Source organism: Paenibacillus sinopodophylli, from assembly GCF_005930355.1.
Lineage (GTDB): Bacteria > Bacillota > Bacilli > Paenibacillales > Paenibacillaceae > Pristimantibacillus > Pristimantibacillus sinopodophylli.
Window position 1 is genome coordinate 1 of record NZ_VDBO01000012.1, and the last position, 57,671, is coordinate 57,671.

Here is a 57,671-nt window from a genome sequence, read left to right on the forward strand (position 1 = left end):
TATCGCTTTTTCGCTTATCCCGAAGGATTTGCGAGGCAGTTATTACTCGTTGTTCAGTTTTCAAAGAGCAAGCTTTTTTCTTGTGTTCCGGTGTATTTCTTGGCCGGAATAAGAATATACCATGGACAAGCATAGTAATGCAAGTGTTTTTTAAAATTAATTTAAGAACCACTTCAAACAGTCTGAACCTTTTTGCCGGGAACTATACATACTTCGTCATCATAGCCAATAATATCGACTTCATGCTTTCAATAAGATCCGCCGGTCTCTTTACTGTTGCCTCATTACCTAACCCCATAAAAAACTTCGAATAATAAGGAATGTCCACTTGCCGAACCGTCCCGTTCAGCCAGCCTGTGCCGTCCTCCCGAACATGAAGCGTAGGCATCGGCCATAGCTCTGTCTCACAGCGCTGCACGCCTTCCCTGCTCAGGTCTACATAAATCTCAGTATAGATTACCTCCGTTTGGAAATATTCATCCCTATTATCAAGATGAACTTCATAGAAATCCATGGGTACCACTCCAGTCGAATCATACTCAGCTGTTCGAATGCGATCGCACCGAAATAATCGAAGCTCTTCTCGAACAAAACAATAAGCAGAGCAGTACCAAAAACCATTACTGGCATAAATGCCAATCGGTTGAATTGGTCTACTTAACTCTCCGTCTCGCGAACCATAGCCAATATGAAGCACTTTTTGATGAATGGATGCTTCAAGCAATATGGATAAAAACGGTACCTCGGAGCTTCTTTCTGGCGTGAAAATATCAATTCTATGTTTCATCTGGTCAATTCGGTCGCGAACTTCCCCCGTCATATAGAAGTAAAACTTGCTGAGGGCCGAGGATGCTTCTTCTTTAAAAGGGAGATAGGTGTAATGACGCAGAGCATGGCTCGCGAAAAAGATAGCGACCGCTTCCTCTTCTGTAAACGCGATTGGCGGCAGTATTCTTTCATTCAGCACCTGATAACCGCCATGTGGTCCTACCTCCGAATATAAGGGAACACCAAGCTCACTTAGCTCCTGCAAGTCTCTTAGCATCGTGCGCGTTGATACTTCAAACTCCTGAGCAAGCTCCTTGACGGTAAATTTCCGTTTGCGGTTAACCGTCATCATCAATTCCATCAGTCGTTTCGACTTCGACACGATTATTCTCCACCTCCCCTTTTTATTTGTGACAACTCTTGTCACTATTATAGTCTACAATTAGAAACGAGCCTACCTAGGCATACTATGAACGATATATGAATGGAGCGAAACCACATGCCGCCTGTAAATGAAGTGAAAGCTTTGCTTCTCGAAGAATTAGAACATATCGTCAAAACATCCACCAATCTTATCCGTAAAATTTCACCTGAGCATTGGAGCTTCAGGCCGCACGCCAATATGAGATCTTTGCTGGAGCTGACCGAGCATCTCGTTTCCGTTCCGTCTTCTGATTTGCTCATACTACAAGAAAACAGTGAAGACGTAATCCGTAAGCTGGAGGCCGACATCGCGGCAGACTCTGACATCGAACGCCTTGTGAGCTGGATGTCTACTGGGCTTCAAGAAGTTAAAGCTTATATGCAGAGTCTTTCCGAGGACGATTTCCTTCATAAAATCACAACGCCCTTCTATCTGGAGCATGGCACCGTGCAAGCTAAATGGCTTGTAGAAATAACGACTCACGCGCAGCATCACCGTGCTCAGCTGTTTACGTATTTGAAAATGCAAGGCTATGAAGTCAACATGTTTGACCTGTACTAAACAAGCTATACAAATAAGCTCTCCGCTGCCAGAAGACAGAGAGAGCTTATTTGTCCTTATTATAGAAGAATGCCACACCTTACCTTATTCAAAACAACCTACACAACTAGCTTCTTTTCTCTAATGTTTCCTCGGTAGCCCTCAGGTACGATTATATTTACTTTGACTGAATCAGGATATTGCACAAAAATATCGATCATCTCATCTCCTACTAGCTTCCATGATACATCGATACGACCTGCATCAGGCAGCGGCACGCTCCCTTTCGACCATGAAAGACCGCACGGCTCTGGGCGAATGTCCACCTCTGACCAGCCGATCGCCGCACTTCGAATGCCGAGCACCTCTCGACCAAGAAAATAAGCCGGAGCAGCCGACCAAGCATGACAGTGACTTCTCGTCAGCATGTTGGGATTCGCTCTATTTTCCGCGAAATTGGGATACATCTCCCAGCAGGTTGTAGCACCATGCTCGATCATTTGTCCGAAATTCGAGCGAATATCCTCTACGATAGCTGTGTGCTGACCCGATTTCGATAACGCCTCATAATAGAAGAAGGACATAAATGGACTGCCAATTTGAACAAAAGGCTCAGGTGCCTCCAATAAATAGCTTTCCACTATATCGCTTCGCTCAGCTTGCGCTACACCTGTCAAATAAGCGACAACCTGCGTCTGCATTGAAAAAATATCGGATCTGCGTCCATCCACATGAATGCAGTCCAAATAAGCAGACTTTTCCTCCGACCACAGATGCTTATTAATAGCAGCTTGAAGCAAGCTTGCCGCTTTTGTTAATTGAAGCTCTCCTTCCGGATCATTGGCGAAGACAGCCATCTCAGCAGCTACACGCAATGTTTTGACCAAGAAGCAATTCTGATGTGTCACGATTCCGTCATTCGGCTGATCAATCGGCGACCAGTCGAGTAAATTCCACCCTTTAATCGCAAGAAGGCCATCTTCATTCATTTCTTTCAGATAATGCCCAAGGGTGAAACGAATATGCGGATATATCTCAGCAGCAAAGCTCATATCTCCTGTCTGCTCCACGTATTCCCGGCAAGCAATCGCCCAGAAAAACGTCCAATTCGGGATAACACTGCTCCACCCACTTGGTACCTGATCGGCAAATAGCGGCGTTTGATCTTTGGAGCCTGGAACAAGTCTCAAACAGCGCTTCACAATGTCATTGACGCCAAACAAATAGTTGCTGACAAGTGCTTCGTTGCGGCTATCTCCTACCCAGAAGACTTGCTCATAGGCAGGGCAATCCACAAACGTATCTTCCATGCAAAGCCTCGTCGTATGACGGCTAATTTCCCAAATGTCATTTAGCAGCGGATCTGAACACTCAAAGCTGCCGATATCAGCAACCGGATAATGATTGGCCATATAGTGAACGTTGATTAGCTTAACCGAACGTGCAGCCTCCCGAACCGTCAGCATTAAATAACGGAGTCCTCTTCGTATCGGTGATACGTATTGTTGTCTGCCCTCTTTGCACACATAACGAAGTGTATTATCGAGCCCGAACGTATCCTGCCTGTAATCCTCCGTCATATACTCGAATCCATAGAAATCCAGTATAGTTCCCGCTCCTGCCTCGAGTTCAAACGAGAGATAACCCGTAAGCTCCTTGCCGAAATCAATAATAAGCTCTGTATCGAAGCCGGAATACATCGGAATGATACCGGCTTCCGCATTCGGAATAATCGCATTTTGCAGCGCTGCAGGGACGGGATGGGGGTTGCTCGCTCTTCTCCAGACGGACAGCCCGAATACATCTGCTTCACTCACATAGCGTTCATTAATCTCGTGAATAAAAGCTGCATATTCGGCTAAATCCTCGGCAACAACTACTTTGTCAATAACCTCTTTATAGGTCAAGTCCTCGAAATCGATTTCTCTCGTCGCCTGGTGATCGAGATAAAACGTCGAATCAAAAGGTCCGATCGAAATATAGGGAGATTTGCTCTCTTGTTGACTTGCTTCCGCTGTAAGCAGCGGACTTCTCAAAGCAACAGCTGACTCGCTGTAAATACCGATATGCAACTTGCCCGTATGCATTCGTCCGCTAACATCGATTAGCAGCAAATTATCACCTTTATGGAGCGTAACAGAAGCATAGCGTTCCGGCATCTCACCTGTAAAAAGCTCCTCGCTCAGCTTATTCCCATTCAGCGATATCGAGCCTACGCATTCTCCTGCAGAGGGAAAGCCTAATATAATCTCCGTCTCCTCTTCCGCACGAAGGGTCGTTGCCGCATAACCGGTGAAACCAACTATATTGGCGTGATCCTCACTGCCTGCAACCATATGATTGCGCATATCAATTGCTGTCGAATATGTAAAAGAACGGACACTGTTCAACGACAGAATCCGTGAGGGATAGACCAGATATTCCGCTAAAAAAGGAATATCGCGTTCCTTAAGCGACAGCCAAGGGCCTGCTCCCACTTCTCCAATCACATGCGACTGCTCCCAGCTTTGATCATCATAGTCGGTCTCAAGCCATTGATCTGGCCATAAGCCTGCATCCACATACTCGGAAAATCCCTGCTGGCAGGACATTCGCGGCGTACGTGTATGATGCCCTTCGTGAATGGAGGTTTTCCAAGTATGATCCGTGGCAAGCAGCATTTCGGCACTTGATGACTGAAGGCTGTCGATCTGTACAAGCAAGCCGCCGCGTCCTCGCACATAATAGAAGGTGGATACGCCATAATGAAGCACGAATACGGCGATCGTGTTGAGCTGTCCCGGAATTATTAAATGTCCAATCTCATAGGAATCATAAAATTGCTCAACCGTCCACGAGCGAACAGGTCCTCTGCCTACCTGCTTGCCGTTTATATAAAGAACATAACGGGAGTCAGCGCTAATTCGCAGAACCGTTGAACACTGCTCCGCAGAGCTATCAGCGGTTTGTGGAGGCACGAAGCTTTTTCGAAAGCAACGCCATTCATTACGCGGACTCTCATCCACCCCGCCCCATACCCAGCTCGCATTCCAATAGTTATTAACCATGTGACCCAGCTCCCTCTGTGCCAGCGACCCGCCGCCTGCACGTGCATTCTCTCTCTCATTATAGTAAAATCAATGAACTACATTACTATCATTTCGGACATTTAATCCTTGAAAAAAGACATAGATAAGAGGGAGGAATAGCACTTTGTCTACGAAACATTCTCAGTTGTACAGGGTCGAGCAATTTCTGCAAGAAGACGAGTTCATCTTTGTAAACCGAGCTACAGAAAGTTTTGATCTCCCGCTCCATAACCATGATTTCATCGAGCTTGCTTATGTAGCAGAGGGCAAGGGTTTTCATCATATCGGAGAAACCATCGTTACTGTGCACAAGGGACTGTTGTTTATTTTGCCGCCTGGCCTATCGCATGTATTCCGGCCATCAACACCTTCACGCACCAGTCCACCGCTCATTGTATACAACTGCGTCTTCCGTTCGTCCTTGCTCGTAGCCATGCGAGATTGGATAGGAGGAACGCCACCGATTGCACCTATTCTAGAGCAGCAGCTTACTCAGCCCTCACCTATCCAAACGATCTTTGATACCGATGGTCACATCGACGGCTTGTTCTGCAGCCTATTCCGCGAGTACAGTGCTCAGCAAATGGGATCGGATGCTTACTTGCGATCACTGCTCGTACAACTGCTCGTATCTATACATAGACTCGTCCAACAGTTCAACAAACCATCGAGCAAGCCCGTTTCTGTCCAGCAAATTCTTATCTATATGGAACAGCATTCGCACGAGAACATGACAGTCGGCCAGCTTGCCGAACGCTGCCAGTGGAGTGAGCGACATTTCGGCCGTGTATTCAAGGCTCATACTGGACAGTCCTTTCTCCGGTATTTGCAGCAGCTTCGGATCAAAAAAAGCTGCGAGCTTCTGAGAAGCTCACAGCAAAACATCAGTACGATCGCAGAAGAAGTCGGCTACAAAAATATCGATGCCTTTCTCACACATTTCAAAAGAATTGTCGGCATGACGCCACGCGACTATCGCCGTATTGTACAAGGTAAGCAGGAGCCGGATATCTCCTGTGAGACATCTGACGGACAAAGGAGAGAACTGCTTTTATGAGATGGAAAGTCATTTTTTTTGAAAATAGCTTCCTAGTCTGCCGCAAAACGTGGCATTCATCGGATTGGATGGGAATAGAGAAGAAGGATATTCGAATATTGGCAATCAACAGCCGCAGTCATGCCGTCGAAGTATATGCGGATTGCTCTACGAAAGAGCTTGCCGAGAAGCTTTTGCAGCACAAACGTTAGCACCATGAAGATGCAAGCTTGCTAAATGTACACGTTACTAGCAGCAGCCTCTTGCGAATGCTCACTTATGTTCGTGTTTGTCACGCATGACATAGCCCTCATCTAGTCCAATCTCATAGAAACCGGCCATAGCCATCGTTTCATATGCAATGGAGCAGTTGCTTCCTGCTAATATAATATTTCTGGCATCTGCAAGATGCTCCGCTTTGAGAGAGAATGCTTTGACATACATAAAGGTTTCTTTGAGCGTCGTGTACACAGCATCGATTAAGGTATCATTCTTCAGTTTTCCGGTTACATTCATGAGCAGCATGCCTCTATCATTAAGCTTCTCTACGGCCAGCTCCATAAACTCCAATGTCATTAAATGATAGGGTGTACCGGACTCCGTGAACGCATCCAATATCATATAATCGAAGCTGCCCTGCTCCTGCTCGCCCAGAAGCTGGCGCCCGTCCCCGACTCGTATATTATCCATGTGGTAATGAAAGTAAGATTTGCTAAGCTCAATCACCGTCTCATCGATTTCGGCTACAACGAATCGCTTATTCGGGTAATGGCCGGCAATTGTCCCAATGCCATGTCCAATTATAAACACATCATTGAAGGCAGGATTATTCCTCTCCATCAAGTGGATCATCGCTCTTGGATATTCGAGCACGATCCGCTTCGGCTCCTTCAAGTCGATTGCACCTTGTATCGCATCGTCAGAAAATTGTAGAAATCGAAATTTACCGATTTCCCCATATAGCTGATTGGCTTCATAAACGGAAACTTCTTGAGCCCCGCTGGTTGCCTTCGTTAATAGCTGCAATGAATCGTTCTCCTTACTCTCAAAATTAAAACTTATGATTTGTTCTTTTGGAAAGCCGTAATCGACAAACGACCTTCCACCAGAAATACGTTAGTTTCCACAAAACCGCTTTTCTTATAGAAGCATACGGCTGGAGCATTTTCGGTTCCTGTTGTAACGATAAGAACACCTTCGGAACCAAGCATACTCTCTACGTAACGAAGCAGTTCCTTCGCAATTCCTTTACGGAAATGCTGCGGGTGAACGACCAACCGATGAATGTCAATGATATCCCCTTTCTCTTTTATGGAGATAGCCCCGCATAACTCGCTGTCCAAATAATAACCGTAGAAATCTTCGCCACAACTACGCAGTGTTGCCACGGTATCCTTCAGTGGAGGCAGCTCCTCAAAGCCGATCAGCTCCGCCTCTACCTTGTAGGATGGAATTTGAATGCCTAGCACTTCCTCCGCGACGTGTGGATCAGTTATATCCATTCTTCTAATCATACTAATAAATACACTTCCTTCTTATCCTTAATCCTTTAATTGTGTGCAAGTAGATTATTATACACCTGCAGGTAAAGTGTAACCGTAATCGCTAAGCTTTATTTGATAGCTTTCGTGTAAAGCAGGATTGCGATGGGAATGCCTAGAATACTAGAGTAACTTAAATTAGGAGTGAACGCATGAGTATTACCACATATCCCGAATTCGTACAGTTGGTTGACCACTATAAAATATTCCCCTTTTCCGACCTGATCCCTGATCACCCTTCGCTTACCTCCGTCGCCCCAAGCGACAGCTGGCACAAAGATAACGAGCAAGATCCTTGGCTGTGGCGTGTCAGAATTGTCAAGGACGAACATGCGGCATACGGTAAGTTTTTTGGAACTAAATTATGCTTCATACAGGTCAGCTTGTTCCCACATATTCCGCTCCTGCTCTCAAAAGGAAAAAGCGTAGAAGAGCGTTATCAAAGCGGTTTGCTCTCTCAGCATGCGCGGGATCTATACCGAATTATTAAAGAAGCAGGCAATATTGATGCAAGGAATCTGCGCAAGGAATCGCGATTAACCGCCAAGGAGCAGAAAAAAGATTACGAAAGAGCGCTAGTAGATTTGCAAAACTATGCGGATATCGTCATAACCGGAGCACTGGCGAGTGATTTCGAGGGCGGGTGGAGCAGTATGTGCTATGAAACCTCTGAGCATTGGCTCTACGAGACGCTCAGCGAGACACCCGAGGCACCGCTTCATATGACAGAAGCGAAAACGATTGTCAAAGCAGAATTAGCTGAAGTATGTACGGAAAAAGCGCTCAAGTATTTGGATAAAAAGCTGCAGTTTTCCTTGTAGGAGATAAGCAAAGGGGAGATGCTTAGTTAGCGCTGGCTAACGGCCATCTCCCCCTTTAATTATTCAACCGTTCGGCTGACGATTATACGTTGACCTGCGCTACAGCCTGTCTCATATCTTTCGTATTCTCGCTGAGCAGCGCCGACGCCTCCTGCACATGCTTCATCATATCAAGCTGTTTCGCAGTTAACGCCTGAATTTGCTCCGTTTGGTCAGATACTCCGCTCGCGATATACGCGATGCTGGTTACGGTTGCGGCAACTTCCTCAGAACCTGCTGTCAATTGCTCCGTTGCTGCTGACACCTCCATAATTTGCTCGCTGACGAGGCGGAACGAATCCACTGCTTGCAGGAAGGAATCCGCTGCTTCACTAGATAAAGTTACTCCCTCATCAATTTGCTTGGAAGCCCTGTCCATTTCATCGCTAATTCTGCCAGACTCTGCCTCGATGTTGCCAAGCAGCGTCGAAATTTGCTGGACGGAAGCAGCAGATGCTTCGGCAAGCTTCCGAACCTCTTGCGCTACAACCATGAAACCAGCGCCATGCTCGCCCGCTCTTGCCGCTTCGATCGATGCGTTTAACGCAAGGAGCTTCGTCTGATCAGCAAACTCACGTACCGAGCCGATTACATGTCCAATCTCGCTTGTATATCCCTTCAACTGCTTCGCTATATTAAGCGTCTGAGCAGCAGATACAGCTATACTTCTAATCTGGCTATTCAGAAGCTTCATAGCCTCTTCACCTGACTGTGCGGTTTCGAGCGACTGTACAGCTGCATCAGACACCGTTGAGGACGACTCGGCAATTCTTACAATGCCTATCGTGATTTCTTCCATCGCAAGCGCACTGTCATCGGCGCTTTTCTTCTGCGCATGCGCACCTTCATAAATATGCTGGACGGAGCCGTTCATCGTCTCCCCCATTTGCAGCATCTGGTCTGCATGGCTGGCAAACGCCTGTGAGGATGAAACGAGCTGCTCCGATGTCTTTTCTACGTTAACGACAACGCCGCGTACACGCTCATTCAAATTCTCAGACATCGTCAGCATCGCTTTATACACGGTACCGATTTCATCTACCGATGTGACTGGGCTGGCACGTAAAATCGCATTAGCGGCTGCCAGATCACCTGAGGCCATCTTCTCCGCACTGGCGGTCACGATTTGCAAAGGCTGCAGCGACCGTCTCACAAACCAGACGATTCCACTAATGAGCACAAAGGTAACAACCAGCATCAAGACGTAGAGAGGAACACTCTCCCAAATCACATTTTTGGCAAGCTGTTGGAATACGGCTGCATCTGTGTCGATACCAATAGCTCCTATCACCTTGCCGGCTGCATCTTTCATCGGAACATAAGCAGATAAATACGAGCCGTACACAGGGTTGTCGATTAGCGGTGAGCTCGCGCTCTTCCCAGCAGCAATATCTTCCGCAGCAGTAACAGGCATATCCGTAACTTCATCAATAGGGGAAGCTGCGCTATCATCCTTAGGTAATCCGTCTATCATTATTCTTGGCTCTTGATTATCAGCGAAACGGACAAAATAAACGTAACGAGCTCCGATTTGCGTACGGAAATGACTCAATTCCTCGCGAAGAGACCAATACAGCTCCGTCTCCTTAGGTTCTTTCAGAAATTCCGCATATTGATCTGCTTGCAGCGTAGCGACATAGCTCTCCGCGATTCGGATATTATAGCTATTAATCGCTTCTTCCACCGCCGTCCTCGACTGCACGACCTGCGTGCCGATGTACCCTGCTGCTATCAGGATCATGACTGCGGTCATTGCACATAGAATACGGACGATCAAATGTTTTTTCAATACCGTTACCATAGCTGCTTTCCCCTCTGCTGTTCGCCCTTCATGCCGAGTTGTCGCTCTGGATTAGATGGGCTGATGATGAACGATGTTATTTTTCTTATCATACCACCGTCTTTCGATATTCGGGGAAAAAAATCCAAACTTAATATGGCTTCCGACTAGCACGATAGACAGCGTTCCCACATTTCTACCATTGCGATATAATAGAACAAGCGAGCAACTGAACATGTACGTTGAAAGTTATAGCTTAACCATAAGGAGAATTCATATGGATATTTTTGAAATCAGAACAGATTTAATTGATGAGGATACTGATCAGCCCCGGTACCAATTCGACGAAGAAGCGCTGCAGGAGCTGATGAAGAGCATTGATGAGATCGGCCTGCTCTCTCCCATTAAAGTAAGAACGACACCGGGCGGCCGCTACAAAATCATTTATGGCAACCGCCGTTACAAAGCAAGCAAGATGCTTGGCAAAGCGACTATCCCGTGTATCGTCTCTAACGTCACGGACGAGATGGAAATCTATTTGGAGCAAATCGCGGAAAACTTGACCCGTGAAGGATTCTCGCCAATTGAGGAGGCCGAGGCCTTCAATAAGCTGCTGAATGATTCCAAATTCCGAAGCTCGACTAAATTTCTGTCTGCCAAGCTAGGTAAGCCGGAATCCTATATTAAAAACAAATGCGAGCTGTTGAAGTTCAGCAATGCAGTTAAGAGGCTGATCGTCGGCGGTACTGAAATTAAAAAAGACAGACTAACGGAGGATCAGCTTCTTCCCCTGAAGGATTTGCCGATGGAGCATCGTGACGCACTAGCCCTTATTGCAGCTAGAGACGAGCTTCCTGTAAGCGATGTGAAAAAAATAGCTAAGCTGTTCAAAGATAAAACCATCTCAGACAGCAATAAGGACAAGCTGCTCTTCAAATCCGGCAGCGGGTTAATTGAAACGTGGTCTACCCACGAACAGAATAAAGCCGAACGCGCGAAACCCGCTGCCGAACCTAAGCCTGTACCTCCTAAGGCTGAGAAGCAAGCAGCACCTGCTCTTGCTGCTGAGCAGCAAGCAAGCAGAACAGGAGCAGCTGCTACGCCTATCGAGCTTGCGCTAGAGCAGCTTGCGTCCCTTCTTCCACCCCACAGCGCTTTGACAGCAGAAATGCTTCAATCGGTTGCGTCGATTCAAGCGAGCAGACAGGTTCCTTTCATCCAAGGGGTAGACGCTGTCATCCAGCAGCTTGAGAAACACCTTGCTGATTGGAGAAGCGCCCGTGATTTCGCCAGCAGCCGGCTTCAAACCGTTGGGTCATCCGATTAGTCGTATACGTACGCGTCATCGCACAACCAGCTCCGCTACTTGCCATAACCTGCTCAACTCAGCGGAACTATAAAGCCCAATTTGGCGTTGAAAAAAACCACTGCCTATTGCGAGATGATTACAATCATCTCACCTAGGCAGTGGTTTTTCGATTTATTCAGCGATAAGCATCCAGCAGCATATACTTTAACGGTGCGTCATCCCAAATCTGAACCTCAATATAACGTTCGGGTCCGTTGCTGCCGTCTTCATTCCATGCTTGTGGAAACCCGAAGCGTTCGATCACATCGCTTATTTCGGACAAGGCATACACCTGCTTCCGATAAGGCTTGCCGTCTTCGTATTTTCCCCTCCTATTCACCTTGGTTACGAATGGTTTCATCCCGATTTCCGAATTCCCATCGTCCGTCTTTCCTTCTAATCTGAATCTGCAGCCAATAATCAGTTATCGCGTATGCAAGACCCATTGCTGTGAATATAAGAATGGCGCTGCTCATATTCAGATCATAGCCTCTGACAAAGTAATCATTATACATATTGCGGAATACCCAAACGCCGCTCGCCCCGCCTGCAATGGCATAAATGAACATTCGCACAGGGAAATAAGGAATAAATCGGTACAATACGATAGTGAGCGGACCTGCTGCAATTACGTATAAAACAATCGCAGCCAACACAATTATTGCTAGAAAGGCAAACCCGATATTGCGAAGCCCATAATATTCTGTCGTTGTAATTTTATAGCCTTCCCAAAGCTCCAAGCCCCACGCTGCAACAGAAAACCATAGTACGAACGGAATCCACATGATTAAGAACCTAGCCATGAGCAATGGTATACCGCCTTTCATTTACTGATTATTTATTAGACGGTAAATTTGTCCATTTGTTTCATACCGCGTTTAACTATTCGTATCCATAAAAAGGCGTTCGTACCCCTCGCATAAACAGTCGTGAAATTTAACGCCTTATCCACCCCGGTGCCCACCAGTTCCATTTGCCAAACAACAGCATCAAGGAAGGCACAAGCAGCAGCCTCACAACTGTCGCATCAATAAAAATCGCTATGGCAATGCCCATACCCAGTTGTTTCACCCCGGTAACCTCACCGAACGCAAATGGAGCCGTGACAGCAATCATAATCGCCGCCGCAGACGTTATGACTCCACTGACGGAAGCCAGCCCATTGCGAACAGCCTGCTCATTGCTGCCCGTCAGTTTGTATTCCTCATTAATTCGTGAAACGAGAAATACGCTGTAATCCATGCTGATGCCAAATACAAGACCAAATATAAATACGGGAATCATAATCGCAATACGGCTTGGCTCCAAGCCTAACATGCCTTCGTTAAAAATCAAGGTTAGGATCCCAAATGCTGCTGCAATGCTTAGAAGATTAAGTAAGATCGTCTTGACTGCAATCAGGACGGAGCGAAAGGCGATGAACAGTACAAAAAAATTGGACAAAAGCAAAAACGCCAGCACATATCCGAGACTTCCGAGTACTTGGTCATATACCTCCTGCCGATATTTCGCTTCGCCCCCTAACTTGAAACGGAGCGGCGATATCCAATCTCTCCTCTCCCAATCTCTCACCCATTGGATTGCATCCGGCGAGGAGCGATCTGCCGCCAATGTAAGATGTACAAGCATCCTATTCCCGCTCAAATAGGATTTTAGAGCAGCTTCATGCTTATGCCTCTGCACCGGATTGGAAGCAACCGCAAGCCATTGCTCTGGAGAGAGCGGCTGCGTACTGAAAACTGAATCAACCTCAGACACCGCCGAATCGCTCTCCCATTTCTGAATCAGGGCATAAGCGGCATTCCAATCCGATTGCTGAAGAAACAAGCCTTCTCCTTCAATCAATACATAAACGTCTGATAGCAAAGAGTGGCCGCGGATACTCGTATAGGTTTCCGCGGCTATTCGGGAATGATAGTCCTGCGGCAAGGAGCTCTCATCAGGAATTTCCATTCGCATATTTCCTAAAGGAAGAAGGCAAAGCAGCAGTAGTCCGCCGGCAAACAAACCTGTAAGTGCAGGCCGCCTCATGACGTAGCGAGATAGAAAAGCCGTGCCGCCTGCACGATTATCTCCATCCGCTGGCTTGTACGACTTAGCTAGAAGAACTGGCAGACTTAATGAAAGCAATGCAGGCAGCAGCGTGAAAGCCAGCAGCAAAGATACGGCTACGACAGTCATCGCACTGACCGCAATGGACGAAAACATCGGGAGCGGAATCCAAATAAAACTCAGCAAGCCTAGAAGTACACTCGCTGCTGACACGAAGATTGCCCTTCCCGCTGTTTTCATAGATACAGCTAATGCTTCTAAAGGGACAATACAGAGCATAAGCTCCATACGAAAACGGCTGACGAGCATGAGCGCAAAATCAATGCTCAAAGCAAGCCCCACCATGGGAATCACATTGAGGACAAAATTAGATAAAGCCACCTTTGTCCCGATCATGTACATCAGCCCCATCGCTATCGCAACTCCCGCTGCCCCGATGATGACGGGAAGAAGTGCGATGGCAACCTTTCTGAATACGAGCCATAAAGCCATGAAAGCAAGCGGTATGCCGACCATCTCCGCTCTAGCCAAATCGCGATGACTGGCTTTGTTTACGTCTGCCTGTACGGCGGATTTGCCAGTTGCCTTCACGGAAATCCCCTCGTAGATGGGCAGTCGGCGATCAAGCTCATCTAGTACAGCGCCCATACGATAAACGGGCTTCGTGAAGGTTAGAATTGCATAAGCTTCGTTACCATCCATCATCCCGCTCCGCTCAAGCGGAGAAGCGATTGCGCTCAATCCGCCGAGTCCCCTTAACCCGTTCAGCGTCTGCTCGATGTACCTGTTGAAACGAGTCTGGCCAATTCCTTCTTCCTTCACGAACACAAGTATTACAGGAGCTGCAGGCAGGTTGAACCTCGCTGTCAATGCCTGTTCAACCTCCGCATAGGCGCCATGCTCTGGATACAAGCCGTGGTCCTGTACGACCTCATCCAGCTTAAGAGCATAACCACCCAGCGCTATAAGTACAGCAGCCCATAAGAAGACAATAACTTTAGGAAAGCGGAAGGAAAATAGCGCTATTCGGTCTACCCCCATGCACATGCCCCCTTCCGCAGCCGTATAATTCTCTCAGCAGCTATACGGCTTCAGTCTCGTTGCCTGAACAAGCTGCTGCGCTAGTCCCGGAGCCAGTCTTGCAGCATGCGGCAGCCAGCTTTCGGTGTTCGACAGGCTGAGCAGCCCTTGCAGAAGACGGCCCCATTGCAGCGGCCCCTTGAATTCCTTGCGAACCGCCTGCGTATATGTTTGCTCCCACTCTGCGTGCGAGAGCTCTCCGCGTAGGCAACGATCAGCGAGAGGTGCGCAAATCGCACTGGAACGAAGTGCCATCGACATGCCATCCCCGCACAGCGGAGGAATCATCGTGGCCGAATCGCCTAGCAGCGGCAGACCGTCCCATGCGAGCAGCTTACGGTTCAACTGAACAGGTGCGACCGCAGCTTGTGTACCCTTTACCATAGCCGCCTGTGCCAGCTTCCGATTCAGCATAGGGTTACGTCTGGCGGCCGCTTGTATGATCGAAAGCACCGTTTGGCCTGCGTTCACGAAAGCATCCCGCCGCAGCAGCGCTGAAGCGTTCACGAGACCACCTTCAACTGGGCATAAACCCATATAGCCGCCACGGAAAAAATACAGCTCGATAACCGGCTCCATGACGATACCGCTGAAATGGGTTTTCACCCCCATGAAAGACGGCTTCGCTGGGTCTTCTCGGCGATAGCCAGGCAGCCCCGCATGTCCATTCGATCCCCATGCTGCGATAACAATCCGCGCCCCCACGCTGCACCTTTGCCCACCCTGCTTGGTCATTACACTGAAGCCATAGCCCGCTCGGCGAACATCCTTCACCGTCGTTCCTGTCTGTAAGCTTGCCCCCGCTTGCTGAGCGGTTCGATGCAGCGCAGCGTCTAGTGAATAACGACTGAGGCCCATAGCTTCTCCAGGAAGCGGAAGCTCCACTTCGGACCCGTTCTCGAAGATCAGCCGCGCCAAGCTGATCCGGCGCGGCTCCAGTGACGCAATAGCTTCGTGTAACCCGAATGACTGCAGCGTGCTCTGGGATTCTGGAGACAGAAACTCTCCGCATACCTTATGCCGCGGAAACAGCTGCCGATCGACCAGCAACGTATCCCAACCCTTGTCGGCGAGCGACTTCGCTAGGCTGCTGCCTGCAAGTCCCGCTCCCAGCACAGCCGCATCATAGATTCTTGTCATCCCGCTCAGCTCCACCCTTTCTCTCAGACTGTTGCTTATCGATCACTACAGCATAACGAAACAGCGGCCTCCAGCTGTAATACATCTCCTTAGTGCCGAGCGCTTGTCCGAGCTTCTCCCAATCCTCAGCGCGAAACCCTTTTGCCACCGATAAAGGTCCATCATTCCGAATATAGCGATTGGAGGAAATCAGACGCGTCGTCAGCCATACCGCAATCCATGCCAGCGTGTGACGATGGATATCGTTAACAACGATACCCATCTTTGAAGCTTGCAGCATACAGCGAGCAGCATGAGGCAATTCACCTTCATCAAAATGATGGAGAAACTGCGTCGCGGTTACGATGTCGGCGCTCCCTACAGGCAAAGCAAACAAATCGCCTTGTACGACCTGAATCCGCGGCTCGTTCCGATAATAACGGCGCGCTTCCGCGCATGCCTCCTCAGTCACATCTACAAGCTGAACCGCTATCGTAATTCCCCTCTGATCCGCCCATTTCAGCAGCTGTCTATTCACATCTCCCGAGCCCGCACCAATATCGAGAACAGACAAACGATGTGGTTTGCCTGCTCGCTTCCAAAGACGCTTGACTCCAAACAGCGTTGGAGCACTCGCAGCAAAAATCCGGTTCAGCCTGCGCAGATGGCGCAGCGCCTCATTCAGTTCCTGTCCGCCCATCGAGAAATCATCCATTAGTTCCGCAGTTGCCGTGCGATCACGAAGCCCTCTAGGCATAGGCTTCATCTGATTCACGCTGCTGCTGCTCTAGAGCGGCTGGAACATAAGCGATCTTGATCATCTCGGCGGTCAGCCCCGGACCGAAAGCCAATGCAATGCCGCTCGCAGCCCCCGATCCGCGTTCATGAAGCTGCTGCCTCATCGCGTTCAGTACGAACAGGATCGTTGCGGACGATACGTTCCCGTAATCACGAAGCACACCTAGACTATGAGAGATTTGCTCATCCGTCAGTTCAAATTTCGTTTGCAAAACATCAATGATTCCCTTGCCGCCTGGATGGATGGCCCACAGCTCCAGCTCTTCTTCTGCGCATAGTTGCTCTACCTCAGGAGGGATAAACTCACCAATGAGCCTCGGAATATGAGGTGACAGATAAAGATCAAAGCCATGGTTGCCCACCTCCCACACCATCTCATCGGCGCAGCCTTGCAGCAGCACTGATCTCTCCTGACCGAGTACAAATATCGGCTTGCTCAGCGACTTGACTGCTCCAACGACACAAGCTGATGCACCGTCGCCGAAGAAAGAAGCGGCAAACAGCGATTCTTTATCGCCAGAAGGCTGAATATGCAGCGTACACAGCTCGACGCAAACGATGAGCACATAGGCATGGCTGTCGTTCAAGACCAGTTGGCGCGACAAACCGATCGCTTTGAGCCCGGCCGCGCAGCCCAGAAAATTCAGAGGAATCCGAGTTATGCTAGGCGACAGACCAAGCTGATGAATAATTGCGGTATCAAGCCCTGGCAAAAATTGACCTGTGCAACTGACTGTTATGAGATGGGTCACATCTCGGGGCTCCACCTCGCCGTCAGCTAAGGCTTGTCTTGCTGCTTGCAGCCCGAGCGGTACCGACTCCCGCTTATACGTGTCCATCCGCTCAGCCGTCGATGGGGCTTTATGTGCGGATAAGCTCGGCAGGTAACGGCACTCGGCGGCCTCCGAGAGCAGATTCGGCTCGCAAGTATAGCGGCTTTGTACGCCGCATTGCTTAAAGATTCGCCTTCCCCACCGGGCGGCGTCTGTCTTGTCTCCCAGCGCTTCAACTAGCCGCCGCGCCGTATCAGCCTGATCAAGCAAATGAGGCGGCACAGCTGTGCCTATTCCCAAAATCGCAATGCTCGGTTGTGGTTGCATCATATCGTCATATTCCATCCTCTCTGGAAACACGTTTTCGGACAAGTCATCTGCTTTAAACAAGTCTATTCAGCCTTTCTTCCATATATGTACGTGAATATGACAGGCATTACCAAGCATTTGTAATAAACATGAAATCTAATTTTCATCTCATTTTAATGAAGACCGCCTATAATAAAAACAACCCCCTTTTGTAATATATATAGTGAAGACCCACAGCACCGTATGCTGTGGGTCTCTTTTTGCCCATTTCTATGGTTGCTGCACAAAAAAAGCACTCGATTAGCGGCAGTTGCCCTTAGGCACCTCCCATTAACCGAATGCTTACGTCGTTGCAGACTTCGTTTATTTGTAGAGCACTTTCTCCACGTTATACTTAGCTCTGCCTTTATTCAAAATGTACGTTTCGTAAATCTCCCGCTCGACTGGATCCTCATTGATGAAAACCTCGATTTTAGTCACTTCATCGCGGTAGTTTTTCATGACCGAAACGGTATCCTCGAAATGCTTCTTAATTCTCGGTCTAAGCTTTCTCGCCTTGCCAACAAACAGAAGCTCGTCCTTCGCGTTATAGAACGTAAAGAAGCCGCCTTTATCGCGCGGGATTTGGATAAAATCCGTAAATCCATAGATATGGCTTAGCTGGGGGTTGCTTTGTTTCGTAATGGATACATCCGGTGTTGGAATAGTAATATTGATCACGTTCACTCACGTCCTCATTCGATATAGGACTAAATCTTAACACAACCAACCGGTTAATACTATTCCTTATCGCTCTGCTCTCGAAAGCTCAACAAGCACAACCTCCGGCCGGTTGAATAGCCGCTGCGGAAAAACACTGTTGCCGAGCCCGCGGCTAACGATCATCGTAGAATCGCCTGCCGTATATTTGCCGCCGTCATATTTCGGAAGAAAGCCTTGCCCTGGCGCAATAAGACCGCCAATAAACGGCAAGCGCACCTGCCCGCCGTGGGCATGACCGGAGAAGGTCAAATCAAAGGCGTGCTGGGCATATTGCGCGAACAGCTCAGGACGATGGGATAACAGAATCGTGTAAAGCTCTTCGGCGTGGTTCACGTCTTCGAGCGCAACCGCAATATGCTCATTAATTCGGTCTACATCATTATAGGCATCATGATTAAAGGTCGGATCATCCACACCGACGATACGGATCTCCCCATCCCCGAGCTTAATCGTCTCGCTGGCGTTGCGCATCACATGGACGCCAAGCTCCCGCATCCCTTTGGCTAACGCAGGGAATCTCGAGCCCCACTCATGATTTCCTGTCACATAATACAATGGTGCGATCTCCGTCATTCTGCGCATCAGCATCAGACTGCTCTCCGCATTGTATCTCCTACTATCGACCAAATCACCTGTCATAACAATCATATCAGGCTTTAATTGCTCCACCTTGCGCGTGATATTGCTCTGATCCTTGCCAAAGGACTTGCTGTGCAAATCCGTCAAGTGCACGATACGGTAGGATTCAAATCCGTCTGGCAATTTACCTCCGCTAAGCTTGTATTTCGTAATGCCAATAGCGTTGTTCTCAAAGTAAAGAAACACAATGATAGCGGCTATGAGAATAGGAATAAGGATCCACACACGTTTTTTCGTCATATGCATCACTACCACGCTCCTTGTTCATTCATCTATTTCGCCCGCTGCTTGGATAAACTCCATGACTGCCATTTGCTATGCCGCTCTGACTTCTCTTGCAGCTTCTCGATAACGACATCAAGCTGCTGCAGCTTCGGCTGCTCTGCTTGCAGCTTGCGAAGCGCGGGCACCGCATCTGTCGATAACGTGCTCAAGTAATCCAAATCAATGCTGCCTGTGCGTTCATAACGCTCACCGTTATTTACAGCGATTCGAGCATCCAAATTAGCAAAATTCATAATAACGAAAGCCATGATTGATACGCAGATATAGACCTTGCCCATCGAGAAATGCTCTTTCCATATTCTAATCAGCGCAATGACAAGCAGTACCGCCAAATAAAGCATAAAACCATGTACAAGCAATCTCGTCTGCGTAAAGCCGTAAGCCTCTTCATACAAGGAAAGTCTGCTGTAAGCCGATACGAGCATCACAATCGTGCAGCTGATCAGTACGGTGAGTGAAAGCTTTCGCACCCATTCCGCAGCCGCGCCTGCCCGCCGTATGAGATGAAGCCCGCACATGAGCAGAATAAGATTGATAAGAGCTACCATGATAAGCTCCGCGAAACCCCTGCGCGCATACTCGGCATAAGCAGAGCCCTCCGGCAGCAAGCCGTTCGCAGCCCCGAATAAATAAGAGAACTGAATGGCAACAAACAGAACGTACACCAGATTTATACTGACCAGAAGGGTACTAGCCGTGATTGGATCTACTTCAAAACGACCACCAGATTTAAGCACTGCTTCCTTAGGCTTCATAATCTCTTGATCAGTGGTATCGACTGCCTTATTGAAAAGCAGGCCCCATATATAGCAGAAAGCATAGAAGAAGAAAAAAGCAGCAACAATTAGACGCCAAAGCCCATTCCCCAGCGAAAACTTAGTCATGATCTCAGGAATCTCCTGCAGCCAAGATAAGAAGATTTGATCCGCTGAAGCGAGCAATGATATGACAACGATCAGAATCGGCGCCGCCAGCAGCAATCCCATTACAACTCTGCCAAGCTTGCTCCTTGTCTTCTTCTCGCCCTCTCCCCGCCACCTGTCATTCAGAATACTAAAGGGAACCTTCACAAACGCAAACGGCTTAATGAGTGCTAGAAATAACAGCTCCGTATAAAATATCCCCCTATACCAAGGCTTGATGGTGCTGCTTGTCAAAAGCGCCGTCTGAGCAACAATCAAAGCAAATAGCGCAAACAAATTAAGCTGCCTGAACAACAGGTTATTGTAGATCGCATAGGTCAACGTCAATAAAATGATTGGGATGAACAGCAGCATGCCTGAGCTAGCCTGCCCCTCCCACTTCTCGAAGCCGCCCATACGGCCCTTAATCGAATAGAAGAACAAACCATAAAAGCCGCAGACAAACACAACAGCCGAAATGCCTGCCGCCGCTCCAACAAATAAATATTGGCTCATTAGACCGAACAAGAGGGCAAGTATTAGCATTTTATCATACCTTTTTTGCCATGGCGCCGGATCTCTCATGTGACACTCTCCATTTTCAAACTCAATTTGTTAATTTACTCCTTTTATTGTAACCTAGAAAACAAGAACAAAAAGTGTAAGTTATAACTGGAAAATTTCTTATTTTGAGGCGGGAGTCTTTTGCATGAAAATACGCAGACATTATTTGACGATAAGACGTTCTTATCCGAATATACAAGAGCATTCGCCCTTCGAGGTCACCACGCAGGAGCTTGCAAATTTGCTTGAATGCACACATCGCAATATGGTACTCCTTCTGAAGCGAATGCAGCAGGAGGAATGGCTAGTGTGGGAGCCCAAGCGAGGACGCGGCAACCGCTCCGCGCTCACCTTCCTCATGAGCAAGGAAGAGGTCGCCCTGCTCGAGGCTCAGGAGATGATGCACAAACAGGATCTGCACGCAGCGCTTGAGCTGCTGCAACAAATAGATGATTCCCCGATCGTACGCGACCAGTTCCAAGAGTGGCTTTCCGGGCAATTTGGCTTTCACTCTGAAGTACAAGGTAAGCGCCGTACGGATATTTTGCGATTTCCACTGCCGCAAACGATTTATTCACTTGATCCGGCGGCTATTCACTATACGGGCGAGTCTCACCTCGTTTACCAGCTCTTCGACGGGCTTGTCCGCATCGATCCGCGGGGAGAGCAGATTCTGCCGCATCTCGCGCATGCTTGGGAGGTAGACACCTCGCGAACAAGGTGGACGTTCTATCTACGCAAGGGTATACTGTTCCACCACGGAAGGGAGCTCGACTCCTCGGACGTCAAATTTTCGCTGGAGCGTCTCAAACAGCTTGCGCCGCTCGGACTGTATAGCTGGGTGTATTCCGCTATCGTCGCGATGGATACACCAGATGATACGACCATTCGTATCCAGCTAGCCCAGCCAAACGAGGCTTTCCTTGCTTTCCTCGCAACGAACCGCGCCTCCATCGTTCCACAGGATGCCTGCATCGCATCAGGCGAGCATTTCGGCAGCAAGCCCATAGGCACCGGTCCTTTCCGACTCACCGGCAATGAACAAGGGGTTTGGATTCTAGAAGCGTTCGCCGCTTATTTCCAAGGGAGAGCTTTCCTTGACCGAGTGGAGATATGGACGGTTGCAGAGGAGGCCACACGCGAGAACCAAGCAGAGCTGCAATCGTTCCAGATTATGCATAACGCGCGGCTCTCTGATATGGCAGCCGAACGCTGGCAGCAGGTTAGACAATCCGGAATGACTTGCAAATTCATTACAGTGAACGAGCAGAAGGACGGCTTGCTGGCAAACCCCGCTATTCTTGCACAGGTGAACCGTGCTATTGAAAGAAGCGAGCTGCTAAAGCTGTTATCAGGGGACGTGATCGAGGGAGTGAACAGCTTCTGGCCAGAATGGACAGAAGACTTGCAGAGCGTGCCTATGGCAGCGGACTTTGAATCCATTAAACAAGGCTTGGCAGACTCTGGCTATCAAGGGGAAGCACTTGTGCTCGCCACGATTCCGCAGTATGCCGCGGATGCAGAGATGATTCGTCAGGTGTGTGCGCGGTCGGGCATCCCGCTTACGATCAGCCTCATACCTGCTGAGCAGTTCAAGGGCTCCGCAAGGATGTCAGCCGACCTGCTGCTCTTCGCCGTCATGCTGGATGAGCATCGCGAACTCAGACTGATTGACCTGTACAAAAGCATGCAGCAGCATGCGCTGCCAAATGTACATGACAAGCTGGAGCAAGGTATTCGCGCGATCCTGAGCGAGCCTGACCGAATGCGACGGACAGCTACCTTCATCGACATTGAGGAGCAGCTCAAAACGAGGAACAGCCTGTTGTTCCTCTACCGAAAACATTTGAAAACCGCTTTCCATCCTTCCGTGCGCGGCATCTCTCTTGAATCACTCGGATGGGTTCGATTTCGCGATATTTGGTTCACCTAGCGGCTTTGTGCGCGGCTTCCTAATTAGGGAGAGGAGCAGTACCAGCAGCAGTGGAATCATAAATGCCGTAAACGACCAAACAGGGTGTACAGTCGAGACGATTCGGCCCCAATCCGTCGCGCTGTCCACACTGACCAGTCCCATTAGAAAACCCATTAACGCGAGCGGCATGACGAGAGCGCGGCTGTTCTTCATGCCGAATACTTGACTAACAAACAGATTAAGCACATACAGCGTGATAGATGTTTTCATGTACGAACCAAGAATTAAAGACATGCCGATAATTGACTCAATTCGCTGCACGATTTCCTCAAATTCCACGATACGCGCCAAAGAAAATAAAACATACGGCATTTCACCAGCGAAGCTTCCAAAAATCATAATGGCACAAACACAGGATACGCAGAGCACGATGATATTAATACACAGCGCAGCCACCATCGTCTTAGACAGCTTGTTTGCCGATTCCTTGTTAACGAACGGCAGCAGCATCGTGAATAAGAAAACCTCCACATAAGGAAAACCGAAGGTGAAATAGGCGCCGTGCAGCACTGGTTTAATGCCCTTCGGCATAATGGGGAGCAGCTGTGTCGGATCATAATCCGGTAGAGCAATGAGTAGAACCAGAAGAATACATCCTGTTGTCAGAATCATCGTTAAAGTGAACATCCGTGCCATAACCTCCAGCCCGGCTCGTACAGTAACGGCCGACACTGCGAAGATTAGAAAGGTAAACGCATAGATCGGCGATTCCCGCAGCATGGAGCTTACCATAAACAGTCCGACATCATTGACGATACCTGACTGCATTTGGAGTAGAAAGGATATCGTAATCAAACAAAACAAAGCAGTGAGCGTTGAGCCCATTAATTGACGGCTATATTCTACGAATGATAAACCCGGATAGCGCTTGTTCAAATACAGAATGCTGGCCAGAACCAAGAGACCTAACGCTCCTGAGACAAGCAAAGAGAGCCAAGCCCCGTTGTACGCCTTACTAATGAGCGGACCAGGAATATTAATAATTGAAGAGCCTGTCATGAACACAAAAAACAATATGCCCATCTGGTAGGCACTTACCGTTTGCTTCTCTATGCTGCTCCCCTCCTTATCCGCTGCCCTGCTTTAAGCATTCTATTTCAAGTAATCGTCTATCGCCTTGGATACGTCTCCAAAAACAGGTGTAATTAGATCAATAATATCGAACCAGTCCTTGTTGTTGACATAGTCGATCCCCATGTACAGACAGATGAAGTAAAGTCCGGCATACAGCGCCTTCTCACGCTTCGTAAGCTTATCTATGGTCAACCAGTCATACAGCAATATGCCGCCAAAAGCAGCAGCCATAACCATAATCTGCTCACCCATAAGCGGATCACATCTCCTTGGCTTAACCAGCGGGCTTGCTCGATATCGTTCCGCTTGTCACAAGCCTTAGCTTTATCTTTATGTTAAATGTAATTTGGGCAAATCGATCGTCCCAATCTTCTTTCAATTGCTCCCATTTCCGGGGATTCGAACGATAAATTTCGTCCGCTACGCCAATGACGTCCATTTGGCTCGCCTGAAGGAATTTAATCGTACTTCTAAGCTGCCGCAATATCTCAGCCTCTACTTGTTTAATAAACTGTTCTTCGACTTCTGTAGACGTAATATTCGTGCATTTCAACTCGCCGATAGCTATATCTCCTTCCATCTGGATGTTCACGGCAATTTGCTCCCGCTTGATAACCGGCTTCTTTTTCACCTTGAACGTTAAAATCTCGGCCGTTTCGTTCTCGCCGTTCCCAGAGGGACACTTAACCTCAACCACGCCAGAGCGGTAAACATTGCGGAGCATAAGCAGTCCTTCCACCTTAGAAGCAGGAATGACTACCTTCATTTTCCCTTTTTTCACAAGAGCAAGACCGGCTGCTGAGAAAACCTCCTTACTATCGTCTTCCCCATATACATAGGCAACCAGAGCGTCACCACTCGCACTCTTTAGCTGAAGCATCAAATCCAGCAGTGTATTGTCTATTGTTTTGGCAGAGGTGTGGTACGAAGATTCCTTCACCCGCAAAAACTGCTGTGCTGTGGTCTGCTCAATTAAAGGCTTCTTCAAAAACATCTTTTCGGCATTCCCTTTCGAGATCATAAGCGATACACTACTCCTTGGTTCATGATCCCGATAAAACAAATCAAGCAAGTGGCCGAGATCATTCGACCTTGCCAGCTTCTCTCCAACGATAATGACACGCAAATGACTCCATTGTGCTTTTCTGCCAAGGTGGATGGGAATGTCACGAATCGCCTCCATCACCGATTGGTCATGTGTCTTTATATTGATGCTCGAAGCGGTGGTTGTAGCCGTTGTAAGCGCCTGAGCGAACGTTGGCCGATAAATTTGTGTTAATAGTTCAATATCTCCGTTCTTCGCTAGGTCTATGGCAACACCCATCACGAAGCCGCGCTCGGTCAGCTCGAACTTGCTCCAGCAGCCTGAGAGCGGAAGCAGACTGCAGAGTATCAAGAGGCAAACTGTCCATTTCTTCAAAACATAGGAAATTATATCATTTCGCCATCCTCTCTTTCTATTTCTCGGAATGAAACGCGCCGTGCCGCCAAAGGTCGACGACAGGCATTTCTTCTTATCCGGGTTCATTCCTCATTCTTTCTGTTAACTAGCCGTTTATGGTTATGAAGATTACGGGGATTACGCAGCATCGTCTTGAGCGGCACTCTTATAATGACATCCCTCAGCTCAGTCAAGCGGAACGGAGCAAGCGGAGCGAGGTACGGTTGACCCAGCGAGCGCAGCTTGCACAAATGCAGCAGAATGAGAATTAAGCAGATCATCATGCCGAAGCCTCCTAGAATGGCCGCGCTTATCATTAACGGAAAACGCAATATCCGCAGTGAAATCGCAATGTTGTACTGCGGAATGGTGAAGGAAGCAATCCCTGTCAAGGCAACGACAATGACCATAATCGGCGATGCTATACCTGCGCTGATCGCGGCATCTCCTATGACCAGCGCCCCAACAATGCTTACGGCAGAGCCTACCGGCCGGGGCAGCCTGACGCCAGCCTCCCTCATCAGCTCGAAAAAAAACTCCATCAGCAGCGCTTCAAAAAAGGCAGGCAGCGGTATGCCCTCACGCGCATTAAGAATAGCCAGCAGCAGTACAGTCGGGATAAGCTCTGGATGAAAGGTCGAAAGTGCGATGTATGCACTAGGCAGCATTAATGCAATCATGAAGGCAATAATGCGCAGCCATCGTACCAATGTTGATATAATCGTTCGCTGATAATAGTCCTCGCTGGATTGAAAAAACTCAGTAAACAACCCTGGACATAATAAAATGCCGCCAGTTCCTTGAGCAAGTACAGCAATTTTCCCGTCCAGCAGCGCTGCCACTGCCATATCCGTCCTTTCCGTATACCGATGCTGTGGGAACGGTGAATACGTAGAGTCTTCGATTAACTGTTCGATATAGGCCGTTTCGAGTACTTCGACCTCCTTGACCTGCTCGATTCGTTTTTTAAACTCTGCGAGCAATTCACGATCGACCTTATCTTCAACATAGCCATATACGATCGTCGTCTTCGTCTCGCCCCCGGCTGTAATCATCTCCAGCTTGAACTTGGGCGTTTTGAGCCGAAGTCGCAGTAACCCTAGATTTTTCTGAAGGTTTTCTACCGTACTCTCCCTTGGTCCTTGTACGACTGATTCATTAACCGACTCATTAACCTGCCGTGTCTCAACAGACTCCGCTTTGTAGCAGAGCGCCTTATTCCATTGATCAAATAGGATAACAAGGCGGCCATTTGATATTTCTTTGATGAGAATTTCCAAATCATCACATAACGTTGCTTTTTTGGCTGATACCCCGTCATGCTCAAAAAATGCTTTTATATCCTGCGGTGTAACGTTCATGCCCGGACCAATCTCGTGTGTCGTAAGATCCTGAAGCGAAATTTTCATGTAATTAACAGTATCTTCCTGAACAAGAGAATCGTAATACACCGAACATGCCGAATACTTCAGCTCAGGACCATAATGCCAATGTCTAAACACAATATCCGAGCTTTTATCGAATGTCTCTTCTAGAAACGCTATATTATCTTGCAACTGCTCGAGGAGCGGTTTTTCCAACTGACCTGTCGATTGATCCGTGCTTGTTTTCACTGTACCGCTTGATTCTGTCGAACTGGCTTGCGTTGTTCCGGGGGAATTGTTCGTCATGATGTAACCACCTTGATTCAATTAATTCCATTATTCCCCTTCATCTGTGAGGTATACAGCTTTATGCTTAGATATGAAAAAGAGCCGATACAAACAGGAACCTTCTCCTGCTTATATCGACTCGTCTGCATCATGCGCTAGGCTACTGTTAGAATGATTGGCTTGTCCTTCGTAATAATAATAGTATGCTCGTGCTGGGCAGCAAAGCTTCTATCCGGCGTTCGCAGCGTCCAGCCATCCTGCTGCTCGACAACATAATCCGCGCCCATCGAAAGAAACGGCTCAATGGTAATGACTAACCCCTCTTTCAACATCCGTTTGTCATGCTTGTTGTACGTCGGTGGAATTTGCGGCCATTCATGCACGGCTCTGCCAACGCCATGACTGCATAGATCATTAATAACCTTGTATCCGCCTTGCTGTGCCTCCTGCTGAATAAGCTTGCCGATCTCATTAATTCTCACACCATGGGTTAGCGAGGAAATAACTTTCATCATCGTATAATGGGTATAGCGGCACAGCCTAGTAACCGGCTCGCTGAAAGGAGCGATTTGGAAAGAATGGCCCGTATCAGCCACATAGCCGTCTTTCTCTGCGCATACATCAATATTAATCAAATCGCCTGGCTTTAATACCCGCGATCCAGGAATGCCGTGAGCAACCTCATCATTGACGCTGATACAGGTCTGGCCGGGAAATTGAAACGTTTTGTACGGAGCGGAAATAGCGCCGTGGCTTGCCAGAATGCGTCCGCCAAGCTCATCAAGCTCTTTCGTTGTCATACCCGCCTTCGTATGTTTCTTCATTTCATTCAACGTTAACGCAACGATTCTCCCAATCTCTTTGAGCCCATCTATATCGTCCTGCGAACCTACCGTCATTCGTCAGCCTCCATCCCTTTTCTCCTTGCATTCATACACTGGACTATTATAGCATGAGGCCTTTGTGATCAGCTTGTTCTTGTCCTCGGGGCTACTGCCAGGATAATATTTCCATGTATATACATGGATAATAACTGTTATTTCGGCAGCCGATAGATCGCAAATGGTTCCCCGTGGCGAGTAGATTGACTGGCGCTGTCCAGCTCTGTCAACAGCCCGACAGAAAGCTTCAAATCTACGCTTTCCATGTTCTCCTGAAGCTGTTCCACTCTAGTCGCTCCTACAATAACGGAAGATACGACCGGTTGATGCATAAGCCATGAGAGAGACAACGCAGTGGGGGATACACCTGTTTGCGCAGCCAGTTCTCCTATATGAACACCTAGTGCCAGGTTGCCTTCATTAATGAACCTCGTGAAATTCGGATCTGTCTGCGCCCTGGAGCCTTTCGGCGCCAGATCCGCGGAAGTGTATTTGCCTGATAGAATTCCACCTGCAAGCGGGAAGTAAGGAATGATGCTTACCCCCTGATCCAAACACATCGGAATAAGCTCCTGCTCCGGCGTTCGATCAGCCAAAGAGTAGCTCGCTTGCGTAGCTGTAAATCGATTCAGACCGAGTCGGTCGCTAATGCCTAACGCCTTCATCAGCTCCCACGCCATATAATTCGATGCGCCAATATACCTTACTTTTCCCGAACGAACCATATCCTCCAGCGTTCGCAGCGTCTCTTCAAGCGGCGTTTCCGGATCAAATGTATGAATCTGATACAGATCAACATAATCCGTTTTCAGCCGTCTCAAGCTGTTCTCCAGCTCCATCTGCAAATGGTAGCGTGAAGAACCTCGTTCATTCACCCCAGTCCCTCGGATAAGTCCTGCCTTAGTCGCAAGCACGACCTCCTGTCTTCGTCCCACTAAAGCCTCGCCAATTATTTTCTCTGATTCCATACCTGCATAAATATTCGCCGTATCCACGAAATTAATGCCATTATCTATAGCGTAATGAATGATTCGCTTAGAGGTTTCACCATCAGCTCGTTTCCCGAAGGCGTTCGTCCCCAAACCGAGTGCGGATACTTTAAGACCGCTATTGCCAAGGCGGCGATATTGCATAGCTTTCAGCTCCTTTTATCGTTCCAATATAATCTGATTGCTCTATTATAGCTTTCTTCCCCTCTCATTTCAGCATCGTATGCAGAAGCGCTCTCCGCTTCTATCTTTGACATTATGACCCGACAAGTAAATTCTGCTATGATAAAAGCAATCGATTAATCGGAAGGTGAAACGGCTGTCGCTCTCCTCTGGCGGCGCAGCGCGTTTCTAGAAAGGAAATGCCTTATGCGCGCTCCATTATCTCAGCGAATTATTAAACTGCTATGCGGCGAAACCTTCTATGAGCGAGGGAAAGCTTATTTTAACACAGGAGAGGTTACCCTTGTGGATGCTGATCCTAAGTCTGGCAGCTATTCGGCCATCGTGAACGGGAATAATCGCTTCGATGTCACGATTGAGATCGATCCTGCCAATGATGTGGATGCCGCATGCACATGCCTCGCCTTCAGCACCTATGACAAATATTGCGCACATGTTGCCGCAGCGCTTCTTCAAATCCATGAGCTTGAGGAGCGTACACGCCAGCCTGTTCGCGTGTATCCTTCTCTCCTGCATCCCGAGGACAGGCCTTATGACGATGAAGAGGGCGAGATTGATGCAGAGAAATCTATTCATCCACGGCCCATCAAACAAGCGGGATCAACCGCAGCCGATAAGCAATTGGCCGACAGTCTGCTCGGCCTGTTCGGCAATCGGGGTCCGCGTTCCAGCAGCCACCGTTCTATTATAGATGCTAGAACTCCACTCGAGGTCGAAATGACATGCAAGCTTCATCCTTACGGCTATCGAAAATTCATGTTCGGCATCGAGCTGAAGCTAGGGCCGAAACGACTGTATATTGTACAGCGAATTCGTGAGTTTCTCGAAAAGGTCGAACGAGGACAGCCGTTTGTATTCTCGAAGCATTTCACCTATGATCCGGCCATTCATCGCTTCGAGCAGGAGAACGCTGCTGTCATCAAGCAGCTCTATCATGTTTATCGCCATGAGGTCCTATTCCGCCAATCCTCCACTCGTTACTACCAAGTGGAAGCCCCTTCAAGCGGAGAGCGGATGCTGCTCATTCCACCCTTGTCTTGGGAAAGCCTGCTTCCACTGCTGCTAGCGGCACCAATGGCCCGGCTGCAAGTTAGTGACCATACGTACACTGGCATTACGATAAGCGAAGAACCGATTCCGCTTCACTTTGCGTTCAATCAATCACTGGGCGACGGCTATCAACTGAATATTGTCGGACTGGAGAAGCTCACGCTGATGGATGAGTATGAGCTCCTCATCTCGGAAGGCAAGCTGCTCAAATTGACACCTGATTCTGCTCAGCGGCTTGCAGAGCTGAAGCAACTGGTAGATCATTCACGCAAGCCGCTAGTTCATATCGCTCCAGAGCAAATGGAGCCCTTCATGGAACGGGTCATTCCCGGCCTAATGAAGCTGGGCAGCGTCCAGATTGCGGAAGCGATCTCCGGTCGCATTCTGCAAACACAGTTGAAAGCGAAGCTTTACTTGGACCGAATCAGGGATAGACTTGTTGCTGGGCTGGAGTTCCAGTACGGTGACATTGTGATCAATCCGCTTGAGGGCAGCGATAAGAAGCGAGGCACAGACCGGATACTAATGCGTAACGGTGAGCAGGAACAGCTTATTCTAGAGTTGATGGAGATCGTTCCGTTCGCAAAAACCGAGGCCGGCTACTTCTTGGAGGACGAGGACTCTGAGTATGAGTTTCTGTATCGTATTGTGCCGCAGCTCGAGAAGCTGCTCACGGTCTATGCCACCTCTGCGGTGAAAGTGAGAATTGTCACGAAGCATGCGCCGCCTAAAGTAACTGTAAATATAGATGAGCGTACAGATTGGCTTGAGTTCAAATTCAACATGGATGGCATACCTGATTCCGAAATCCGCAACCTGCTGAAATCCCTTGAGGTCAAGCGCAAATACCACCGACTGCCAGATGGAGCCTTGCTGCCGCTTGAGGGGGCTGCGTTTCAAGAAATGATTCGCTTCTTGAACGAAGTCGGGTTAAGTAAAGGCGATATTGAAGGTGCAGCATTCCGTGTTCCTGCCGTTCGCGGCCTGCATCTCATCGATTCACAAGAAAACAGCAAGACTATTAAGCTCGGCAAAGCCTTCCGACAGCTCTTGGAAAATATGCGGAACCCCGACAATCTCGATTTTCAGGTTCCAGAAAGTCTTGTCCCTATCCTTCGCGATTATCAGCAATACGGCTACCAATGGATGAAGACCCTTGCCCATTATCGGTTTGGAGGCATTCTGGCTGACGATATGGGCCTTGGCAAAACCGTACAAGCGATCGCCTTCATCGTTTCCGTGCTGCCGGAGATTCGTAAGCGGGAGCAGCCTGCTCTAATCATCTCTCCGGCTTCGCTCATCTACAACTGGCTGAATGAGCTGAAGAAATTCGCGCCCGAGATTCGTGCTGTCATCGCGGACGGAACCAAAACGCAGCGCAGCGGCGTATTAGGAGGGAATATGGAGGCGGATGTTATTATCACCTCCTATCCATTGCTTCGCCAGGATCTCACCCAATACATGAAGCAGAGCTTCCATACGCTCATCATGGATGAGGCGCAGTATTTCAAAAACCATACCACTCAGACTGCTCAAGCAGTCAAATCCATCGAGGCGGGATACCGGTTCGCCTTGACGGGAACACCTATTGAAAACTCGCTTGAGGAGCTGTGGTCGATTTTTGGTGCCGTCTTCCCCGAGCTGTTCCCGAGCAGACAAGCATTCAACGAGCTTACACGGGAAACGATCGCACGGCGAGTTCGCCCCTTTCTGCTGCGCAGGCTAAAGAACGATGTCCTACAGGAACTGCCTGACAAAATCGAATCCATTCAGGCATCCGAGCTGCTGCCCGAGCAGAAGCAGCTGTATGTCGGCTTCCTCGCGAAGCTGCAGCAGGAGACCGTAAAACATTTGAACGAGGAAGGCTTCCAGAGGAATCGCATTCGCATATTGGCTGGTATTACGCGGCTGCGCCAGCTATGCTGCCATCCAGCCCTGTTCGTCGATGGTTATGAAGGAAGCTCCTCCAAGTTCGAGCAGTTGCTCGACATTATCGAGGAATGCCAAAGTGCTGGCAGACGACTGCTCATCTTCTCCCAGTTCACCGAGATGCTTGGCTTGATCAGCCGCGAGCTCGGCTACCTAGGCGTAAGCTACTTCTATTTGGACGGTCAAACGAAGGCCGCGGAGCGCGTTGAGCTCTGTAATCGATTCAACAATGGCGAGCGAGACCTCTTCCTGCTCTCGTTGAAAGCTGGCGGTACGGGTCTCAATCTAACGGGGGCAGATACGGTCATCCTATATGACTTATGGTGGAATCCCGCGGTTGAACAGCAGGCAGCCGATCGAGCCCACCGCATTGGTCAAAAAAACGTTGTGCAGGTTATACGCCTTGTAGCGCAGGGCACGGTTGAGGATAAAATGTACGAGCTCCAGCAGAAAAAGAAAAACCTGATCGATGAAGTCATCCAGCCCGGCGAGGAATCTCTCTCTTCATTAAGCGAGCAGGAAATTCGCGAGATTTTGATGATACCCTAAGCAGGCTGCACGAAGCGCCTATTAATAGATACGTCCACAAACCTCCGGGCACTTGCTGCTCGGGGGTTTTTCTGCAGGCTTTTGTCCATTGTCGGTAACTATCATTAGAGGGCATTTATCTGCAATTGATACTAGCAGATTTTAATAGAGATAGGGATATTGACCAGTACGGATACTCTATCTCGCACGTATACTTTCAATACAAAGCTCTATCAAACAAGGAGAGAGAAGAGGTGCCTGTTCTTGAAGCTTCACCGTGATTAGATAGCTTTAAGCTAATTTTAGAAAAGGAGTGCTGCTGTTTGAATACTAGAGAGCTCCATCCTTGAAAAGAGGTTAAAACATGCATGATGTATCCATCGTAATGACCATCTCTGCCTTTATGTTCACGCTGTTCTTTCTCTTCTGGCGTCCACAGGTCAATGAAGCTATCCCCGCCTCGCTTGGTGCAGCAATCGTCATTCTCAGCGGCAGTGTTTCACTGCGTGATCTCGTTGATATCACAGAGACCATCGGCGGCGCCGCTGTTACAATTATCGCAACCATCGTCATGGCTATTGTGCTGGAGAGCTTCGGATTCTTCTACTGGGCTGCCGAACTGCTTACCAAAAAAGCCCGAGGATCAGGCATACGCCTATTCTGGCTGACCAACCTGTTCTGTTTCCTCATGACGCTCTTCGTCAATAATGATGGTAGCATCTTGATTACGACACCTATTCTACTGCTGCTGCTGCAAAACATGGGCTTAAAAAATCATCAAAAAATACCCTATCTGCTTTCCGGCGCATTAATCGCAACCGCATCCAGCGCACCAATCGGCGTGAGCAATATCGTCAATTTAATCGCTCTAAAAATCGTTCACATGGATCTCTATATGCATACGGCCATGATGTTCGTGCCCGCTTCGCTTGGACTCCTCTTACTAACGCTGCTGCTATTTGCCGTATTCTACCGCACGCTGCCGAAAAAACTGCCGCCAACCGCTAGATGGAACCTCATGCCGGGAAGCCACCCGCTCCAGCATTCACAGCCTCAAGAAAACCGCAACCGCTTTATGATCAATATTCTTGTCTTCGTATTATGCGTTCGGATAAGCCTGTTTGTTGCTTCTTATCTCCACTTCTCGGTTGCAGCAACGGCCGTAATCGGATCGTCCCTACTGCTCGGCTGGCGATGGATTTACTTGAAGGTATCGCCTGCTGATATGCTTAGAAAAACACCATGGTACATCCTCGTGTTTGCATTCGGAATGTATGTCATTATTTATGGATTGCGCAATATCGGCTTAACGGACTGGCTTATCCATTTCATGCAGCCTCTTGTAAATGGAGGTCCGATGCATGCCAGCGTCATGATGGGAGGATTGCTCAGCGCATTATCCAATCTGTTCAACAACCATCCTGCATTAATGGTCGGCACCATTACACTCATGAACATGGGACTAGACCCCTTGACCTTGAAAATCTCTTATCTAGCCAGCGTCATAGGCAGCGACATCGGCTCGCTTCTGCTGCCTATCGGTACACTCGCCACCCTCATGTGGATGCATATCGTTCGCAAAGGAGGTGTCCCGATCAGTTGGGGACAGTATATAAAAGTGACGGCATTAGTCATTCCCATCACTGTGCTGTTTACGCTGTTCGCGTTATCTTACTGGGTAAGCTGGATTTTCTAAACAGTAAGAAGAAACGCCTGACGGCGTCTTTACTATAGACCCCATCGTTTCCCCGAAACGCATAGAGAAAGGATGAGTGAACTCATATCCTTTCCTATATTTAAAGAAGAGACCTTCCGCGTGGAAGGTCTCTTCTCCTCATGAATAGAATGCTATACACGGAATAAGCCGTAACCAGCAAGAGGAACGACAGGATTAAGATCAACGCTTAGCCCCTCCGAGCGGCCATGGAAAGCAACATCAACGAGCCATTGCGTGAAGCTGGCAACGTCCATGAATTCCATCTCCTGCAACGTGAAAAAACCGGCTGCGTCCACTTCTACATGATCTGGCACGGGCTCCCCGCTCACATATTCCATTTCGAAGGCCACATAAAGATTGTGAATGCTCTTTGGCTGATCCCGAAGAGCCACAATTTTTTTGACAACGGCTTGTACGCCGCATTCCTCAAGTACTTCTCTTTGCACTGTATCCTGTATCGCTTCCAGCTGCTCAATGTAGCCGCCGGGGTTCGTCCACTTTCCTTTTCCAGGCTCCTGCGCTCTGCGAACGAGCAGAATACGGTCATCCTTGACCACAAGCGCGCCGACGCCAATGCTGTAATTGCCCCAATGTACAAAGCTGCAGCTTGTACATGCTCTTCTCATCGTTCCGTCTACATCACGAGTTTCGAGCATGTGACCGCATGCCATGCAAAATTTAGCTTCCATCTGCTTCACCTCTATATCCAGCGTTTCATCTCATCAGATTATACGAATTATTTGCACGGTTGCCTAGTATAACTATGAGTTAACCATCAAGTATCAGATGACAAACTGTATCGCTGCTCTGTTTGAATATCGTACGCCGAAGCAGGTATAATGCCCTTATGAGCTTTCACATAGGAGGAATACAGACATGCGTTTTGTAAGCAACAACGGCATTACCGATCCCGCCCTGAACTTGGCACTTGAAGAATATATTTTGCGTTCCCTGCCAGACAATGACGATTACCTTCTCTTCTACATAAACGAGCCGTCCATCATTATAGGCAAAAACCAGAACACCGTTGAGGAAATTAATAGTGAATACGTAGAGGAGCATAAGCTCCATGTCGTTCGGAGACTCTCTGGAGGCGGTGCTGTATACCATGATTTAGGCAATTTGAATTTCAGCTTTATTATGAAGGATGACGGCAAGTCCTTCCACAACTTCAAGAAGTTCACGGAGCCTGTCGTCCGTGCGCTGCAGGAGCTGGGCGTAGATGCAGAGATGACGGGACGCAATGACCTGCAGGTAGGCGAGCGAAAAATATCCGGCAACGCTCAGTTCTCAACCAAAGGAAAAATGTTCAGCCATGGCACGCTTCTATTCGATTCCGAGATTGATAACGTCGTATCCGCCTTAAAGGTCAACGCTGAGAAGTACGTATCTAAGTCAACCAAATCAATTCGCAGCCGCGTAGCCAATATCAGTGAATTTCTGAAGGAGCCCCTTACTGTCGAGCAATTCAGACAAAAGCTCCTGCAATCTATCTTCGAACAATCGGAGAACATCCCTTTCTATGAACTCTCGGGCGACGATTGGCAAAAGGTGCAGCAGCTTGCGGATGAGCGCTATCGCAGCTGGGAATGGAATTATGGCCGCTCTCCTGCATTCAACGTTCAGCAGAAGAAACGAATTGAAGGCGCTGGCACGTTCGATGTTCGGCTTCAGGTTGAAGAAGGAATAATTGCCTGTGCAGCGATCTACGGCGACTTCTTCGGACGCGGCGACAGCTCGGAGGTTGCAGCTAAGCTAATCGGAACACAGTACGAGGCTTCCGCACTTAAGCAGCTTCTGGAAGGTTTGGATTTGAACTTTTATTTCGGGCCTGTCACACTGGATGACTGGTTAGGGCTGCTTCTGTAACCAGCTTGCTTAACTCCAATCTCCCATTTACGAAAGCAGTTAGAAAAGTTCAATTTGGGGAACTCATTTTTAAAAGGCACTTAGAATGTTAATGGGAAAAGATTTCTAATAAAGAGTTTTAGTTCAATAAGTAGAGGCAGCCTGCTACTTTATTTCCCAGTACAAGCAGCGCCAAACGGAACCGTTTAAGGCAATAGCGCTCACGTTTCGTACAGATATGACCATGGAATGGCAAAGAACCTTCAACTCCGCATAAAAGCAGAGCAGAAGGTTCTTTATTTGCGAGATAGAGAGTGGCTACTCCATCTTAAATCTGCCTATATGGCTTTGCAAGTCGCTCGCCACGGCATGCAGCGCGATTGCTGACGCTGTCATCTCTTCCATGTAGGCTAGCTGTTCTTCTGTTGCTGCTGACACGCTTTGCGTTAAGGCGGAAGCTTCATGTGCCTGCTTGGCGCTTGCTGCGGTGGAGATGGCAATTGCCTGAGAGCCATCCGCTATTTGCTGAGAGGATGCCGTTATTTCCTGAATTTGATTGGCGACCTCCTCTACCGAGATACGGATAAACTGGAACTGCCTGCTCGTCTCCTGCACAGACCGTTTTCCTTTTCCAACCTCCTGCTTGCCTGAATTCATCATGGAGACTGCCTGAAGCGTATTAGTACGGACCGTTCCAAGCGCCCTTGCTACTTTTTTCGATGCGTCCTCCGACTGAACTGCGAGGCTTCTTACCTCTTCAGCGACAACCGCAAACCCTCGGCCATGTTCGCCGGCTCTTGCTGCTTCAATTGATGCGTTTAAGGCAAGCAAATTAGTCTGGTTCGAAATCGAAGCAATCAACTCCACAATTCTTTCGATTTGCAGTACACTCTCTTTCAAATCATCCATAAATCGGGAGGTTTCATCCACAACTTGATCAATACTTCCCATATCCCGACTAGTGTGCTCCATATAGGCATGTCCATTATCCACGATGTTCATCGCTTGGCCTGACGTTTCCGAAATGACGTTTACAGTGGATGTAATACTTCCAATGGCCTTGACAATTTCGTCCATCGAGGCTGAAATAGCTTGTGTGCCTTGCTGCTGGTTTTCCGCCGAAGCAGCAACCTGTTGAATCGATTCTACGATATAGGTGGTGGCCGCTGAGGTTTGTCTTGCGCCTTCCCTTAACTCCTCGGAGCTTATGGATAGCTGGCCGGCCGCTTCACTCACTTTTTGAATCATCGTTTGCAATCCGCTTCTCATACTTATGAACGAGTCCGCTAATGAGCCGATTTCATCCTTATTCCGAATTTGAAGCGCCGTGCTTCGCAAATCGCCTCCCGCCACCGTTTCTGCCAAGAGTGACAAACGCCTGATCGGGACGGATATACTTCTAGAGAGCAGTGTTCCGAGCAGCATAGTCGCTCCAACCAAGAGAATGCTGCCAATCAGCATAAATACATTCGTACGTTTCACCTGCTGATCGCTAGCTAGCACATCTGCCGCCATAGCCTCCTCTTGCTTTTGAGCGAGAATATTGGCATTCGTCCGAATCAGCTTGGCCAAAGGGAAAATCCGCGTGTTTGCATACGAATTTGCTTGGCCTGCCTCCATCCCATTTAGCTCGGCAACTTTCTCAAGATACTGGGCATTCCAACCAAGAAGCGCATTCAGCTTTTCGCTGTCCTCTGTGTTATTCAGCATTCCTAGCGCAGCTTGCGCACGGCTGACAATTTCAGCACTCGCCGCATCAATTTCTTTGAGCGATTCTTTATTTTTGTTCAATAGGTAACTGCTGAAGCTGCTATTTAGCTGAACAGCATTAGTCTGAATCGACTCCATATGAACAAGAACAGCCATATTATAGTCAATGATTTCATTATAGGAGGCGTTCAAGCTTTTGAGACTATAAAAAATAAAGGCTAACAAAAGCAATATGCAGACAATTGCAATTAAAAATCCTCCATAAATCTTATTGGCAATGGTCAGCCTCCGCTTGCCCCAAACAGTTGATTTCAACATTGCCATTCTCCTTCGGTTCCCATAAGGGGCAGTATGTACTTGGAGAAAAAGCTTTAAATAAAGGAACTGCCTGAGGCAGTTCCTTTATTTAATAGTGCTATGAATTATTGCTGCTTCAACAAATTGCTAATGATTACAGCAGCTTGCGCGCGGTTGGCAATACCTTTAGGCGCATATGTGCCGTTTGTCATGCCATTAATTACACCTTGCTGCGTCAGTAATGCAATGGCATCCTTAGCATATGCGGCCATTTTGTCTTGATCCGCAAATTTCTCCAAGGCTCCGTCAACATCATCCACAACAGCATCTTTATTAATAAGCTTTAGTGCATTGGCTGCCATTATAGCCATTTCCTCACGAGTAATTGCACGGTTCGGATCAAACTTGCCATCCCCTACGCCTTGAGCCAATCCTGCTTTTACAGCAGCAGCTATTGAAGCGTAGTACCAATCGGACGTTTTCACGTCACTGAAGGAAACCAGCGCACTCTCATCTGCTAATTGGTAAGCGCGAACGAGCATGGTCAAAAACTCGGCACGTGTTACTTCTTTAAGCGGTGCGAAAGAAGTAGTGCTTACACCAGAAATAATGCCTTTGCTAGCCAATTCCTCAATCGCAGCTCCCGCCCACGATTCCACTGTACCAAGATCCTTAAATTCAGGAACAACAACCGGAGTCGGTGTCACCGTTGGTGTTGGCGTTGGCGTCGGTGTTGGCGTCGGGTTCGTTACCGGCCCAGTACCTCCGCCAGAAGTAGGCGGTGTTGGATCCGTCGTTGGTGTTGGTGTTGGATCCGTCGTCGGTGTTGGTGTTGGATCCGTCGTCGGTGTTGGTGTTGGATCCGTCGTCGGTGTTGGTATCGGCGTCACAACAGGACCATCATCAACGTCTTCCGGCAGAGCCGCTGGAGCAGCAGTGAAAATAGCATTTGCTACAATTCTAAACTGCTTTTGCGGATGTGCTCGGTTAAGCAAATCATTCGCGAACAAAGTAACGTTAATCGTTCCTTCATTGTACGTGAAGCCAATCGTTTTCCCTTGGGCTTGTGCATGGTTAGGCCACCAGCCTGCTTTGAAGAAATCAGCGTCCGTGCTTGCTGTCGCGAGTACTTTCGCTTTTTCTGGAATTGCACTCATCCAAGAACCCGTTGCCGTATACAAATATTCGTTGTCCTCATAAGCTGCTGTAATTGGACTGTCTTGCTCCAACACTGCCTTGAACAACCCTTCGTGGGAGCTTCCTGTCGTTGTAAAGTTAAAGCCAGGCAGAAGAGCTGTTCCCTTCATCGTATTCATTGCCGCTCTGCCAAACCCTACATATGGCTTGCCTGAGCCAATCAAATTCGTACTTGCAGCACCGCTTGTGTTAATGAGTACATCACTAGCTTCCAAATCCGTCGTAACGGAGAAGCCAAGGTCTCTTAGAACAAAAGCAGGAACTCCGGTAGCTGTAACGCTAGCAGATTTAAGCAGCTTCCCTTCATTACTTGCCGATGGATCAAAAGGAACTACATCCAGTAAATATTTTTGAGACACAAGCTCTAGATTTGTTTTGGAAACAAGGAAATCTCCCAGCTCATAGCCTGTTGCTCCTTGGCTGAGCATCGTTACCGATTTTTTCGCTGCAAGCAGCTCATTTACCGCTTTGATTGCAGCATTACTCGTATTTTTAATAACATAATGATTGGCATCGCCAGGGATTGTCGTAGTTGGAATAACGACTCCGGTAACATTAGCCGTTTTGCCCTTGAATGCCCCTGCTTGACGAATGACATACTTGTCAAAACCTCTCATATCGGCAAAGCTTTGTACGATTTCTGCATACATCTCAGAAAAATCCGATACATCGAAGCCATCATACAAGACCAGATTAGCATAGCCTCTCTTAGCCTGTTTCATATTGACAACATAGGTCCCTACTGGATAGACATTCGAGCCAATCGTTACAGCTGTCGTTGTCTGTTCTACCTTCACGCCATTACTAAGCAAGTATTTAACCATTTCGTAGGTTGCAAGACGATTCTTTTGCAATTCGCTTGCTACTGGAAGTACATAATAATCAGGGAAGAAATTAGTTTCTTCGCCACGCGGTCTGCCAATCACTTCATCAGCAGCGTTAGTCAAATACTGATCAACCGTACGGCTGTCCACATTGTCTACTCCACGCTTGTAAACCTCAAGCTGATTCAAGAAAAGCTTCTCTTTGTTGTCTGTTACATATTTGGTAGCAGCTACGCTTGCAAAGAATAAAGCTTTTACCGAATCTTCATTAAGTTCCGGAATTTCCAGCGTATGTCCTAGCGCACCGTGATGCATAGCGTAAACTGCGGTATACGCAGGGGATGCATCATCCCAGCCTGATTTGTTAGGACCGCTGTTGTTTTGATGAGATTCATAAGGAATTTCATAGCTTGTATATTTGGTATTTGCAATACCGGCACTGCCCATTACGTTCGCTTGCTCCAACATGCTATCGATCAGAAGATCATATTCAAAGTTCGGATCATGTGGAGGTGTACATGGCTCGATAAGGAAGCTGCTGACGAATCCATGCATATCAAGGAAAGACAGCGGCGACCATTTCGCAATTTCCTTCGTTACAATTTGTGTTTCCGGTTGCGTCTGGTAGGAATTATCACGGTTTAAGTCAAATGCATTTGCATTCGCCCGTGTATTCAAATACCGGCCATCCGGATTTTCCGTAAAGTTCATTAGGAAAATGGCATTTTCCAGTGCATCATTCACGTTCAGTGAAATAGGCGTTGGATTAGCACTATCTTCATTCGTGTTATAAGTAATAACATCCTGCGTACCCATTTCTCTAAAGAAGTTCAAGATTACATCAACGCCAGGCGCTTCATCCGGGTGAATGTTGTTCAGCCATACAGGCACTTTGTAATCCGTTAATGTACCCTTTTTAATCTTGTCTTGAAGACCCTTCGGATCATTCAACATTGCAGGCATCGTTTCATTTAAGTATTGATCTACAGATGCTTTATCTTTAGCCAAAATCGTAAAGTAAATATTTCGGCCTTGTACCGATTGGCCAAGCACTTGCGTCTCTACATAACGGCCTGTTTCTTCTTTGATTTCATCAGTAATTTTGTCGATTTCCGGTTTGATTTCATCATAAGTACGATAGCTGTCATAAGCATTCAGCTTAATTGGAGCCGTCGCAATGATGCGTCCGTTTTGATCCAGTGCAGCAAATTCACGCGTACCAATCATAGCGGGATATCTGGAGCGGTGCGAGCCTGACAAATTGACTGTGTTGTAAATAAGGTCAAATGTAACTTTCGCTTTTACTGTCGTTCCTACCACTACTGGCGGTTCCTCCAAGTAGATGAACGGATCGCCTGTATAAGCATTTGTTCCCCATTTTTTCCATTCCGTCAAAGGCTTATCACCATAAGTCCATTGCAAGTTGGCCAAGGTTACGCCAGCCGGCAATTGAAACTCAACGTCAATCGTTCTTTTTTCAGTAATGGATGCCTTATCCGTGCTTAGTGTAAGCTTCTCGGGAGCAAGCTCCTCGACTTCGAGCATGATTCCTGTCAGCACTTGAGTGAACGTGCTTAGATGCTCTTCAATTCTGCCTGGGTAAACCGATTGAATATGGGCAATGGTATCTTTGGCCGTATGCCAAACTGCCCCCTCTGCTACGGTTTGTGTATAACCATCCTTGTCTCCCAAGGACCAGTTGGTTGCTTCCAAGTAAGCGTATGGGATGCCTGCTTTGGAGAATGCAGCATGATCGCTCCAATCGCCCGTTGTGCCTGCAGGATATTGTGGGTTATCACCTGGGTTAGTAATCAGGTCAAGATCAAGTCGATCAGCGATGCCGAGACCTAAATCGCGAACAAAACCTTTGGAACCCTTGCTGCCGTAAATGTACATAAAGTCACCGACAGCCACGCTGTCGAGATTAATCATGGCGATCGTGTTTTTCTTATCTTCCGCAGTCATTTGAGAAACATAATACTGAGAGCCTCTAGTACCTGTTTCCTCTGCACCAAATGCGATAAATTTAATCGTATACGGTGTTTCCAGCTGTGATACAGCCTTCGCTGATTCGAGCATAACAGCAACGCCAGAAGCGTTATCGTCAGCACCCTTACCTGCGCTAACCGAGTCGTAATGCGCGCCTACGATAAGAACCTTCGGAGAAACGCCTACTTTAGTAGCGACAATGTTATTGGAGTTCACGGTCGCACCTGAGCGAACATAGCTGAATGGCTGTACCGTTACGCCAAAGCCCAATTTTTCAAATTCGCCTTTGACGTAATTACCGGCTTCAACCTCTTTAGCTGACCCAGCTACGCGGGAACCAATCGTATTAGCCAAGTAATCCATATATTCATAAGCGCTTTTGCCTACCGGTACCTCCGGCTCTGCAAGTGCGGATACGAATAACGGCTCGCTATCTTCCGGAGCCACTTCCGATTCTGTCGTTTCCGGAGCTGACTCTTCCGTATCGACTACCGGAGTAACGCCGCCAACTACGCTATCCTCTAGCGCATATGCAGCACCAGGAGCGATGATCGAGAAGACTAGCATTAAGGACAGCATGAGTGCGAGAAGCTTTTGAGAGATGATCTTCTTAGACATGGTCTTCCTCCTTTTTTTAAATATAAGACTTTACCTGTTTTTCACAATAAAGAAGTCTTATATTTCTGCGAGAAACGGATCTCCTCCTCGTTCAGAGGTCGGTGAAGCCGTTTCTTCTTGTCTAGCAAATCAAGTTAACTAGCAGAGAGAAGTCAAACAAGTACTAGACATCTCTATACTCATCACTCCCATTCCGCAGCAGCATTGATCAATTTTGACTTATCTACGATGTCGTTTATATGTTAAAGCGTCAAAATTTGTATACAATATACTTAACACAATATACCTCTTTACGTAAGGTAGTATAACATCGAAGTTCCGTGAGGACAACGAATTTTTAATATATTACCTTTATTTTTTCTTTTTCAATAGATTTGCGTTATATAACATAACATCATTATCACGTTTTACTAAACTGTTCTTCTTGATGTCAGCTTAGCTTGGGTAAATAAAAGCATATAATCATGCCCACCCGCTTTTGAATCGGTACCAGACATATTGAATCCGCCAAAAGGATGAACGCCTACAAGTGCACCCGTGCATTTTCGGTTAATATACAAATTTCCGCAATGCATCTCTTGCAGTGCTGTTTGTATTCGATCCTCATCCGCAGAGAAGAAGGCTCCAGTTAATCCAAACTCCGTGTGATTATAGATTCGAATGGCATCCTGCCAATCTTCTGCCTTCGCTATCGCCAGCACTGGACCGAATATTTCTTCCTGCATGAGATAGTCATCGGGACCTGCGTCAACAAATACGGTCGGTTCAATAAAGTAACCGCCATCTAGTCCTTTGTTGCCGCCAATCAACAGGCGTCCCTCGCTCTTCCCCGTTTCAATCGCCTGCATAATTTTATCGAAAGAGCTTTTGTCGATGACCGGGCCTACAGCTGCATTCTCCTCCGGCGATCCCATGACAAGCTTACTCGTTCTCTCTTTTACCTTCTCTACTAATTCGTCATACACACCAGCTACAACGACTGCTCTTGAGCCCGCTGAACATTTCTGCCCCTGGAAACCGAACGCCGAGGCTACAATCGCATCCGCAGCAGCAGCAATATCCGCCGTTTCATCCACGACAATACCGTCCTTGCCGCCCATCTCCGCAACAACCCGCTTCATCCATATCTGCCCCGGAGCCTGTTCTGCAGCCAATCTATTAATGCGTAGTCCGATCTCCTTCGAGCCTGTGAAGCTAACAAATCTCGTCTTAGGGTGGCTGGTCAAATAGTCACCAATTTCCGCGCCGCTGCCCGGCAGATACTGTATAACGTCAGCAGGCATACCTGCTTCAACCATCAGCTCATAAAATTTATAGGCAATAATAGGCGTCGTCGATGCCGGCTTCAGAATAACGGTGTTGCCTGCAACGATAGATGCAGTTGCCATCCCTGCACAGATCGCGAGCGGAAAGTTCCATGGAGGAATAACGATGCCGACACCTAACGGAATATAGGTCAATTGATTATCCTCACCAGGCAGCTTGACTAGAGGCTTATGCTCATTCGTTTCTGCAAGCTTCACCATTTCACGAGCGTAATAGTCCATGAAATCAATTGCTTCCGCTGTATCCGCATCCGCTTCCGCCCAGTTTTTGCCCGATTCAATTACGAGCCATGCCGAGAAATAATGCTTGCGCTCACGCATAAGCGCTGCAGCCTCCATCAAGCACGCTGCCCGCTCCTTAACGGAAACTTTTTTCCAGCTTTCGAAAGCAGTCAACGCAGCATTCATCGCCTGCTCTGCGAGTTCTCGGCTTGCTTTGGATACTTTGCCTACCACTTCACTCGACTTTGCAGGATTTAACGATAGTATTTGATCCGGTGTATGTACGGCGCGACCCGCTATATGAAGCGGATATTCCCTGCCTAGCTCCGACCTTACAAGCGCGATGGCTTCAACGAAAGCTGTTCGGTTTTCTTCCAAGCCAAAATCAGTCATCGGCTCATTGGCGAATGCTGTTGCTGTTAATTCTCTCATCTTCATTTCTCCTCTATTTCCACATATTTTTTAGTACAAACCAAACATTATCCGGCCGCTCTGCAAGTCTTCGCATAAAATAGCCGAACCAGTCCTCCCCATAAGGAACGTATATCCTTACGCGGTAGCCCTCACGAACAAGCTCATCCTGAAGCTCCTCGCAAATCCCGTATAGCATTTGGAACTCGAATCGATCCAGAGAAATCCCTTGCTCACGAATAAACGTCTTCGCATGCGCAATAACAGCGCGGTCATGAGTCGCAATCGCCGTGTAACCGCCGCTAAGCAAATGCTGCTCGATCAGCCGCAAGTAGGATTGGTCTACATCTGACTTGAGCGGGAATGCAACGTCTGCCGACTCCTTGTACGCGCCTTTAACTAATCTTACATTTGCTTTCATAACGCCTAGTTCATGCAGGTCTTCCTCCGATCGGTACAAATAGGCTTGAATAACAATGCCTGCACGGTCAGTTGGCACGTTTAGCTTACGATACAAATCCAGAGCCGGCTGGCAATGCGAATAATCTTCCATGTCGATACGAACGAAGTTGTCCGTCTGTTCCGCAAGCTCCAGTATGCGCCGCATTTGCCTCTCGCACAGCCCATCATCCAAATCTAGCCCCAAACTCGTAAGCTTGAGCGAAAGATTGGCCTTTACGCCTGAAGCTGCGATAGCTTCAATCGTACGCAAGCACATGTCAGTGGAATGTTCAGCCTCCTCCTTGCCGCTTATGAATTCACCCAAATGGTCCAATGTCGCTAGTTTGCCTTGCTGGTTCAGCTTCTTCACCGCTTCGATTGAGCTGTTTATTTCAACGCCCGCTACGAAGCGGCTCGCCCCCAGCCTAAGCCCATATTTGCGCGCAAGGCCGCCTACCTTCCTGCTTTTGCCTAACGTCAGAAAGAAGCTTCTCATTAATTGTTCCATTGCCGGCCCTCATCCCCCGTGATTTATCCTATATGATCCGTTTCCCAAGCAGTGAGGTTGCCATTTCTACAGCAAGGCGCGAGGTACGCATTCCTACATCGAGAAGCGGATTCACCTCAACGATGTCCATAGAAGTAACTTTGCCAGTCTCGGCAAGCAGCTCAAGCGCCAGATGCGCCTCACGGTAGCTAATACCTCCCGGAACGGGCGTACTAACACCTGCAGCTTCCGTTGGATCAAGACAATCCATATCGAAGCTTACGTGCACGCCGTCTGTGTTCTTACTTACAATCGCTATGGCTTGCTCCATAACCGCCTTCATTCCCAAGCGGTCAATGTCATGCATGGTGAAGCACGCTATCCCTTCGTTCCGAATAAACTCCTTCTCATAAGGATCAAGGTCACGCGCTCCGACAATGACGACATTTTCTTTTTTAATGAGCGGACCTGCACCAGGAATATCACTGAGCTTGAACTTGGACAGCCCCATTGCGATAGCCAGCGGCATGCCGTGCATATTACCCGAGGGTGTCGTCTCCTCCGTGTTCAGATCACCATGCGCATCAAACCATATAACACCCAAGTTATCGTAATGCCCCGTAAGTCCCGCCAACGAACCGATTGCAACGCTGTGATCGCCGCCAAGGATAAGCGGGAAGGAATTAGCAAGGACCGCACGATACACCTGCTCTCCCACAAGTCCGCTCATTTCCTTCACTTCTGCAAAATATTTCGTTTTAGGCTGCTTCGGATCAAGCGTGCCGTGCCTAGGGCAGTTGACCTCGCAATTGCCAACCAAATCGAAGCCCATACTTCTTATTTGACGAGCCAGCCCCGACTGAATGATGCTTTCTGGACCAAGCTCTGTACCTGCGCGGCTTCCACCCATCCAGAACGGCACACTGATAAGCCTTACTTTTTTGTTAACCATAGAATCCGTCCTCTCAGTCGCATTAGCCATCACTTTTACTTCATTCACCATCATAAATCCCTTCTCTCCACGCTGTCTTTGCTAACAACCGTCACGCTCTACTCACTCTTCAGTACCCGCGTTATTCTCGCCAGTGCCCAATCGATCTCTTCTTCCGTAATCGTAAGGGGAGGCGCGAATCGTATCGTTGTGTCATGTGTCTCTTTGCACAATAAGCCTTCTGTCATAAGCTGCTCGCAATACGGTCTTGCCGCCGTATGAAGCTCCAATCCGATAAACAATCCTCTGCCTCGCACTTCTTTGATGGCAGGGTTCCGAATCGCTGCAAGCTTAGCTGCAAAATAGTTCCCGAGCTCTTCCGAGCGCTCCGCCAACTGCTCTTCCTCGATGACTTCAAGCGCAGCGACCGACACCGCACATGCCAGCGGATTGCCCCCGAACGTTGAACCATGAGATCCCGGTTCAAAGACACCTAATATTTCTTCACTCGCCGCGATAGCAGAGATCGGCATAACTCCTCCGCCCAAAGCCTTGCCCATTATATAAACGTCGGGCTCAACCGTTTCCCAGTCACATGCGAATCGTTTACCGGTTCTTCCGAAGCCCGTCTGAATCTCATCCGCTACTAACAGCACATGATGTCGTTTGCAAAGCTCATACGCCTTTGAGAGATAACCTTCCGGCGGTAAAATAATGCCAGCCTCGCCCTGGATTGGCTCAACAAGGAATGCTGCTGTATTTGGTGTTATTGCCTGTTCAAGTGATGCAAGGTCGCCGTATGGCACGAGTTTGAAACCAGGCGTAAATGGCCCAAAGTCTTTCTTATATTCCTCTGAAGACGAGAAGGATGTAACCGTAATCGTCCGCCCATGGAAATTGCCTGTACATACGATAATCTCCGCTTGGTCTTGAGGTACGCCTTTCACGCGATAAGCCCAGCGGCGAACGGCTTTCACAGCTGTTTCCACCGCCTCCGCTCCCGTGTTCATCGCCAAAATCTTACTTTTCCCCGTATAGGCAGAGAGCTTCTCGTAGAACTGTCCGAGCGCATCATTATGAAATGCCCGCGAGGTCAGAGTCACCTTATCCGCCTGACTTTTAAGCGCGGCTATCACCTTCGGATGCCTATGCCCATGGTTGAGGGCGCTATAAGCACTGAGCATATCCATGTAGCGATTGCCCTCGGGGTCCTTCACCCACACGCCTTCTGCCTCCGAAATGACGATAGGAAGAGGATGATAATTATGTGCGCCATAGCGGTCCGATTGTTCCATTACAGCTGAGGTTGTTCGTAATGCGGTCATCTGATCTTCACTCCCTCTGAAATTTGTATACAATATTCAAATGCTGGTGTAAAAAAACCTGGATCGGCTTTTCCTACCAGGACTGTCGTTTTCATATTTGTTTTCAGCTATAATACTTTGGCCAAAAAATCCTGTGTTCGCGAATGCTGCGGATTCTGAAAAACTTCTACAGGTATTCCTTCTTCAACGATGCAGCCTCCGTCCATAAACAGCAAACGGTCGCCAACCTCGCGCGCAAAGCCCATCTCATGCGTGACAATGACCATCGTCATTCCGTTCAGAGCAAGCTTCTTCATCACCTCAAGCACCTCCCCAACCATCTCGGGATCGAGTGCCGACGTCGGTTCGTCGAACAGCATTACACTTGGTTCCATTGCGAGTGCGCGTGCTATCGCCACCCTTTGCTTCTGTCCGCCTGAGAGACGATCTGGATACGAGTTGAATTTGTCCTCAAGTCCAACGACGCGGAGCAGCTCCATAGCCCTTGCATTTGCCTTTTCTTTGCTCAACTTCTTTAAGGTGCGCGGAGCAAGCGTCAAATTGTCTAACACCGTCATATGCGGAAATAAATTAAAATGCTGAAAAACCATGCCCATTTCCTGCCGGATGCGATTGAGCTCAGCTTGCTTATTCGTAATCAACACATCATTGAGCCGAATTTCACCAGAGCTTGGCTGCTCTAGATAATTCAAGCATCTTAGGAAGGTACTCTTGCCCGAGCCGCTTGGCCCGATTACAACGACAACCTCTCCTTTGCGAATCTCTGTATCTATTCCCTTCAAAATCTCATGTTTGCCATAGGATTTGCGCAGCTCGTTCACGACTATCATCAGCTTCTCAACTTCCTCTCTAATACGGCAAGCAGCCTGGATAACGTAAATGTCATGACGAAATACAATGCACATGCGACGAGCAGCGGCTCCATGGGCGAGAAGGTAATACTTTGAACTGTACGAGCGTTGTACATCAGCTCCGCTATTCCAATAACAGAAATAAGCGAGGAATCCTTGATAATAATAATAAATTCGTTGCCGATAGCTGGCAGCATGTTGCGGAATGCCTGTGGCAGAACAATGTATCGAAGTGCCATCCATCTGCTGAGCCCCAGGGAACGAGCGGCCTCTGTCTGTCCTTTATCGATAGCTTCAATTCCTGCTCGGAACACCTCAGCCATATAGGCCGAGCTGTTAATCGTCAGCGCAACTACGCCGGAAATAAACGGGGGCAGGTTAATGCCAAACCCCGTCAGTCCGTAATGGATAATAAAGATTTGTACGAGCATCGGAGTCCCGCGTATGATTTCAATATAAGCCGAAGCGATGAACTTCACCGGCCACCAGCGAGAGATACGCATTAAAGCAAACAGTACGCCGAGCAGCGTGCCGAGCGCCACGCCGAAGAAAGACAACTTCAGCGTGACCCAGGCTCCCCTCAAAAAGGATGGCCAGTATTCAGCCATAAAACTAAAGTCTAAATCCATATCCAACTACTCCGTCCGTTCTTTATTCTCCAACCAGCTCATTTGCCTCAACAACAAATTGGTCGATTTCGCCGCTTGCTTTCAACCTAGCGATAGTGCCATCGATTTTATTAAGCAGCTCTTGCTCACCTTTTTTAACTGCAATGGATACGCCTGCTTCTTCTTCCGGCTGCTCGATTTTCACATCAGATACGACAATGTCGGGTTGGGCAACCGCGTATTGATCAGCAACTGGCTTCTCAAGAATGATCGCGTCAACGCGTCCGCTCTTCAGCTCCATGACCAGTTCCGGAATTTTGCCAAGCGCTGTCAGCTTCGCATCTGCAATTTCCTGTGCGATACCCTCTTGAATCGAACCTTTTTGAATGCCGATTTTTTTACCCTTCAGATCGTCCAACGTTTTGAATTGATCAACTGCATCCTTATTTACGAGAACACCTTGATCCGTCAAATAATAGATTTCAGAGAAATCGACGTTTTTCTTACGCTCATCCGTTGGCGTCAAACCTGAGATAACCATGTCAACTTTCCCTGCATCAAGCGCAAGCAGTAAGCCATCAAAGTCCATGTCTTGAATCTCAAGCTCTGCGTTCATATCCTTCGCAATTTCTTTCGCAATGGCAATATCGAAGCCAACAATCGTATCTTTGCCATCAATCGTTTTATGGAATTCGAATGGTGCATAATCTGCGCTCGTACCTAGAACTAACGTTGTTTTCTCTGCTGCCGGCGCATCAGTTGCGGCATTATTCGCCGGTGAAGCAGGCGAGTTTGTTTCTTTGTTCTGACCACATGCTGACAAGACAACCATAACCGTAATAAGAAGCAGCGATAACTTTTTGTTCATTTCCATCTCTCCCATTTCTTTATCTAATTTAGTGTTATATCCCCCCGAAACGACTCGGAGTTAAATCTGTATACAATATACATAACTTATGTCAGTAATTATAACATTGAGTTTTGGTATGTACAATGTTTTTTTGTAAATCATACATTCCGCCATTACATTTGTTACGTTATCTAACATTAGTTGCAGTCTACAATTGCTTGTATAACGTTATGATCAGGTGTTAAAATGGTACAAACAGCAGATGCCGGACTACATACTCATTACATGGCGACATCACTATCGAAAACAATCACCTTTAATCGTTAAAGGTAGAAACGAGGTCTCTGCATGCAAGCGCCCAAATACCAGTCCCTCAAGGACCATGTTTACGAGTATATTGCTCAAAAAATACAAGACGGTACACTGCTTCCCAACCAAAAAGTGAATGAAGCGGAAATATGCAAAAAGCTCGATATAAGCCGCACGCCAACGCGGGAAGCTTTGTTCCAGTTGTCATCTGACAATCTGCTCGATTATTTGCCAAGGAGAGGCTTTACCGTTAAAGCCTTCGACCCTAAGAAGAAACTTGATTTCTCTCGCATCATCGGAGTATTGGATGCGCTTGCGGCTATCTTGTGCATCGAATCGCTGAACGAATCGGATATGCAGGAAATGGAGCGTCTCGTCGAGAAGATCGATGCAGACATTAGCCAGCAATATTTCGCCGAATATTATATAGACCAATACAACTTCCACGAAGTCTACATAAAGAAATGCGATAATCCGGTTTTAATCGAAACGTTGAACTCATTGAAAAACAGCTTTATTCGCCAGTCTTATGCTAGTGAAGATAAGCAGAAGCTCTCTGAAGTGCTGAAGCAGGTTAATTCGGAGCATCGTAAAATATTGGAGCTATTCCGATCGAAGGACACAAATGGTTTAGATTGTACGATTAAGCATCACTGGCGTATCATCGATACAGAAATGCTATAGCATGAAACAAGCGTAAACGTAGAAATATAGAGAAAGTTGGCAAAATGAGATACTTTCCTATATTTAAGAAATAGGCTGCCGATGTCAAACTCGGCAGCCTATTTCTATATAACGATCATGGCCATTACTTAACAGCAATGAGCTTTGTAAATTCAGCAAGCGGCAGCGGTTTATGATAATAGTATCCCTGCGCCTTATCACAGCCCAGCTGTCTTAGCCGATCTCGTTGCTCCTGCGTTTCCACACCCTCAGCAACCACCTGCTTCTGAAGGTCATGACCCATCGAAACAATTGTCTTCACGATGGAAAGTCCGCCCTGATACGCATCCATATCCGTAATGAACGACCGGTCGATTTTGATAATTGCGATAGGAAGCTGCCGGATGACGCTTAATGAAGAATAGCCTGTTCCAAAATCATCGATGGCGATATGTATGCCTAGAGCCACGAGCTCGTCCAGCATTTTTCTTGCTACGTTCAAGTTGTTGACGACCATGCTCTCTGTTATTTCTAAGCACAAACGATCTGGAACCAAGCCACTGGTCCGCAATATGTCCTCAACTTTATTTACGAAATCAGGCTGCATGAACTGTCTAGAGGAGACGTTGACCGAGAGCATGAAATCATCCCAGCCCTGCTCTTGCCATTTTCTACCCTGCTCACACGCCTCAGCGATTACCCACTGGCCAATCTCGTTTATTAACCCCGTCTGCTCCGCTAGCGTAATGAACTCACCGGGATGAACCATTCCAAGCTCTGCAGACTGCCAGCGAATAAGCGCTTCTGCCCCAATTAGCTTACCTGTCGCCAAATCAACCTGTGGCTGATAATGCAGAACGAACTCCTTCCGCTTGAGCGCCTTGCGAAGATGCTTCTCCAGTTTAACATCCCGTTGAACTAACGCAATCATTTCGTCGGTGTACAACCGATACTGATTACCGCCGCTATGCTTCGCATTATACATCGCAATATCCGCACGTTTAATGAGACCGTCTGAGCTGTCATCATCGAAGGGGTGAACACTAATGCCGATGCTTCCACCCAAATAAAAGTCCTGGCTTTGAAGCGTAATCGGCAATTGGAACACTTGGTGAATGTTCTCCGCTAACGATACGATTTCATCATACTCTTCGGCCCCTCGAATTAAGATAATAAATTCATCGCCGCCAAGCCGTGCGAGCAGATGACGCTCATTCACACTGTTCCGCAGCCGCTTTGCCACTTCCTTCAATGCCTCATCTCCATATTGATGGCCAAGTGTATCGTTGATCAGCTTGAATCGATCCAAATCAACGAGCATAACGCCAAGCAATCCCTTTGACGATTTCACCGTTTCCAAAGAGGTTTCAAGCTCTCTATTGAAATGATAACGGTTCGGCAGCTTAGTAAGCGTATCATGATGAGCCAAGAAATGGACAAGGGATGATTCTTCCTTCTGCTTCGTAATATCTCGAATAACCGCAAGCACGAATAACTGCTCCCCCTCGGCCATGAGCTCCGTATCGAGCAGAATAATCCGCCGCTTTCCCATTCGGTCCATAATGACGAGCTCGCGGTTGCGCCAAGCCCCTTTTGGAATGGTCGCTTTATATTCCTCCGCCATTCCGGCTTGCTCAGTCTCATCCAAGAAATCGGATAATGAGCGATTCAGAACCTCATTTTCTTTCGTATACCCAAGCACGGACAGCGCACCAGGGTTCGCCTCCTTAATAATCATATTTTTATCCAGCATCATAATCGCAGTCGGTGAGAATTGATAGAGGAGCTCATACTTTTTTCTAGCAGACGGTAATATATCATGCTTCATATAGATTCGCAGGGAAATGCACCAGACGATCGTTGATAAGAAAACAATAGAATCAGGCATATACAAATAAGTGGATAAGTTAATGACAATCGATGACGCTAGAATAGTAGTTACCTGATAGTAGAAATTCGCCTTAAATAGTACGATCCATCGCTGACGCTCAACAATGCTCGTCGCCTTGCCTCTCGCTGATAAGCAAAGGATGATATTCGACAGCGCAATTAGGATAATAAACCCAAAGATGATACCCATGGGTGGTGCAAAGATTGCTTGTTTCCAGAGTTCCTCGGATCTCACACCTAAGAACAAAAACTCTTTTCCCTTTACCAATAACAAACCCAGGTATACGACTATCGGAGTGGAAGCAAGTATGATGCTGATGAGAGGTGTAATGCGGTGATAGGCTCTCGTAGCAGCCAAATGAAGCAGCAAGCTTAGTACCGCAGCTCCAATTGAAAATGGATAGATAACATAAGCAGCCAAGCTCACTGTATGCTTCTCTGGGAGCAGCTGCTGTACATATTGAAAGAAGATCATAATCGCAAGAAAGGCTGTCGTAAGAAAAGCAAGCCGATTCTCGATATGTGCAGCATTTCGTCTAATAATGACTAATGATGTATCGATCAAATAGATGACAGGCACGATAAATAATAGCAAAAATATTATGGATTGATAATCGCTCATATCATGTTGCCACCTCGCTTTGTATGAATAGAACTAAAGAGTCGAAGCATCACCAGGCAATCCTATTCTTACCACAGCGCTTTGCTGTATACAGCGCTTCGTCTGCCAGACGAAACAGAACATCGCGTGTTTCTCCAGCTTGCAGCTTATGGCAGCCAATGCTAATGGTTACATTGCGGTCTTCCATCTCGCCGAACGACAGCCGTTCTGTCTCCAAGCGAATGTGCTCTAGACATTCAGCAACCGCTTTGTCGTCCAATCCTACAAATATAATGGTGAACTCCTCGCCTCCATAACGCGAGGGGAAGATGTTCTCCTTCGAGCATGTCCTAAGCAGCTTACCCACCTTGCGAAGCACTTGATCCCCAACGGCATGACCGTAGGTATCGTTCACAAGCTTGAAATTATCTATATCTAGAATAGCCAGATGAACCTGTGATTGGGATTCATCTGCTAGCGTCAAGCGCATCCGCTCTTGAAAGGTTTTATGGTTCTCGAGGCTTGTCAACGCATCCATACTTGCTGCCTCATGGACAGCCTGTTGCTGTAAACGATGTTTTTTCTCGTTTCGGAGAGCCTCCTTCTCTTCTTTCATCATTTGCAGCCCACGATTGACAATGCCGAGTGAAATAAGGGTGACAATGATAATAACAGAGAAGCCAATTGCCTTCTGTGACAAAGCAAACTCATAGCGGTAAGCGGGTACGACAAACATAATGAATAAATAGGTAACCATCGTAACCCAGCAAGCGAATATAACCTTTCCATAATTAAAGTGCAATATTGAAACCAATATCGGCAGTACCATGACGATTTGTACGCCTCTCACCTCTGTTGAGGACAAGGCAAGCGTAATAGCGCCAAAGCATGAGCCGAGCATTATAATAATATAATCCTGCAAGCTGCTCTTTAAACGATAGATTAATTCTGCCACAATCAGCGTTCCGAGAATTAGGCTGTTCCGAATTAATACTTGTTTCTCGAAAAAAGCAGGCGATGCATAGGGTTTATCACTTAGGATAAGCAGCCAGGTCATGAAAACCGCTGCTAACGAGAGCAAACTCATTGCCCAGTAGGAGAGCCGCATAATATTGTTCCAATTAGATAAATGATCAGGAGCAATGAGTAATTTTCTCACCATTCTCACCCCCCCTTCTAAACGATGACACAACCCGATTCTTGCCCCCGCGCTTTGCTTCATACAAGTAGCCGTCTGCGAGCTTGAACAGCGACTTCTTCCCAAGCCCCGCATGATACTCAGCCATCCCAATACTAATCGTCACACGCTCACCAATAAGATCTGGGAAATCAGTTAAGGCGAGCCGTTCCCGAATACGCTCAAGCAATTGATGACTTTCATTAATCGTCTTTCCTGTCAGCAGCAGAACAAATTCTTCCCCCCCATACCTAGCTGCTATGTCCTCGCTAGAAATCGACGACTTTAACAGCAAGGCAGTTTCCTGCAGGACAATGTCTCCGACATGATGTCCGAATCGATCGTTAATACTCTTGAAATTATCAATATCCAGTGCAGCCAGCTGAAGTGGCATATCATACTCGGCATGCTGCTCCGTAAGCGCATTTAAATACTCTTGATAAGTAATATGATTATACAAATTCGTCAGATGATCGTATTTGGATGCATTCTGGGTAGTTACGGAATCAACAAACGCCTCAATTTCTGAGCTCACCGCACGCTCGAGTGACAGCTTTAGCTCCTGCCCTCTTTTCAGAATAGCAAATCCAATAGTACCCGTTCCTGCAATCATGCCCGCTATGGCTACCAGATCATATTGACTAATTTGCGCTTGTATGGTGTCGCTGACAAGCAGCAACAGAACAAAGCTGCTCATGGTAAGCAGCATCGAGAACCAAAGTCGCCGTTTACTGAAATAAAACAAGGAAATAATTATCGGAATATCGAGACTAACATATAATCCTTCGGTTAAGCGTCCAAACCCGAACATAATGACCACAGCAAATACGTAACCGATCGAAATAAGAACGTAATCGAAATACGACCTCATATATCGAATTAATCCTTCAGCCACTAACAGCGTACCGATTAAAAATGCTGCCGTCATGAAATATCTTGAAGGAAATAAGGCAACCTTGAGCCCAACATCAGCCCCCCATGACATGAGATGTACACTCTCTGCCAGTACCAGAACTAGAAAAGAAAGTATCCAGTAGAAGGAGAGCACCCAGCGATTCCAAGATAGTTTGTTTTTGTAACGAGTAAGCGCCAGCGTTAGTCACCACTTTGCGAGTTAGTTAGGCAGATTCTGATATTTCACAATATTATCCATGCTGTATGACTATTATAGTGCCTATCTTTCGACAGGACAATCAATTAAGAGAGAATGCCAATTCGGTCCTCTTGTCGAATGAGCGCAAAAAAAGACGTTTGCGCAAACTCTACTCCGCGCAAACGCCTTCCATCCCGTACCTATCCATATACACTGGATGACATCATTTAATCCTGAAGGAAAAACTGCATCGTCATATCTGAGAAACCCGGCAGATCCTCATGCCCGAAATCCGGATATATTTCCATGCTTTTTGCTGCCGTTATTTTGTTGTACACTGCAAATTGCGTTGAAGGCGGGCAAACCGTATCCATCAGCCCTATGCCGAGCAGCACTTCACCGCGGATACGCGAAGCCAAAAATTGAATATCGATGTAGCCGAGCTTCGTAAATATTTCTTCCTCCCGTTTATGCTGCGGATCAAAATGGCGGAAGAAGGTGCGCAGCTCTGCATAAGCATCTTTGGCCAAATCCATTTGCCATACCCGCTTATAATCGCTCAAGAATGGGAAAACAGGTGCCAGCTTCTTCACTCTTGGCTCAAGCGCTGCACATGCTATCGTCAAGGCTCCGCCCTGAGAACCGCCCATCGCATATACCCGTTCCGGATCAACTCCCGCGCTTTGAATGGCAATCCCTGCAAGCTGCGCCGTATCGAGGAAGATATGACGGAACAGCAGTTCATCGGGATGATCGTCCAAGCCTCTGATAATATGTCCGTTTAATGTGTTCCCCTTAACGCCCCCAACATCCTCCGAGTAGCCGCCTTGCCCGCGGCAATCAAGGGAGAAGAAAGAAAAGCCAAGCGCAGCATAACCGAGCTTATCATGCCATGCGCCCGAATGACCGCTGTATCCGTGGAACTGTACCACAGCCGGATGCGGCTCCGTTATATTTTTAGGCTTTATGTATTTGGCATGAATTCTCGCTCCGCGCACACCTGTAAAATAAAGGTCATAGCATTCCGCATAAGGAACCTGGAAGCTGCTTGGCACCAATTCGATTTGAGGATCTACCGCTTTCATTTCTTCAAGTGCCCTGTCCCAATACGCATCAAAATCAGCCGGACGCGGACTGGATCCTTCATAGTCTTTTAATTGCTCCAATGACATATCAACTAATGGCAATTCAACTACCCCCTATAGATGTAGAAAATGATTGGTTGCTGCTCTCGCACATGAAAGCGTTACCTTCATTCTAATAGAAAGCTGAAGAAATGGAATAGCAGATCTTCCTATATTTACAAAAGAACAGAAAAAAAGCCGCAGGCTTTGCCTTTCGGCAAGCTGCGGCTACTCAGTCATGTATTATTCATTCAAGCTATGCTTACGATTTCGAAGTATTCCTGCTTTTCGCCGAGGCTCCGACTTTGAACGCTGTGCTGCCCTTAGTCATATTGCCGCTCTTCGCATTCGGTGTACCGGCAGCCTCCGGTTTGCCTTTCTCACCTTCCGCGCTTTTCGCGCCTTGGTTTCTGCCAAACACCTTTTTCGCCAGCTTCTTCTTCTCGCCCGCTTGCCACCGGTTCCAGCCCTTCTTATCCGTTCCTCTTCCTGTTCCACCTTTGCCCTTTGCACTGCTCATATCATCACTCCATCATGTCTACTATGCCGAGTTAACCTTCTTAAAATGCAGGTGCAGCATCTATCCGAATCTTGTACCTCGTTATCATTACTAACCAGTATACCATTAATCAGGCACATAGATTCTTATGGGCGTGTATAAATATGAATATCATGCTGAATGATTTCTTCGCTTCTTAACGATTCCACACCTTGTTTGGAAGCTCCTTCCGAAGCACAGGTGCTACTTCAGCGGCGAATCGCTCCACTTGCTCGAGCTGCTCCGACTCTGTCAAGCCATCAACGCTGATGCTC

General features: G+C 47.7%; 45 protein-coding genes and 1 pseudogene (1 of these 46 running past the window's edge). 10 read left to right on the forward strand and 36 right to left on the reverse strand.

Features of this window, described 5'->3' with window-relative positions:
* Positions 1 to 202: 202 nt before the first annotated feature.
* A complete protein-coding gene (locus FGT79_RS25025) occupies positions 203 to 1,150 on the reverse strand; it encodes a helix-turn-helix transcriptional regulator (protein ID WP_138755575.1) in 948 nt (315 codons plus the stop codon).
* A 117-nt stretch (positions 1,151 to 1,267) separates the two neighbouring features.
* Between FGT79_RS25025 and FGT79_RS25030 the strand changes: the two genes are divergently transcribed.
* Positions 1,268 to 1,753, forward strand: a complete 486-nt coding sequence (locus FGT79_RS25030; protein WP_138755576.1) for a DinB family protein — start codon at positions 1,268 to 1,270, stop codon at positions 1,751 to 1,753.
* A 98-nt stretch (positions 1,754 to 1,851) separates the two neighbouring features.
* Here FGT79_RS25030 and FGT79_RS25035 read toward each other — a convergent pair whose 3' ends face one another.
* The gene (locus tag FGT79_RS25035) at positions 1,852 to 4,779 is read right to left on the reverse strand and encodes a family 78 glycoside hydrolase catalytic domain (RefSeq protein ID WP_138755577.1); all 2,928 of its coding nucleotides are present in this window, start codon (positions 4,777 to 4,779) and stop codon (positions 1,852 to 1,854) included.
* Between the two features lie 145 nt (positions 4,780 to 4,924).
* On the opposite strand from FGT79_RS25035, the gene FGT79_RS25040 reads away from it, so the two are divergent.
* The gene (locus FGT79_RS25040) at positions 4,925 to 5,857 is read left to right on the forward strand and encodes an AraC family transcriptional regulator (protein WP_138755578.1); all 933 of its coding nucleotides are present in this window, start codon (positions 4,925 to 4,927) and stop codon (positions 5,855 to 5,857) included.
* Positions 5,854 to 6,048, forward strand: coding sequence for a hypothetical protein (locus tag FGT79_RS25045; RefSeq protein WP_138755579.1), 195 nt, complete (start codon positions 5,854 to 5,856; stop codon positions 6,046 to 6,048). Before FGT79_RS25040 ends, FGT79_RS25045 begins: the two co-directional genes overlap by 4 nt.
* A 61-nt stretch (positions 6,049 to 6,109) precedes the next feature.
* Here FGT79_RS25045 and FGT79_RS25050 read toward each other — a convergent pair whose 3' ends face one another.
* Positions 6,110 to 6,862 (reverse strand): spermidine synthase, encoded by a 753-nt coding sequence (locus FGT79_RS25050; protein WP_138755580.1) that lies wholly within the window; start codon positions 6,860 to 6,862, stop codon positions 6,110 to 6,112.
* Between the two features lie 32 nt (positions 6,863 to 6,894).
* Complete coding sequence (locus FGT79_RS25055; protein ID WP_138755581.1) at positions 6,895 to 7,350, reverse strand: GNAT family N-acetyltransferase; 456 nt, start codon at positions 7,348 to 7,350, stop codon at positions 6,895 to 6,897.
* 179 nt (positions 7,351 to 7,529) lie between these two features.
* On the opposite strand from FGT79_RS25055, the gene FGT79_RS25060 reads away from it, so the two are divergent.
* Positions 7,530 to 8,198, forward strand: coding sequence for an AlkZ-related protein (locus FGT79_RS25060; protein WP_138755582.1), 669 nt, complete (start codon positions 7,530 to 7,532; stop codon positions 8,196 to 8,198).
* A gap of 82 nt (positions 8,199 to 8,280) precedes the next feature.
* Here the strand turns inward: FGT79_RS25060 and FGT79_RS25065 are convergent, their stop codons facing one another.
* Entirely contained in the window at positions 8,281 to 10,038 is a 1,758-nt protein-coding gene (locus tag FGT79_RS25065; protein ID WP_138755583.1) for a methyl-accepting chemotaxis protein, read from the reverse strand.
* Positions 10,039 to 10,294: 256 nt separating this feature from the next.
* Here FGT79_RS25065 and FGT79_RS25070 point away from each other — a divergent pair, with 256 nt between their 5' ends.
* On the forward strand, positions 10,295 to 11,344 hold the full coding sequence (locus FGT79_RS25070) for a ParB/RepB/Spo0J family partition protein (protein ID WP_246096613.1): 1,050 nt from the start codon (positions 10,295 to 10,297) through the stop codon (positions 11,342 to 11,344).
* A 157-nt stretch (positions 11,345 to 11,501) separates the two neighbouring features.
* Here the strand turns inward: FGT79_RS25070 and FGT79_RS25075 are convergent, their stop codons facing one another.
* The 9 genes from FGT79_RS25075 to FGT79_RS25115 form a co-directional block, all read right to left on the reverse strand.
* Positions 11,502 to 11,726: a hypothetical protein gene (locus FGT79_RS25075; RefSeq protein WP_138755584.1), complete on the reverse strand. Its 225-nt coding sequence runs from the start codon at positions 11,724 to 11,726 to the stop codon at positions 11,502 to 11,504.
* Positions 11,698 to 12,168, reverse strand: a complete 471-nt coding sequence (locus tag FGT79_RS25080; RefSeq protein WP_138755585.1) for a hypothetical protein — start codon at positions 12,166 to 12,168, stop codon at positions 11,698 to 11,700. The genes FGT79_RS25075 and FGT79_RS25080 overlap by 29 nt, the downstream gene beginning before the upstream one ends.
* A gap of 133 nt (positions 12,169 to 12,301) precedes the next feature.
* Positions 12,302 to 14,458, reverse strand: a complete 2,157-nt coding sequence (locus FGT79_RS25085) for an MMPL family transporter (protein WP_138755586.1) — start codon at positions 14,456 to 14,458, stop codon at positions 12,302 to 12,304.
* Positions 14,459 to 14,491: 33 nt separating this feature from the next.
* Positions 14,492 to 15,637 carry an NAD(P)/FAD-dependent oxidoreductase gene (locus FGT79_RS25090; RefSeq protein WP_138755587.1) on the reverse strand — a complete coding sequence of 382 codons (1,146 nt, stop codon included), beginning with the start codon at positions 15,635 to 15,637 and terminating at the stop codon, positions 14,492 to 14,494.
* Positions 15,621 to 16,373 (reverse strand): methyltransferase domain-containing protein, encoded by a 753-nt coding sequence (locus FGT79_RS25095; RefSeq protein ID WP_171056451.1) that lies wholly within the window; start codon positions 16,371 to 16,373, stop codon positions 15,621 to 15,623. The genes FGT79_RS25090 and FGT79_RS25095 overlap by 17 nt, the downstream gene beginning before the upstream one ends.
* Positions 16,366 to 17,517 carry a type III polyketide synthase gene (locus FGT79_RS25100; RefSeq protein ID WP_138755589.1) on the reverse strand — a complete coding sequence of 384 codons (1,152 nt, stop codon included), beginning with the start codon at positions 17,515 to 17,517 and terminating at the stop codon, positions 16,366 to 16,368. Before FGT79_RS25100 ends, FGT79_RS25095 begins: the two co-directional genes overlap by 8 nt.
* Positions 17,518 to 17,859: 342 nt before the next feature.
* The gene (locus tag FGT79_RS25105; RefSeq protein WP_138755675.1) at positions 17,860 to 18,216 is read right to left on the reverse strand and encodes a GIY-YIG nuclease family protein; all 357 of its coding nucleotides are present in this window, start codon (positions 18,214 to 18,216) and stop codon (positions 17,860 to 17,862) included.
* A 66-nt stretch (positions 18,217 to 18,282) separates the two neighbouring features.
* Positions 18,283 to 19,143 carry a metallophosphoesterase gene (locus FGT79_RS25110; protein WP_138755590.1) on the reverse strand — a complete coding sequence of 287 codons (861 nt, stop codon included), beginning with the start codon at positions 19,141 to 19,143 and terminating at the stop codon, positions 18,283 to 18,285.
* Between the two features lie 26 nt (positions 19,144 to 19,169).
* Entirely contained in the window at positions 19,170 to 20,669 is a 1,500-nt protein-coding gene (locus FGT79_RS25115) for a DUF4153 domain-containing protein (protein ID WP_138755591.1), read from the reverse strand.
* A gap of 124 nt (positions 20,670 to 20,793) precedes the next feature.
* Between FGT79_RS25115 and FGT79_RS25120 the strand changes: the two genes are divergently transcribed.
* Positions 20,794 to 22,581 carry an ABC transporter substrate-binding protein gene (locus FGT79_RS25120; protein ID WP_138755592.1) on the forward strand — a complete coding sequence of 596 codons (1,788 nt, stop codon included), beginning with the start codon at positions 20,794 to 20,796 and terminating at the stop codon, positions 22,579 to 22,581.
* On the opposite strand, the gene FGT79_RS25125 is transcribed toward FGT79_RS25120, so the two are convergent.
* The 6 genes from FGT79_RS25125 to FGT79_RS25150 all read right to left on the reverse strand — a co-directional run bounded on the left by FGT79_RS25125 (position 22,540) and on the right by FGT79_RS25150 (position 28,804).
* A complete protein-coding gene (locus tag FGT79_RS25125) occupies positions 22,540 to 23,676 on the reverse strand; it encodes a GerAB/ArcD/ProY family transporter (RefSeq protein ID WP_281286018.1) in 1,137 nt (378 codons plus the stop codon). The genes FGT79_RS25120 and FGT79_RS25125 overlap by 42 nt on opposite strands.
* Before the next feature lie 39 nt (positions 23,677 to 23,715).
* Complete coding sequence (locus FGT79_RS25130) at positions 23,716 to 23,949, reverse strand: hypothetical protein (RefSeq protein WP_138755594.1); 234 nt, start codon at positions 23,947 to 23,949, stop codon at positions 23,716 to 23,718.
* 22 nt (positions 23,950 to 23,971) lie between these two features.
* Positions 23,972 to 25,225: a Ger(x)C family spore germination protein gene (locus FGT79_RS25135; protein ID WP_138755595.1), complete on the reverse strand. Its 1,254-nt coding sequence runs from the start codon at positions 25,223 to 25,225 to the stop codon at positions 23,972 to 23,974.
* Positions 25,222 to 26,808, reverse strand: coding sequence for a spore germination protein (locus tag FGT79_RS25140; RefSeq protein ID WP_138755596.1), 1,587 nt, complete (start codon positions 26,806 to 26,808; stop codon positions 25,222 to 25,224). Before FGT79_RS25140 ends, FGT79_RS25135 begins: the two co-directional genes overlap by 4 nt.
* Before the next feature lie 137 nt (positions 26,809 to 26,945).
* Positions 26,946 to 27,689 (reverse strand): type I methionyl aminopeptidase, encoded by a 744-nt coding sequence (gene map / locus FGT79_RS25145; protein WP_138755597.1) that lies wholly within the window; start codon positions 27,687 to 27,689, stop codon positions 26,946 to 26,948.
* A gap of 137 nt (positions 27,690 to 27,826) precedes the next feature.
* Positions 27,827 to 28,804 carry an aldo/keto reductase gene (locus tag FGT79_RS25150; RefSeq protein WP_138755598.1) on the reverse strand — a complete coding sequence of 326 codons (978 nt, stop codon included), beginning with the start codon at positions 28,802 to 28,804 and terminating at the stop codon, positions 27,827 to 27,829.
* A 225-nt stretch (positions 28,805 to 29,029) separates the two neighbouring features.
* Between FGT79_RS25150 and FGT79_RS25155 the strand changes: the two genes are divergently transcribed.
* Both FGT79_RS25155 and FGT79_RS25160 read left to right on the forward strand, forming a co-directional pair.
* Positions 29,030 to 32,371: a DEAD/DEAH box helicase gene (locus FGT79_RS25155; RefSeq protein ID WP_138755599.1), complete on the forward strand. Its 3,342-nt coding sequence runs from the start codon at positions 29,030 to 29,032 to the stop codon at positions 32,369 to 32,371.
* Positions 32,372 to 32,714: 343 nt separating this feature from the next.
* Positions 32,715 to 34,046 (forward strand): ArsB/NhaD family transporter, encoded by a 1,332-nt coding sequence (locus FGT79_RS25160; protein ID WP_138755600.1) that lies wholly within the window; start codon positions 32,715 to 32,717, stop codon positions 34,044 to 34,046.
* A gap of 152 nt (positions 34,047 to 34,198) precedes the next feature.
* On the opposite strand, the gene FGT79_RS25165 is transcribed toward FGT79_RS25160, so the two are convergent.
* Positions 34,199 to 34,756, reverse strand: a complete 558-nt coding sequence (locus FGT79_RS25165; RefSeq protein ID WP_138755601.1) for an NUDIX hydrolase — start codon at positions 34,754 to 34,756, stop codon at positions 34,199 to 34,201.
* A 187-nt stretch (positions 34,757 to 34,943) separates the two neighbouring features.
* Here FGT79_RS25165 and lplA point away from each other — a divergent pair, with 187 nt between their 5' ends.
* Positions 34,944 to 35,936 carry a lipoate--protein ligase gene (lplA, locus tag FGT79_RS25170; protein WP_138755602.1) on the forward strand — a complete coding sequence of 331 codons (993 nt, stop codon included), beginning with the start codon at positions 34,944 to 34,946 and terminating at the stop codon, positions 35,934 to 35,936.
* A gap of 297 nt (positions 35,937 to 36,233) precedes the next feature.
* On the opposite strand, the gene FGT79_RS25175 is transcribed toward lplA, so the two are convergent.
* From FGT79_RS25175 to FGT79_RS25215, 9 genes are all read right to left on the reverse strand, one after another.
* The gene (locus tag FGT79_RS25175; RefSeq protein ID WP_171056441.1) at positions 36,234 to 37,943 is read right to left on the reverse strand and encodes a methyl-accepting chemotaxis protein; all 1,710 of its coding nucleotides are present in this window, start codon (positions 37,941 to 37,943) and stop codon (positions 36,234 to 36,236) included.
* Between the two features lie 104 nt (positions 37,944 to 38,047).
* Positions 38,048 to 42,550, reverse strand: coding sequence for a M20/M25/M40 family metallo-hydrolase (locus FGT79_RS25180; RefSeq protein WP_138755604.1), 4,503 nt, complete (start codon positions 42,548 to 42,550; stop codon positions 38,048 to 38,050).
* A gap of 410 nt (positions 42,551 to 42,960) precedes the next feature.
* On the reverse strand, positions 42,961 to 44,529 hold the full coding sequence (pruA, locus tag FGT79_RS25185) for an L-glutamate gamma-semialdehyde dehydrogenase (RefSeq protein ID WP_138755605.1): 1,569 nt from the start codon (positions 44,527 to 44,529) through the stop codon (positions 42,961 to 42,963).
* A gap of 13 nt (positions 44,530 to 44,542) precedes the next feature.
* Entirely contained in the window at positions 44,543 to 45,457 is a 915-nt protein-coding gene (locus FGT79_RS25190) for a proline dehydrogenase family protein (RefSeq protein ID WP_138755606.1), read from the reverse strand.
* Positions 45,458 to 45,485: 28 nt separating this feature from the next.
* Positions 45,486 to 46,442 carry an arginase gene (rocF, locus tag FGT79_RS25195; protein WP_246096614.1) on the reverse strand — a complete coding sequence of 319 codons (957 nt, stop codon included), beginning with the start codon at positions 46,440 to 46,442 and terminating at the stop codon, positions 45,486 to 45,488.
* Between the two features lie 44 nt (positions 46,443 to 46,486).
* Positions 46,487 to 47,692 carry an ornithine--oxo-acid transaminase gene (locus tag FGT79_RS25200; protein ID WP_138755607.1) on the reverse strand — a complete coding sequence of 402 codons (1,206 nt, stop codon included), beginning with the start codon at positions 47,690 to 47,692 and terminating at the stop codon, positions 46,487 to 46,489.
* Between the two features lie 107 nt (positions 47,693 to 47,799).
* The gene (locus tag FGT79_RS25205) at positions 47,800 to 48,522 is read right to left on the reverse strand and encodes an amino acid ABC transporter ATP-binding protein (protein WP_138755608.1); all 723 of its coding nucleotides are present in this window, start codon (positions 48,520 to 48,522) and stop codon (positions 47,800 to 47,802) included.
* Complete coding sequence (locus tag FGT79_RS25210; protein WP_138755609.1) at positions 48,522 to 49,172, reverse strand: amino acid ABC transporter permease; 651 nt, start codon at positions 49,170 to 49,172, stop codon at positions 48,522 to 48,524. The genes FGT79_RS25205 and FGT79_RS25210 overlap by 1 nt, the downstream gene beginning before the upstream one ends.
* A gap of 22 nt (positions 49,173 to 49,194) precedes the next feature.
* Positions 49,195 to 50,019, reverse strand: coding sequence for a transporter substrate-binding domain-containing protein (locus tag FGT79_RS25215; RefSeq protein ID WP_138755610.1), 825 nt, complete (start codon positions 50,017 to 50,019; stop codon positions 49,195 to 49,197).
* A 330-nt stretch (positions 50,020 to 50,349) separates the two neighbouring features.
* Between FGT79_RS25215 and FGT79_RS25220 the strand changes: the two genes are divergently transcribed.
* Positions 50,350 to 50,994, forward strand: a complete 645-nt coding sequence (locus FGT79_RS25220; RefSeq protein ID WP_138755611.1) for a GntR family transcriptional regulator — start codon at positions 50,350 to 50,352, stop codon at positions 50,992 to 50,994.
* Between the two features lie 124 nt (positions 50,995 to 51,118).
* Here the strand turns inward: FGT79_RS25220 and FGT79_RS25225 are convergent, their stop codons facing one another.
* The 6 genes and pseudogenes from FGT79_RS25225 to FGT79_RS25250 form a co-directional block, all read right to left on the reverse strand.
* Positions 51,119 to 53,485: a sensor domain-containing protein gene (locus FGT79_RS25225; protein WP_138755612.1), complete on the reverse strand. Its 2,367-nt coding sequence runs from the start codon at positions 53,483 to 53,485 to the stop codon at positions 51,119 to 51,121.
* A 49-nt stretch (positions 53,486 to 53,534) separates the two neighbouring features.
* A complete protein-coding gene (locus FGT79_RS25230) occupies positions 53,535 to 54,626 on the reverse strand; it encodes a GGDEF domain-containing protein (RefSeq protein ID WP_171056442.1) in 1,092 nt (363 codons plus the stop codon).
* Positions 54,598 to 55,626, reverse strand: a complete 1,029-nt coding sequence (locus FGT79_RS25235) for a GGDEF domain-containing protein (protein WP_138755614.1) — start codon at positions 55,624 to 55,626, stop codon at positions 54,598 to 54,600. The genes FGT79_RS25230 and FGT79_RS25235 overlap by 29 nt, the downstream gene beginning before the upstream one ends.
* 335 nt (positions 55,627 to 55,961) lie before the next feature.
* Positions 55,962 to 56,921: an acetylxylan esterase gene (locus tag FGT79_RS25240; protein WP_138755615.1), complete on the reverse strand. Its 960-nt coding sequence runs from the start codon at positions 56,919 to 56,921 to the stop codon at positions 55,962 to 55,964.
* Between the two features lie 372 nt (positions 56,922 to 57,293).
* A pseudogene (locus FGT79_RS32660) lies at positions 57,294 to 57,378 on the reverse strand (DUF3934 family protein); the annotation flags it as partial.
* Positions 57,379 to 57,553: 175 nt separating this feature from the next.
* A protein-coding gene (locus FGT79_RS25250; RefSeq protein ID WP_138755616.1) for an LLM class flavin-dependent oxidoreductase crosses the window boundary here: on the reverse strand, positions 57,554 to 57,671 show its final stretch. 920 nt of this gene lie beyond the right edge of the window; 118 of the gene's 1,038 nt are visible here — the last part of the coding sequence; its start codon lies off the right edge, out of view — the gene reads right to left on this strand; the stop codon is at positions 57,554 to 57,556.

Coding starts and splice junctions, on each gene's coding strand:
- map (WP_138755597.1), bottom strand. CDS start 27,689: ATGACGGTAGGTTCGCAGGACGATATAGATGGGCTCAAAGAGATTGGG.
- FGT79_RS25065 (WP_138755583.1), bottom strand. CDS start 10,038: ATGGTAACGGTATTGAAAAAACATTTGATCGTCCGTATTCTATGTGCA.
- FGT79_RS25090 (WP_138755587.1), bottom strand. CDS start 15,637: ATGACAAGAATCTATGATGCGGCTGTGCTGGGAGCGGGACTTGCAGGC.
- FGT79_RS25225 (WP_138755612.1), bottom strand. CDS start 53,485: ATGAGCGATTATCAATCCATAATATTTTTGCTATTATTTATCGTGCCT.
- FGT79_RS25205 (WP_138755608.1), bottom strand. CDS start 48,522: ATGATAGTCGTGAACGAGCTGCGCAAATCCTATGGCAAACATGAGATT.
- FGT79_RS25175 (WP_171056441.1), bottom strand. CDS start 37,943: ATGTTGAAATCAACTGTTTGGGGCAAGCGGAGGCTGACCATTGCCAAT.
- FGT79_RS25160 (WP_138755600.1), top strand. CDS start 32,715: ATGCATGATGTATCCATCGTAATGACCATCTCTGCCTTTATGTTCACG.
- FGT79_RS25190 (WP_138755606.1), bottom strand. CDS start 45,457: ATGGAACAATTAATGAGAAGCTTCTTTCTGACGTTAGGCAAAAGCAGG.
- FGT79_RS25120 (WP_138755592.1), top strand. CDS start 20,794: ATGAAAATACGCAGACATTATTTGACGATAAGACGTTCTTATCCGAAT.
- FGT79_RS25115 (WP_138755591.1), bottom strand. CDS start 20,669: ATGAGAGATCCGGCGCCATGGCAAAAAAGGTATGATAAAATGCTAATA.
- FGT79_RS25100 (WP_138755589.1), bottom strand. CDS start 17,517: ATGATGCAACCACAACCGAGCATTGCGATTTTGGGAATAGGCACAGCT.
- FGT79_RS25155 (WP_138755599.1), top strand. CDS start 29,030: ATGCGCGCTCCATTATCTCAGCGAATTATTAAACTGCTATGCGGCGAA.
- FGT79_RS25180 (WP_138755604.1), bottom strand. CDS start 42,550: ATGTCTAAGAAGATCATCTCTCAAAAGCTTCTCGCACTCATGCTGTCC.
- FGT79_RS25075 (WP_138755584.1), bottom strand. CDS start 11,726: ATGAAACCATTCGTAACCAAGGTGAATAGGAGGGGAAAATACGAAGAC.
- FGT79_RS25210 (WP_138755609.1), bottom strand. CDS start 49,172: ATGGATTTAGACTTTAGTTTTATGGCTGAATACTGGCCATCCTTTTTG.
- FGT79_RS25230 (WP_171056442.1), bottom strand. CDS start 54,626: ATGGTGAGAAAATTACTCATTGCTCCTGATCATTTATCTAATTGGAAC.
- FGT79_RS25080 (WP_138755585.1), bottom strand. CDS start 12,168: ATGGCTAGGTTCTTAATCATGTGGATTCCGTTCGTACTATGGTTTTCT.
- FGT79_RS25150 (WP_138755598.1), bottom strand. CDS start 28,804: ATGCAATATCGCCGCCTTGGCAATAGCGGTCTTAAAGTATCCGCACTC.
- FGT79_RS25035 (WP_138755577.1), bottom strand. CDS start 4,779: ATGGTTAATAACTATTGGAATGCGAGCTGGGTATGGGGCGGGGTGGAT.
- FGT79_RS25235 (WP_138755614.1), bottom strand. CDS start 55,626: ATGTCATGGGGGGCTGATGTTGGGCTCAAGGTTGCCTTATTTCCTTCA.
- FGT79_RS25055 (WP_138755581.1), bottom strand. CDS start 7,350: ATGATTAGAAGAATGGATATAACTGATCCACACGTCGCGGAGGAAGTG.
- lplA (WP_138755602.1), top strand. CDS start 34,944: ATGCGTTTTGTAAGCAACAACGGCATTACCGATCCCGCCCTGAACTTG.
- FGT79_RS25095 (WP_171056451.1), bottom strand. CDS start 16,373: ATGCCTAGAGGGCTTCGTGATCGCACGGCAACTGCGGAACTAATGGAT.
- FGT79_RS25130 (WP_138755594.1), bottom strand. CDS start 23,949: ATGGGTGAGCAGATTATGGTTATGGCTGCTGCTTTTGGCGGCATATTG.
- pruA (WP_138755605.1), bottom strand. CDS start 44,529: ATGAGAGAATTAACAGCAACAGCATTCGCCAATGAGCCGATGACTGAT.
- FGT79_RS25140 (WP_138755596.1), bottom strand. CDS start 26,808: ATGACGAACAATTCCCCCGGAACAACGCAAGCCAGTTCGACAGAATCA.
- FGT79_RS25030 (WP_138755576.1), top strand. CDS start 1,268: ATGCCGCCTGTAAATGAAGTGAAAGCTTTGCTTCTCGAAGAATTAGAA.
- FGT79_RS25070 (WP_246096613.1), top strand. CDS start 10,295: ATGGATATTTTTGAAATCAGAACAGATTTAATTGATGAGGATACTGAT.
- FGT79_RS25085 (WP_138755586.1), bottom strand. CDS start 14,458: ATGGGGGTAGACCGAATAGCGCTATTTTCCTTCCGCTTTCCTAAAGTT.
- FGT79_RS25220 (WP_138755611.1), top strand. CDS start 50,350: ATGCAAGCGCCCAAATACCAGTCCCTCAAGGACCATGTTTACGAGTAT.
- FGT79_RS25060 (WP_138755582.1), top strand. CDS start 7,530: ATGAGTATTACCACATATCCCGAATTCGTACAGTTGGTTGACCACTAT.
- FGT79_RS25110 (WP_138755590.1), bottom strand. CDS start 19,143: ATGCATATGACGAAAAAACGTGTGTGGATCCTTATTCCTATTCTCATA.
- FGT79_RS25165 (WP_138755601.1), bottom strand. CDS start 34,756: ATGGAAGCTAAATTTTGCATGGCATGCGGTCACATGCTCGAAACTCGT.
- FGT79_RS25045 (WP_138755579.1), top strand. CDS start 5,854: ATGAGATGGAAAGTCATTTTTTTTGAAAATAGCTTCCTAGTCTGCCGC.
- FGT79_RS25200 (WP_138755607.1), bottom strand. CDS start 47,692: ATGACCGCATTACGAACAACCTCAGCTGTAATGGAACAATCGGACCGC.
- rocF (WP_246096614.1), bottom strand. CDS start 46,442: ATGATGGTGAATGAAGTAAAAGTGATGGCTAATGCGACTGAGAGGACG.
- FGT79_RS25215 (WP_138755610.1), bottom strand. CDS start 50,019: ATGAACAAAAAGTTATCGCTGCTTCTTATTACGGTTATGGTTGTCTTG.
- FGT79_RS25135 (WP_138755595.1), bottom strand. CDS start 25,225: ATGAACCCGGATAAGAAGAAATGCCTGTCGTCGACCTTTGGCGGCACG.